This window comes from Sinorhizobium sp. BJ1 (genome assembly GCF_002531555.1).
In the GTDB taxonomy this organism is placed as follows: domain Bacteria; phylum Pseudomonadota; class Alphaproteobacteria; order Rhizobiales; family Rhizobiaceae; genus Sinorhizobium; species Sinorhizobium fredii_B.
This window is the reverse complement of the sequence record NZ_NWTH01000031.1, coordinates 1-57,671: the sequence shown is the minus strand read 5'-3', so window position 1 is coordinate 57,671 and position 57,671 is coordinate 1. Positions and strand designations below refer to the sequence as shown.

The 57,671-nt window shown below is 57.2% G+C and carries 51 protein-coding genes, 5 pseudogenes and 2 riboswitches (1 of these 58 running past the window's edge); of the genes and pseudogenes, 28 read left to right on the top strand and 28 right to left on the bottom strand.

Annotation, left to right across the window (positions count from 1 at the left end):
- From CO676_RS27985 to CO676_RS27940, 10 genes and pseudogenes are all read right to left on the bottom strand, one after another.
- Positions 1 to 8: pseudogene (locus tag CO676_RS27985) on the bottom strand (IS5 family transposase) (it extends 705 nt beyond the left edge of the window).
- A gap of 366 nt (positions 9 to 374) precedes the next feature.
- A riboswitch (cobalamin riboswitch) is annotated at positions 375 to 580 on the bottom strand.
- Positions 581 to 609: 29 nt separating this feature from the next.
- Complete coding sequence (locus CO676_RS27980; RefSeq protein ID WP_245424504.1) at positions 610 to 1,194, bottom strand: hotdog domain-containing protein; 585 nt, start codon at positions 1,192 to 1,194, stop codon at positions 610 to 612.
- 202 nt (positions 1,195 to 1,396) lie between these two features.
- Complete coding sequence (metE, locus tag CO676_RS27975; protein WP_097523481.1) at positions 1,397 to 3,763, bottom strand: 5-methyltetrahydropteroyltriglutamate--homocysteine S-methyltransferase; 2,367 nt, start codon at positions 3,761 to 3,763, stop codon at positions 1,397 to 1,399.
- Positions 3,764 to 3,867: 104 nt separating this feature from the next.
- Positions 3,868 to 4,079: riboswitch (cobalamin riboswitch) on the bottom strand.
- Between the two features lie 182 nt (positions 4,080 to 4,261).
- A complete protein-coding gene (locus CO676_RS27970) occupies positions 4,262 to 5,185 on the bottom strand; it encodes a DMT family transporter (RefSeq protein WP_097523480.1) in 924 nt (307 codons plus the stop codon).
- The gene (locus CO676_RS27965; protein WP_280952062.1) at positions 5,182 to 5,958 is read right to left on the bottom strand and encodes a gamma-glutamyl-gamma-aminobutyrate hydrolase family protein; all 777 of its coding nucleotides are present in this window, start codon (positions 5,956 to 5,958) and stop codon (positions 5,182 to 5,184) included. Before CO676_RS27965 ends, CO676_RS27970 begins: the two co-directional genes overlap by 4 nt.
- A 13-nt stretch (positions 5,959 to 5,971) precedes the next feature.
- The gene (locus tag CO676_RS27960; protein WP_097523479.1) at positions 5,972 to 7,318 is read right to left on the bottom strand and encodes an O-acetylhomoserine aminocarboxypropyltransferase/cysteine synthase family protein; all 1,347 of its coding nucleotides are present in this window, start codon (positions 7,316 to 7,318) and stop codon (positions 5,972 to 5,974) included.
- Entirely contained in the window at positions 7,312 to 8,445 is a 1,134-nt protein-coding gene (locus CO676_RS27955; protein WP_097523478.1) for a fatty acid desaturase family protein, read from the bottom strand. The genes CO676_RS27960 and CO676_RS27955 overlap by 7 nt, the downstream gene beginning before the upstream one ends.
- Entirely contained in the window at positions 8,442 to 9,638 is a 1,197-nt protein-coding gene (locus CO676_RS27950; RefSeq protein WP_245424501.1) for a histidine decarboxylase, read from the bottom strand. Before CO676_RS27950 ends, CO676_RS27955 begins: the two co-directional genes overlap by 4 nt.
- Positions 9,639 to 10,246: 608 nt before the next feature.
- Complete coding sequence (locus CO676_RS27945) at positions 10,247 to 12,091, bottom strand: HrpF/NolX family T3SS translocon protein (RefSeq protein WP_097523476.1); 1,845 nt, start codon at positions 12,089 to 12,091, stop codon at positions 10,247 to 10,249.
- A gap of 286 nt (positions 12,092 to 12,377) precedes the next feature.
- On the bottom strand, positions 12,378 to 13,082 hold the full coding sequence (locus CO676_RS27940; protein ID WP_097523493.1) for a nodulation protein NolW: 705 nt from the start codon (positions 13,080 to 13,082) through the stop codon (positions 12,378 to 12,380).
- Between the two features lie 155 nt (positions 13,083 to 13,237).
- Here CO676_RS27940 and CO676_RS27935 point away from each other — a divergent pair, with 155 nt between their 5' ends.
- The 11 genes from CO676_RS27935 to CO676_RS27885 are packed head-to-tail and all read left to right on the top strand — an operon-like array spanning position 13,238 to position 21,645.
- Positions 13,238 to 13,735, top strand: a complete 498-nt coding sequence (locus CO676_RS27935) for a nodulation protein NolB (RefSeq protein WP_097523475.1) — start codon at positions 13,238 to 13,240, stop codon at positions 13,733 to 13,735.
- Positions 13,736 to 13,744: 9 nt separating this feature from the next.
- Positions 13,745 to 14,614, top strand: a complete 870-nt coding sequence (gene sctJ / locus CO676_RS27930; protein ID WP_097523474.1) for a type III secretion inner membrane ring lipoprotein SctJ — start codon at positions 13,745 to 13,747, stop codon at positions 14,612 to 14,614.
- Between the two features lie 8 nt (positions 14,615 to 14,622).
- The gene (locus CO676_RS27925) at positions 14,623 to 15,255 is read left to right on the top strand and encodes a nodulation protein NolU (RefSeq protein WP_280952058.1); all 633 of its coding nucleotides are present in this window, start codon (positions 14,623 to 14,625) and stop codon (positions 15,253 to 15,255) included.
- The gene (gene sctL / locus CO676_RS27920; RefSeq protein ID WP_097523472.1) at positions 15,252 to 15,878 is read left to right on the top strand and encodes a type III secretion system stator protein SctL; all 627 of its coding nucleotides are present in this window, start codon (positions 15,252 to 15,254) and stop codon (positions 15,876 to 15,878) included. The genes CO676_RS27925 and sctL overlap by 4 nt, the downstream gene beginning before the upstream one ends.
- Entirely contained in the window at positions 15,875 to 17,233 is a 1,359-nt protein-coding gene (gene sctN / locus CO676_RS27915; protein WP_097523471.1) for a type III secretion system ATPase SctN, read from the top strand. The genes sctL and sctN overlap by 4 nt, the downstream gene beginning before the upstream one ends.
- Positions 17,209 to 17,745 (top strand): hypothetical protein, encoded by a 537-nt coding sequence (locus tag CO676_RS27910; protein ID WP_097523470.1) that lies wholly within the window; start codon positions 17,209 to 17,211, stop codon positions 17,743 to 17,745. Before sctN ends, CO676_RS27910 begins: the two co-directional genes overlap by 25 nt.
- Before the next feature lie 56 nt (positions 17,746 to 17,801).
- Complete coding sequence (sctQ, locus tag CO676_RS27905; RefSeq protein ID WP_179875676.1) at positions 17,802 to 18,848, top strand: type III secretion system cytoplasmic ring protein SctQ; 1,047 nt, start codon at positions 17,802 to 17,804, stop codon at positions 18,846 to 18,848.
- A complete protein-coding gene (gene sctR, locus CO676_RS27900; RefSeq protein WP_097523469.1) occupies positions 18,841 to 19,506 on the top strand; it encodes a type III secretion system export apparatus subunit SctR in 666 nt (221 codons plus the stop codon). Before sctQ ends, sctR begins: the two co-directional genes overlap by 8 nt.
- Positions 19,506 to 19,784, top strand: a complete 279-nt coding sequence (locus CO676_RS27895) for a flagellar biosynthetic protein FliQ (RefSeq protein WP_179875675.1) — start codon at positions 19,506 to 19,508, stop codon at positions 19,782 to 19,784. Before sctR ends, CO676_RS27895 begins: the two co-directional genes overlap by 1 nt.
- 8 nt (positions 19,785 to 19,792) lie before the next feature.
- Positions 19,793 to 20,611, top strand: coding sequence for a type III secretion system export apparatus subunit SctT (gene sctT / locus CO676_RS27890; protein WP_097523468.1), 819 nt, complete (start codon positions 19,793 to 19,795; stop codon positions 20,609 to 20,611).
- Positions 20,608 to 21,645 (top strand): EscU/YscU/HrcU family type III secretion system export apparatus switch protein, encoded by a 1,038-nt coding sequence (locus tag CO676_RS27885; protein WP_097523467.1) that lies wholly within the window; start codon positions 20,608 to 20,610, stop codon positions 21,643 to 21,645. The genes sctT and CO676_RS27885 overlap by 4 nt, the downstream gene beginning before the upstream one ends.
- Positions 21,646 to 22,359: 714 nt before the next feature.
- Here the strand turns inward: CO676_RS27885 and CO676_RS27875 are convergent.
- Positions 22,360 to 23,308, bottom strand: a protein-coding gene (locus tag CO676_RS27875; RefSeq protein ID WP_097523466.1) for an IS630 family transposase whose coding sequence is annotated in 2 segments (ribosomal slippage) — positions 22,360 to 22,971 and positions 22,973 to 23,308 — 948 coding nt in all. Because the reading frame shifts where the segments join, the coding sequence is not laid out codon by codon here.
- A 183-nt stretch (positions 23,309 to 23,491) separates the two neighbouring features.
- On the opposite strand from CO676_RS27875, the gene CO676_RS27870 reads away from it, so the two are divergent.
- The 8 genes from CO676_RS27870 to CO676_RS27825 all read left to right on the top strand — a co-directional run bounded on the left by CO676_RS27870 (position 23,492) and on the right by CO676_RS27825 (position 34,112).
- A complete protein-coding gene (locus tag CO676_RS27870; RefSeq protein WP_097523465.1) occupies positions 23,492 to 24,313 on the top strand; it encodes an Effector protein NopP in 822 nt (273 codons plus the stop codon).
- A gap of 684 nt (positions 24,314 to 24,997) precedes the next feature.
- Positions 24,998 to 25,294, top strand: coding sequence for a nodulation protein NopC (locus tag CO676_RS27860; protein WP_097523464.1), 297 nt, complete (start codon positions 24,998 to 25,000; stop codon positions 25,292 to 25,294).
- A gap of 393 nt (positions 25,295 to 25,687) precedes the next feature.
- Entirely contained in the window at positions 25,688 to 26,578 is an 891-nt protein-coding gene (locus CO676_RS27850; protein WP_097523463.1) for a hypothetical protein, read from the top strand.
- A 189-nt stretch (positions 26,579 to 26,767) separates the two neighbouring features.
- Positions 26,768 to 28,867, top strand: coding sequence for a type III secretion system export apparatus subunit SctV (gene sctV, locus CO676_RS27845; RefSeq protein ID WP_097523462.1), 2,100 nt, complete (start codon positions 26,768 to 26,770; stop codon positions 28,865 to 28,867).
- Between the two features lie 16 nt (positions 28,868 to 28,883).
- Positions 28,884 to 29,432, top strand: coding sequence for a tetratricopeptide repeat protein (locus CO676_RS27840; RefSeq protein ID WP_097523461.1), 549 nt, complete (start codon positions 28,884 to 28,886; stop codon positions 29,430 to 29,432).
- Between the two features lie 1,450 nt (positions 29,433 to 30,882).
- Positions 30,883 to 31,896 carry a LysR family transcriptional regulator gene (locus CO676_RS27835; protein WP_097523460.1) on the top strand — a complete coding sequence of 338 codons (1,014 nt, stop codon included), beginning with the start codon at positions 30,883 to 30,885 and terminating at the stop codon, positions 31,894 to 31,896.
- A 684-nt stretch (positions 31,897 to 32,580) separates the two neighbouring features.
- Positions 32,581 to 32,823 carry a helix-turn-helix domain-containing protein gene (locus tag CO676_RS36375; RefSeq protein WP_077068147.1) on the top strand — a complete coding sequence of 81 codons (243 nt, stop codon included), beginning with the start codon at positions 32,581 to 32,583 and terminating at the stop codon, positions 32,821 to 32,823.
- Positions 32,824 to 33,098: 275 nt separating this feature from the next.
- The gene (locus CO676_RS27825) at positions 33,099 to 34,112 is read left to right on the top strand and encodes a 1-aminocyclopropane-1-carboxylate deaminase (RefSeq protein ID WP_097523459.1); all 1,014 of its coding nucleotides are present in this window, start codon (positions 33,099 to 33,101) and stop codon (positions 34,110 to 34,112) included.
- 178 nt (positions 34,113 to 34,290) lie between these two features.
- Here CO676_RS27825 and CO676_RS36370 read toward each other — a convergent pair.
- From CO676_RS36370 to CO676_RS27795, 6 genes and pseudogenes are all read right to left on the bottom strand, one after another.
- A pseudogene (locus CO676_RS36370) lies at positions 34,291 to 34,417 on the bottom strand (transposase); the annotation flags it as partial.
- Between the two features lie 306 nt (positions 34,418 to 34,723).
- Positions 34,724 to 35,862: pseudogene (shc, locus tag CO676_RS27815) on the bottom strand (squalene--hopene cyclase); the annotation flags it as partial.
- Position 35,863: 1 nt separating this feature from the next.
- A pseudogene (locus CO676_RS27810) lies at positions 35,864 to 36,674 on the bottom strand (FAD-dependent oxidoreductase); the annotation flags it as partial.
- A 4-nt stretch (positions 36,675 to 36,678) separates the two neighbouring features.
- On the bottom strand, positions 36,679 to 37,515 hold the full coding sequence (gene hpnD, locus CO676_RS27805; protein WP_097523457.1) for a presqualene diphosphate synthase HpnD: 837 nt from the start codon (positions 37,513 to 37,515) through the stop codon (positions 36,679 to 36,681).
- Positions 37,512 to 38,387, bottom strand: a complete 876-nt coding sequence (gene hpnC / locus CO676_RS27800; protein WP_097523456.1) for a squalene synthase HpnC — start codon at positions 38,385 to 38,387, stop codon at positions 37,512 to 37,514. Before hpnC ends, hpnD begins: the two co-directional genes overlap by 4 nt.
- A 77-nt stretch (positions 38,388 to 38,464) precedes the next feature.
- Positions 38,465 to 38,863 (bottom strand): nuclear transport factor 2 family protein, encoded by a 399-nt coding sequence (locus CO676_RS27795; protein ID WP_097523455.1) that lies wholly within the window; start codon positions 38,861 to 38,863, stop codon positions 38,465 to 38,467.
- A 622-nt stretch (positions 38,864 to 39,485) separates the two neighbouring features.
- On the opposite strand from CO676_RS27795, the gene CO676_RS27790 reads away from it, so the two are divergent.
- Positions 39,486 to 39,785, top strand: a complete 300-nt coding sequence (locus CO676_RS27790) for a hypothetical protein (protein WP_097523454.1) — start codon at positions 39,486 to 39,488, stop codon at positions 39,783 to 39,785.
- Positions 39,786 to 40,413: 628 nt separating this feature from the next.
- Here CO676_RS27790 and CO676_RS27780 read toward each other — a convergent pair.
- From CO676_RS27780 to CO676_RS27765, 4 genes are all read right to left on the bottom strand, one after another.
- Positions 40,414 to 41,352, bottom strand: coding sequence for a GDP-L-fucose synthase (locus tag CO676_RS27780; protein WP_210202643.1), 939 nt, complete (start codon positions 41,350 to 41,352; stop codon positions 40,414 to 40,416).
- A 12-nt stretch (positions 41,353 to 41,364) separates the two neighbouring features.
- Positions 41,365 to 42,420, bottom strand: a complete 1,056-nt coding sequence (gene gmd, locus CO676_RS27775) for a GDP-mannose 4,6-dehydratase (RefSeq protein ID WP_097523451.1) — start codon at positions 42,418 to 42,420, stop codon at positions 41,365 to 41,367.
- 248 nt (positions 42,421 to 42,668) lie between these two features.
- Positions 42,669 to 43,637, bottom strand: a complete 969-nt coding sequence (locus CO676_RS27770) for a nodulation protein NodZ (protein WP_097523450.1) — start codon at positions 43,635 to 43,637, stop codon at positions 42,669 to 42,671.
- 309 nt (positions 43,638 to 43,946) lie between these two features.
- On the bottom strand, positions 43,947 to 45,362 hold the full coding sequence (locus CO676_RS27765) for a phosphomannomutase (RefSeq protein ID WP_097523449.1): 1,416 nt from the start codon (positions 45,360 to 45,362) through the stop codon (positions 43,947 to 43,949).
- A 143-nt stretch (positions 45,363 to 45,505) separates the two neighbouring features.
- Here CO676_RS27765 and CO676_RS27760 point away from each other — a divergent pair, with 143 nt between their 5' ends.
- The 6 genes from CO676_RS27760 to CO676_RS27730 all read left to right on the top strand — a co-directional run bounded on the left by CO676_RS27760 (position 45,506) and on the right by CO676_RS27730 (position 52,209).
- A complete protein-coding gene (locus tag CO676_RS27760) occupies positions 45,506 to 46,978 on the top strand; it encodes a mannose-1-phosphate guanylyltransferase/mannose-6-phosphate isomerase (protein WP_179875673.1) in 1,473 nt (490 codons plus the stop codon).
- A gap of 545 nt (positions 46,979 to 47,523) precedes the next feature.
- Positions 47,524 to 48,462 (top strand): LysR family transcriptional regulator, encoded by a 939-nt coding sequence (locus CO676_RS27750; protein WP_097523447.1) that lies wholly within the window; start codon positions 47,524 to 47,526, stop codon positions 48,460 to 48,462.
- A gap of 892 nt (positions 48,463 to 49,354) precedes the next feature.
- On the top strand, positions 49,355 to 49,765 hold the full coding sequence (locus tag CO676_RS27745; protein WP_245424499.1) for a helix-turn-helix transcriptional regulator: 411 nt from the start codon (positions 49,355 to 49,357) through the stop codon (positions 49,763 to 49,765).
- Positions 49,766 to 50,022: 257 nt separating this feature from the next.
- On the top strand, positions 50,023 to 50,469 hold the full coding sequence (locus CO676_RS27740; protein ID WP_046117913.1) for a transposase: 447 nt from the start codon (positions 50,023 to 50,025) through the stop codon (positions 50,467 to 50,469).
- Positions 50,470 to 50,648: 179 nt separating this feature from the next.
- A complete protein-coding gene (locus tag CO676_RS27735) occupies positions 50,649 to 51,239 on the top strand; it encodes a hypothetical protein (protein ID WP_046117914.1) in 591 nt (196 codons plus the stop codon).
- Between the two features lie 538 nt (positions 51,240 to 51,777).
- A complete protein-coding gene (locus CO676_RS27730; protein WP_046117915.1) occupies positions 51,778 to 52,209 on the top strand; it encodes a MucR family transcriptional regulator in 432 nt (143 codons plus the stop codon).
- A gap of 1,122 nt (positions 52,210 to 53,331) precedes the next feature.
- Here the strand turns inward: CO676_RS27730 and CO676_RS27720 are convergent.
- From CO676_RS27720 to CO676_RS35495, 6 genes are all read right to left on the bottom strand, one after another.
- Entirely contained in the window at positions 53,332 to 54,159 is an 828-nt protein-coding gene (locus CO676_RS27720) for a hypothetical protein (RefSeq protein WP_144340208.1), read from the bottom strand.
- Between the two features lie 614 nt (positions 54,160 to 54,773).
- Entirely contained in the window at positions 54,774 to 55,220 is a 447-nt protein-coding gene (locus CO676_RS27715; RefSeq protein ID WP_097523445.1) for a hypothetical protein, read from the bottom strand.
- A gap of 2 nt (positions 55,221 to 55,222) precedes the next feature.
- On the bottom strand, positions 55,223 to 55,786 hold the full coding sequence (locus CO676_RS27710) for an ATP-binding protein (RefSeq protein WP_280952060.1): 564 nt from the start codon (positions 55,784 to 55,786) through the stop codon (positions 55,223 to 55,225).
- A complete protein-coding gene (locus CO676_RS36360) occupies positions 55,783 to 55,944 on the bottom strand; it encodes a hypothetical protein (RefSeq protein WP_234706638.1) in 162 nt (53 codons plus the stop codon). Before CO676_RS36360 ends, CO676_RS27710 begins: the two co-directional genes overlap by 4 nt.
- Before the next feature lie 2 nt (positions 55,945 to 55,946).
- On the bottom strand, positions 55,947 to 56,237 hold the full coding sequence (locus CO676_RS27705) for a hypothetical protein (RefSeq protein ID WP_046117918.1): 291 nt from the start codon (positions 56,235 to 56,237) through the stop codon (positions 55,947 to 55,949).
- Positions 56,238 to 56,411 (bottom strand): hypothetical protein, encoded by a 174-nt coding sequence (locus CO676_RS35495; protein ID WP_179875672.1) that lies wholly within the window; start codon positions 56,409 to 56,411, stop codon positions 56,238 to 56,240.
- Positions 56,412 to 56,654: 243 nt separating this feature from the next.
- Between CO676_RS35495 and CO676_RS27695 the strand changes: the two genes are divergently transcribed.
- A complete protein-coding gene (locus CO676_RS27695; RefSeq protein WP_046117978.1) occupies positions 56,655 to 56,858 on the top strand; it encodes a cold-shock protein in 204 nt (67 codons plus the stop codon).
- 53 nt (positions 56,859 to 56,911) lie between these two features.
- Here CO676_RS27695 and CO676_RS27690 read toward each other — a convergent pair.
- Positions 56,912 to 57,189: pseudogene (locus tag CO676_RS27690) on the bottom strand (HU family DNA-binding protein).
- Here CO676_RS27690 and CO676_RS27685 point away from each other — a divergent pair.
- Positions 57,183 to 57,671 (top strand): nucleoside monophosphate kinase (locus tag CO676_RS27685; protein ID WP_280952057.1); only part of this gene is annotated, 489 nt, incomplete at its 3' end. The pseudogene CO676_RS27690 and the gene CO676_RS27685 overlap by 7 nt on opposite strands.

The window sequence follows — 57,671 nt, the reverse complement described above, 5'->3', positions numbered from 1 at the left end:
GGCTCCATCTTCGCCCACTGGGCGTCTGTCAAAACATAGCGATTCATCAAGAGCTTGAATCACAATCGAAAGCTCTTGTGAATCCCCACACACCTTAGTGCATGGAACCAGAGCACCGTTTTTCCACGCCATAGCTCGCCCGCGCTCTCGGGCATATTGATCCTCGGAAAAGACAAGAAGGCCCGATGCGTACGTCGCTGCGAAAAATGGCCAAATGAAAGAACAATCCGCGAACCGCTACTTTGGCCTCAGCGCCGATGCGTCCGACGGTGCCCTATGAACGCGAAAGAGGCGAGCGATTTCAGCCACCGGGCGGCCGTCATTCAGCATGCCGATGATTTCGGAGCGCTGATCGGACGTTAGTTTCGGGCGACGACCACCTTTTCGCCCGCGCCAGGTCTCCTGGCTCACGGGTCATCGCGCCTTCTCCGCCTTCCCGGTTAATCCCAGTGGCATGATGGAGCAGGCGCTCGCCGTTCACAGTTGCGGGGGCAGCCTCGGCTTCACGGACCTCATGTCCGCTACCGAATTCCCGTCTTAGCCCCTAATCCGAAAACGAATCGAAGGGACCCTCGAACACTAGATATAGTAGACGAGGTTAAATCCGCGTCAACGGCTATGATGCACCTGTGCCGAATCCCCCGGGATAACCGGAACGGGCTTCTGGTTTTCATCGACGGCCACCATGACGAAGAGGCCCTTCGCCGTCTGGCAGCGCTCACCGCTCAGGAGCGTTTCCGCCCAAAGCTCCACCTCGACTGTCATCGAGGTTCTGCCAGTGGAAACAACTCGGGCCACCGCCTCGAAGACCGATCCCACCCGGATCGGGTGATGAAAGTCGAGACGCTCCGACGAGGCGAGCACGGCCGGTCTACGGCACAATCTCGACGCCGCGACAAGGGCCGCATCGCCACCGAACATCGCGCCGGAACTGTTGGCCTGGTCGGCGAAGATGACATCCGCCATGTGGACGTCTCCGGGCGAATGGACGTCATGCGTGGTCGCCAGCGGCGGCAACGACCAGGTCTCACGCAGGGACGGATCGAGCGACGCGACCATGTGGAAGACACCACGGGTGCAGAGATGCCGCTCGCCCGTGCTGATCGCCTCGGCGAGCATCTCGACCTCTACCGTCAGCGAGCACCGGCCAGCCCCAGATCGGGGTCGCCACAAAGGATAGGATCTCGCCGACATGGGCCGGCTTCGTGAATTCGACCCGCTCGCAGGATGCGGTGACGAAGGGAACAGCCCCTGTCTCGTCGCAGCGACAAAGGCAACCCGGTCCATGGCGGAGAGGCCCGCGCCGCCGAAGAGCGTGCCATATGATTGGTGGCGCCCGGAAAAACGATGTCGATCAGCGTTGTGGGAGCCGGCCCTCCGGCCGGCTCCCCTTCGCTCATGAATTCCCGTTCCATGCGCTGATCCTCCACCCGTCGGTTTCGGAGAGCCGCTTCCGGAGAAGTCCGGCCGCGGTCACCATGTTGGCGAGCGCCGGCTTGACCGCCGCCCATCCTCTGGTTTTCAGGCCGCAATCCGGATTGACCCAGAGCTGTGCGGCATCGATGCGTTTGGCCGCTGCCTGGAGGAGTTCCACCATCTCCTCGGTTCCCGGCACCCGCGGCGAGTGGATGTCGTAGACGCCGGGACCGATCTCGTTGGGATAGCGGGTGTCATAGAAGGCATCGAGCAGTTCCATCTTCGACCGGGAGGTCTCGATGGAGATGACATCGGCATCGAGCGCGACGATCGCCGGCATGATGTCGTTGAACTCGGAATAGCACATATGGGTGTGGATCTGGGTCTGGTCGGCAACGCCGGAGGCCGAGAGGCGGAAGCTCTCGGTCGCCCAGTCCAGGTAGTGCTGCCAGGTGGCACGGCGCAGCGGCAGACCTTCCCGGAGTGCCGGCTCGTCGATCTGGATGATCGCGATCCCCGCCGCCTCGAGGTCGGACACCTCGTCGCGGATGGCAAGTGCGATCTGGCGGCACACGTCGGCGCGCGGGATGTCATCACGGACGAAGGACCATTGCAGCATGGTCACCGGCCCTGTCAGGATGCCTTTGACGGGCTTCGAGGTCTTGGATTGCGCAAACTGGGCCCAGTCCACGGTCATCGGGCGTGGTCGCGACACGTCACCGAAAATGATCGGCGGGCGCACGCAGCGGGAGCCGTAGCTCTGAACCCACCCGTTCCTGGTGCAGGCATAGCCGTCCATCTGCTCGGCGAAATACTGAACCATGTCATTGCGCTCGAACTCGCCATGCACCAGCACATCGATGCCGATGTCCTCCTGCCAACGGATCGCCGCCTCCGTTTCCCGCGCGAGGAAGGCACGGTAGTCGATATACGAGAGTTCACCACGCTGATGCGCTGCACGGGCAGCCCTGACCTCGGCGGTCTGCGGGAAGGATCCGATCGTGGTCGTCGGCAAGGGCGGCAGGGACAGATGGCGGGCCTGAACATCTTTCCGCGCTGCGAATGGGCTTACCCGCTTTGCCATCTCCGGCGTCAAAGACTTCAACCGCCCCTCGACCAGTGGATCATGCGCCTCGCGGGATGCCCGGCGAGCGGCAACGGCCAGAACCGACGCCCCGATCCGCGTTTCGACCGCGTCCCGGTTGCCTGAGAGCGCCTGTTTCAGCACTGCCAGTTCCTCGAGTTTCTCGGTCGCGAAGCTGAGCGACGCCCTGAGTTCGAGATCGAGCGCCGTCTCGTCGGCAAGGTCGTAGGGCAGATGCAGCAGGCTGCAGGAGGGTGCGAGTTGCAGCCTGTCCGCTGCCCGCTGCTCGACCAGGGGGGCCAGGTCGCGAAGAACGGCATCCAGGTCGGCACGCCAGATGTTGCGGCCGTCGAGCACGCCGAGCGAGAGGGTGAGATGCGGTGGCGCATCCGCCACGATCCTCTTCAGTTCTTCAGGGATCCTGATGCCGTCGATATGCAAACCATCCACTGGCAGTGCGAGGGCAGCCGCAAGATTGTCGGCGTAGGCGCCATAGTAACTTGCCACCATGATTGAAAGGTCCGGAACAGCTAGGGCGACAGCCGAGAACGCCCGCGTCAGGCAATCCCGCTCCTTGTCGGTCAGGTCGAGAGCCAGGCACGGCTCGTCGATCTGCACCCAGTCCGCACCGGCCTCATGAAGCTCCGCCAGGATCTGGCGGTAGATCGGGAGCAGCCGGTCGAGGAGGTCGAGCGGGTCCGAACCGTCGCGCGCCTTGCCGAGCTTGAGGAAGGTCACCGGACCGAGGGCCACGGGCCGCGTGTGAATGCCGATCTCCTTGGCTTCGAGGAACGCGTCGAGTGGTCTGTTGCGGGTGAGCGAGAAGCACTGCCCCGCCTGAAATTCCGGGACCAAGTAGTGGTAGTTCGTGTCGAACCATTTCGTCATCTCAAGTGCCGGACGGCCAGCGTCGTGCGGGTTTATGCAGCCGCAATCGGCCTGCTTGCCGCCCCTCTCGCCTCGCGCGAGCGCGAAGTAGGTGTCGGGCGCAACCGGTCCATCCGTCCAGCCGTAGCCTTCCGGAATGGCGCCGACCATCACCGCGTGGTCGAGAACATGATCGTAAAGCGAAAAGTCGTTCGAAGGGATCACGTCGATCCCGTGTTCCTGCTGCAGTTTCCAGTGCCGTTGGCGCAGCTCGCACGCTGCCGCCAGGAGCGCCGTTTCATCGCTCTTGCCTGCCCAATAGGTTTCGAGCGCGAATTTCAGTTCGCGTTTCCTGCCGATCCTGGGAAAGCCGAGGTTTGCCGTCTTGATGCTCATTTCCTTGTACCCCGAAGGTTATGGGCAAGGCATGGGCACGACGCATCGGCGAGACGGTCAAAAGCGCGCCGTTCGCAAAAGCGGCACACCGGGACACCCCGCCCGTGGACGTTATCTATCGCGGCAGGTCTCCTGACTTGCGGGTCATCACCGCCATCCGTCTTCCCGAGGCGTCTTCCTCAGTGACATGCTGGATGACAGTTCTCCGCCTACAGTTGCGGGGGCAGTCCCGGCATGGGTGCAACACGCACCGTCACCGGATTCCCTCTTAGCTCCGGACCAGACGATCCGCAGAACCACGATACCGCAACAATGGCAGCACGAGAGAGATTGGTCAATGACATAAAGACATTGTTATGTCATTATGCCGCTTGTTCTGTCCATATCTGCACGGCAGATCTAACCCCCCATTCAACTCACGACCAGAATATTCCTGTTTGTTCTTTCAGTTGGCCGTTTTCGCAGCGACATCCGCACCGGGCCAATAAGCATGGTGACCTACTCCCCTTCGCCAATTGGATGTACTTGCATGGAGACGGCACGGCGCTCAGGCATGGATGTGATCAACGCACCGACGATGATAGCCAGTGCAGCAGACATTCCTGAACTTGTCAGCCATTCGCCGAAGAATACGGCTGCGAAGAGCGCGGAAAAGAATGGCTCGCTCGATTCGATGACCTGCGTCTTGTAAGCCTCGATACACTGAAGAGCGAGAATTGTGCAGTAGAATCCACAAAATGATGGGATAACCCCCAGCGATAGCAAACTTGGTAGCGCGTTTACTGACGGGACTTGTGCGCCACTCCAAGCATAAGGAACAGCGAGCATTACAAAGCCATAAGCCAGGAACCACCAAAAATTCTCTAGGGATGAGCGGAGCTTAAAGAACTTCCATGCGAAGATAAAGCTGGCGTAACCTAGCCCCGCGATAAGGGCGAGGATGACGCCGGCAATGCTTCCAATCACCAGGCCGTCACCAGCAATCAGGAAGCTGCCTCCAAGAAAGACCATGGTCATAGCGAACGCCTTGCGCGTCGTTACCCTTTCCTTCAGGATGAGGATGTCGAGCGCGATTGCACCAAGGCCGCCAGCGAACACAAGGATGGCAACCAATGGGATCGGCGCATAAGCGAAAGCTCGGGTTTCGAAATGATAAAGCGTGAAGATGCCAAGCGCGGAGCAAACGGCGATCTTCCACGACCCCGTGAATTCGGAGCCTACTCTGGCCAAGCCCGCAGGCCTCAAAAGGATGACGATTGACAGCAGCGAAAGCGCGATGCCGCAACGCCAGAATGCGACCGCGGTGTGGTCGAGGCCTTCATTGAAGGCGGACCGAGAAAGCACCCCCACGGTCCCATTCGACAGAGCTGCTAAAAGGGCAAAAACGGCTCCAAGGATTGGCGAAAGATATTTATTCTTCATGGCTGTAACTTTGTTGCTATCATGTGCGAGCAGCAGGCCTCGCCGAATGCACGGAAGATTTCGACGCTGAGCGGATCCTCAGCGTGAAACCATTCAGGATGCCATTGCACAGCGGCGGCAAACGTTGGCGCGTCCTTTACAGATACGGCTTCGATGACGCCGTCCACGCATCGCGCATCAACAGCAAGGCCATCGGCCAATCGCGCGATTCCCTGCCGATGCAGGGTGTTGACCAGGACTGGATCCTTATGCGACCGGCGGATGCACTGGGCGATATGGCCGTGGCCTTCAGCTAGAATTGCATGCGAGGGGGCATATTGAAGGTCACGCGGGAGAGAGAGGTCTTCCGAATGAGAGATTCGACGTTCACCTTCCGAGATGTTGCTGGAGAGGGTGCCGCCCAGTGCGACATTGAGTTCTTGCAACCCACGGCAGATTCCGAACAGGGGAATGCCCGATGATAACGCAATCTTGATCGCAGCAAAGCTTGTCCTGTCCCGGTCGAGATCGAGCGTCTTTAAACAAGCCTCTGGCCCCCCATAAAGTGAAGGTGATACATTTGACTCCGCTCCGGTCAGCAGCACGCCATTGAGGGCCGACAAGCAGGTCCGCAAATCCTGATCCGTAAGGCCCCCTGGGATGACGATTGGCAAGACGCCCGCCGTAAAGCGTAGGGCTTCGAGATAACGCACGCGCACGGTCTCATAGTCAACGCCCTCCACCGTTCGGCGGTCGGTAACGACACCAACGATCGCCGGGCCACATTCTCCCACCGCTGTCACTATTTTAGGCTCGGTCAAGGGCTTGCCCGATGTCGGCGATGATATCCTCAATATGCTCAAGTCCAACGGAGATGCGAATTGTTCCGTCGCGAACGCCGGCAGCCAGACGCGCCTCGCGTGGCACCGAAGCATGCGTCGTCGAGGCTGGATGTGTGGCGAGCGTCCTCGCGTCGCCAATATTTGAAACGTGGTAGATGAGCTGCAGGCGCTCGATAAAACGGCGACCGGCATCGATGCCTCCAGCGATCTCGAAGACGATCATGGGGCCCCCATGGTCGCCCATGTTCTGCTCGGCACGATGCCGTTCGACAGTCCCGCCAAAAGTCGGATAGGTGACGTCGAGAACGCTGGTATGCGCCTTGAGATACTCGGCGAGTTGGCGAGCATTGGAGCAATGTCGTGGCATTCGCAAAGTTAGCGTTTCCAGGCCTTGAATGCAGAGAAATGATGCGAATGGTGATGGGCAGGGTCCAAAGTCACGCATGAGTGTGTTGCGCATCTTGAGCAAGTACGGGCTGGATCCATAGAGGCCGGGCAGATCACGCGCCGCATCGAGCCAGCGGATGTTGCCATGGGAAATGTCAGGACACGTCATCAACGGAAAGCGTTCGGGATAAGCGGCCCAATCGAAGGTACCGCCATCGACGATAATGCCACCAATCGTGGTGCCGTGGCCGCAGATATATTTCGAAGTAGAGTGCAAGGTCACATGGGCGCCAAGTTCAAGGGGGCGTGTGATGAGAGGGGTCATTGTGTTGTCGATGATGAGCGGGATCCCGAGTTCATGCGCGATCGCCCCAACCTCGACGATTGGGAAGGGGCTGAGCTTCGGATTGGGCAACGCTTCGGCAAACCAACAGCGCGTGCGGTGGTCCGAGGCTTCGCTGAAGCGTTCGGGATCGCTCGGATCGACGAAGCGCGTTTCGATCCCGAGCCGTTGAAACGTGCTGGCGAGCAGATTGATTGTCCCACCATATAGGTGAGCGGAACTCACGATGTTATCCCCGGCAGCAGCAATGTTCAGGATTGCAAGCATAATCGCAGCTTGCCCCGACGAAGTTGCCAAGGCGGCGATGCCACCCTCCAGAGCCGCAACGCGTTGCTCGAATATATCCGTCGTCGGGTTCATCAACCGCGAATAGGTGCGCCCCTCGCGGCGTAGATCGAAGACGTCCGATGCGTGCTCAATGGATTCGAAAGCATAGGCGTTCGAGAGATAGATAGGGACAGTCGTTGCAAGGGTCGCCGGATCGCAACGATAGCTGCCATGCAGAACTGCCGTCTCCACATGCAGGGCCGGCGTTGGATCCAGTTGTGTTGCAGGTCCGTTTTTCTGGGATTTGGTCAACATTGGGTCGCTCCGGGGGTACGTTCTTCTCTATAGGTAGCGTTCACGCCGGCGATCCAGCGTTGTTTGGCGAAGCGCTTCCGATTCTGGTCGCGGATCAGTTTCAGAATCGACGGTTCGCCATTTGGGCCAGACTGGAATATCCCGCCCGTTTCGGAACAGTGCGTCGCATAGGCGGAGTCCCTCATGCGGATGGCATGTGCTTCGGGTAGACGCCAGAATGGGGTGGTCGGATCCAGATGATGATCGAGATGATAATTGTCGTTGTTGATCGCGGTCAGCCACTTCTCGATATGGCGGCTTTGGCGGTTCCGGGCCATATGCAGGTTCACGTTCTGGTTGTCGATGGAGCTGCAATGCTCAGACATCTCGATAAACCAACCAATGATGTGAAATGAGGTGAGGTAGGGAACGATCCAGAGGAGAACGAATTCCGGGAAGTAGCCATAGCCTAGCGCAAGCATGACGATACAAGTCCAGAATGTGTAGAAGCCCCAGCAATCGAATTCCCAACGCCACTTTCCCCCACGCTTCACCCGCGCTGAACTCTCCTTGCTTGAGAGGGAATCGAGGATCATTTGGTATCTGTTGCGGACCAGATACTTCAGATAGGCGTAGGTTTTCGATCCAAGCAGGGGCAGGATGATGATCTTCCAAACGAAGGAGCGATCCGTTTGTGGTGTGAAAACACCTTCCGTGATGAAGAATTCCAGGTCAGGATCTGCGTCGGCTCGCCCGAGGAAGGGGTGATGGCTATAGACGTGCGATTCCTTGTAGGCAAAATGGCGTTGAAAGATGGGCCAAGCAGTTGGCAATGTGCCGAGCAGGAAGTTCAGCAGACGATTCTTTGTCAGCACACCGTGCGCAGAATCGTGCAAAATAGTGGAGATGCCTCGCTGATGGGCGCCGATCATTATCACCGCGAGGGGATAAAACCACCAGCTTACCCTAAGCACCAGCAACGCGAAGGCAGCGACCACCGCATAGTCCTTCAGGATATAAAGCGGGCCATGCCAATTGTCAGTTGAAAGCGCCTTGATGTCGTTAGTAATGGACCGATCGAAGCGGTGGTGAGTGTACCGGCCGGGCGCTTCGATGCCATTATAGAGAGGCTCAGCATGAGCGTTCATGAAATCACCTTTTGCTGAGGATTGCAGCGCCACTCTGCGGTATAGGCGTTGACGAAGCGCTCGATGAGATCAGCTTTGACGTTTGGCATAACGATCGCGTGGGCGGAGCTGCCATGGCATGCGAGTTGGTATTCGTTGACAAGCCTCTCGGATGGTTTCGGAAACACAACCGTCAAGGACCATGGATTGAGCAAAACCGGGACGCCCGCGGAGCGAAGTGCTCCTGCGAAGCCTTCCGCGCGTTCGATGCAGGCTCGGGCACTGTTGCGGAAACCGGCGATGTCAAGGCGCATCAGCCGGTTCCAGATCGCGAGAACGGCGTGGCCGTTTCGCGATCCCATCAGGGTCGTATCATCTGAGCGCAAGTAGCTGACGACGGAAGCCACTCGACGGACGTGGTCACGGCGCACTACGAGGATACCGCAGGGCATTGGCGTGCCGATCATCTTGTGACCTGAGGTTGAAATGCTATCGACGCCATGCCGGAAAGAGGGGCGGATGCCGCTCGGCAAGCCATCGACAAAGGGAAGGACCATCGCATTCAGAGCGCCATCGACGTGGACAAAGCGTCGTCTCGGATCTATCCCGACTTGGTCCAGAACGCCGATGCAGGACGCGATGTCGTCGTGAGCCCCTTTCATTGTCGTTCCACAGGTCAATGCGAGAATGATGCTGCGATGGCGATTTGCGTGGATAACCTCCGAGAGATCGTCCAGAGAGATAGCGCCGGAACGATCGGCCCTGCATGTTAAAGCCTCGATCTGGAGGATTCTCGCTGCCTTTGGAAGCGAGTAGTGCGCCTCTGTCGAGTGTATCAGAATAGGATTATCAAGAGTCTCGCGCGCAAGGTATATGGCCCATAGATTACCTTCAGTTCCACTTGCGCCCACAGTTCCCCAGTATTCTTCTGGGTCGGCGCACTCCCAGACCCGCATTGTCCAGTCGACCACCTCGAGCTCTAAGTCACAGACCTCGGTCGCATAGTGTGAACCGACATATGGATCACCCAAGTTATTAACTAGAAATTCGCCGAATTGAGAGATTGGTCTAGGGTCAAAGTCGAGGTTATAAGGGTATCCTAGGTGCTTATCACGCCTGTCAGAAAACTTCTTGCCAAGTTTGCGCAGGGTCGAATCGACATCCTTCGGCCTATTTGAGAGACGATTTTCGTTCTGTTCATATATAATGTTCACGCACTTGATCCACAGTTAAATACGGTTACGCAGAATTTACACTATGGGACACATTTTATGCTATCTTTATTGTGCGTCGTGACACTTTTGGATGCCCGTATACTGTTGAAATCGCCTTGGGAGCCACGACTCGCTGCGGTTAGTGAGCCGACCTATCAGCGCCTCGCCTCCGCGATCGCGGAGGATCTAAGCAGTGGAAAAATCTAACCTGGCGCCCGGCTCCTAGCGCATCTGGACTTGAGCTATCAACTAGGTGTGGGCTTGGGAACGGTGGCCTGCTGGAGCGCCAAGAACCTCGCCTCATCTGTCCATGGCCCAGTATGTTTGCGACCAACAAAAAATCTCACGATCACCAACGACATCGATCTGAGCGTCGACGTGCTGCCGAACACTATCGGAGTGATTGTAGCGCCGACGGAGGTTTTGAACGATTTGAGAGCTGGTATTGAGGTGAACACATTGAAGTCGATTGTCCCCAGCCCAACCCGGCACTTCGTGGCCGGGTTTTGCTTTACGTCTCGTCTCCTGAGCATTCGCCGCCTAGGCGGCCGTCTATGTGCGAGCGACATCACTCGACGAGGCGCGGCGAGGAACCGCACATTTGTTTGTCAGGCCAGGTATTGGGGAAATGGGGTGCTCATCTGGCCGGGCAGACTGGCGGTCTGCATAGGGTCGCCTGCAAGGCGTGTCTGCAGGTTGTTCAGGTAGCCTTCTGCATAGTGCTGCGCCACGGAAAGCGGCAGATTAATCCCAGCCGTCGCGGCCTCTTCCATCGCCTTCCTCACAAGCCCGTTGCGAATCGCTAGCTTGACCCCGGGTCCCGAGAAAAGGCCGACCGCCTGCGCCGCGACCCCGATGCCAGCTTCTATCAGCGCCTGCTTCATATTGCCTCCGGTAATGGCTGTACGCAGGAGATTTGCGGCTTGGGCCTCGCATGCAAGCGTCATCGATACGAGATCGGCCAGTTGTCCGATACCTGGAATGAAGCTGAGCACTCCCACGGCCGTTGCAGCCCAGTCAAGCGCTTGAGACCACACCTTCAGCGCGGGGTCGACTACGTGCATGAGGGCTCCGCCGTTCTTTTTCGGTGCCTTGATGTCCGGCTGGTCCGCCAGGCCCATCCTCATGTCTGCGACAGCGTCCTGCGCCGCCTCAGTTTCGGGCAAATGGAACTTCGGCTGCTGAACGGTGCGGTTTGCATTGGTCATATTTGTGTGGAAACGGCCAAAGTCTTCTTTGCTGACGTTGCCGGAATCGACCGTATGTCCGCCGCCGAAGTCGAAAAACCCATGATGAGTCTTATAACCCGTAATCGCATTGTTTAGCAGACCGAACAGAACAGGATCTGAAAGGAGCTGCGAGGCAGCCTTACGTACTTTCGGATCCAAGCTCTGGTCGTCTGCCATGCTTGCCAGCTTGTCGCGTGTGAGGTCACCGCTCCCAAAAAAGAAGTCCTGATGGCTGTTAATTGTCTCGAGCGTGTCCAGCTCGGTTTGCGTGAGGCTCATCGACGAAGAGGCCACTTGCAGGAAGTCCTCTTTGTGGACCTTATCTATATTACCACCGTACAACTTCTTCCATTCTTCCGGATGACTGACGAAGTATTGAGCCGCTGCAATGACCTGGGGTGGACATTTGCCTGTTTTCGCTTCTCCGTCGACGATCTGCTTGAAGTCGGCCAGACTCAGGTTCTTGGGAAGATATTCCGAGTACCGGTAAAGCTCCCGTAGAGCATCGTTCTTGGTCATGACCGACGGCTGGGCATTATCGGCGCTGTCGGATGGGATGTAGTTCTGCGCGTAGCTTTGCGCCTGGGTTTCCTGAAATGCGGCAACTTGTGGGTGATGCTTGGAAAACTCGGACAAGTCCTTTGCAGTGATCTTGCCTCCACAGCGACCGTCGCCCTGCGAGCCGATTGCATAAAAAAGTTCTGGATCCTTTAGCAATGCCTCGATTGCCGCTTTCAGATCCGGCGGCGTAGAGGGATCATTGGCTTTGGCCTCCAGCGACTCCCAACTGAGTGGGCACAGGTCCTTGTGACGGTTCAGCACTGCGACAATCTGCAACTCAGGCTTAGTCAGCGATCCACCGTTCCACGTAATTCTCGAGCTGGGTATGGGAGCTGGCGCGACATAATGGTCGTCGATCGGAGGAGGTGACTGCGGGCTCTGATCCATTGATTCGATCGCCGCCCTCATGTGGGGGGGCAGCAGGGCCAGTGGGTCCTTCTGCAAATCCTCTAAAGTCGACTCGGCATCCGGCGGCAGCAGGTCTTCCCGGATGGCTAAAGGACCAATCCTATCTGCGAGCACGTTAGTGGACAGCATCGCTTCGAAGGACAATAGGCTTTGCTGCCCCTGGGCTACCCGAGGCGCGAAAGCTTTGGCGAGCGACGCCTGGGCGAACTGTGCGGAATTAGAGCTGATCAATGGTGAAAGGTTGCTGGCCGACATTGTGCATCCTCAGACGTGATGTTTGAATCCCTCCACAAGGACCTTCTATGAGGCGCTTGCGCTCACGAAGTTGACAATCTTAAAGCCTCAACCATGCTTTTGATTGCTTCGCTCCATGCTAGCTACAAAGGTCAACTCCGGCACAATCGCCGGCGATATCGTTGGAGCTACCGATTCACATCATGAGCGGTTTAGCTTTCGAGAAACTGACGAGGCTCAACGAATAACAATCAAGACGTAACCGCAGTGAGGTTCTAATGCTGAAGCCCGATCGAATGATCAGATTTCATTTCTTGCTCAGCTCAGCCTTCCCGCCAACCTCGTCCTCTGGCGGCAAATCAGAAGTATAAAAGACTTCCGGTCTCCCGCCGCGGACGACCGTGGTGGAGGAGCCCCGAAACAATACCATAACGGATTCCTTGGGGGGCGTCTCAGCGACGCGGGGCTGTGCCTGCGCGACGGCCAGGAGACCGTTGAACGTCTGCTCCACGAGCGCGATGAAGCGCGGCGGACCGGACACCAAGACCAGGCCATTTCCCGGCGCAGGTCTCACCAGATAGCGTTCATCGGAGATGTCAAGCTTATCGAGGGCCCCCTTGAAAGCATCAAAGCGAATTGAACTCAACACAAGCATCCGAGTTTGCGCTTCTTTTGCAGCAGACACATAGAGCACAACCCCGTCATAGTACCATTGGAGATCGTAGAGTTTGGTCAGCCGGTCGAGGAACTCGCGTGGTGGCAACTCCGGCATACGCCCGCGGATCCGCCCCTTCACCTCGGCGCTGATGTTAACACTGATTTTCAGGTTGTTGCCGAATTCCTGCAACGCGGCAGAGAGATCCTGATCTAGAACCGTATACTTATAGGAGGTCGAGGGGAGCGGCAGAGTGGCTCCGAGAGTTGTGTGGATTCCGGCGGACAGAAAAAACCCGACACAGAGAAGTCTCTTCAAGATGTGCAGCGCGGTGGATTGGATGGGCGTTCTCGGCATCTCGTCCTGATAAACCAAAGCTGAAATTCTCCCACGTGGTTCAACTCGACTAACGTCACTCTTGAATGGGCAAGCGACGCTGCCGTTAGTCAGAGTGTCGTCAGCTCGCCTCGCTAAAAGTCACCGCGTCAAAGAGAAAGCAATCGAGTCCTTGCATGATGATGCCTGTCACGTCAATCTCTGCCAGTCTCCCCAAGGTCGGGTCAACGTCATTCGCCGAGCAGGCTCAGTTTGAGCGCGCTCTAGCGCAGGCGGCTGACTCGATGAAAAATGATATTGCCTCGGCCCCAGCAAGAGTGGCGCCAGTTGCTCCGCCGACGGGCGTTCATCGCGCGGCTGCGCAGACGAGCCCACTGGGGGAGCGCATGCTGCAAACGATTTCTTCGATTTTCCCGGACAATATAGTTACTGCTGCCGCGCCTAACCATGAGGCTGCCCTTGCGAGCGGCGCTCTGCCAGGGCCTGCGCAGAAGCTCCCTGTCGAAGCTGGGGCGGGAACCGAAATGTTGGGAGTTCCGCAAGGAGGGCATGATTTCGAAGTGATGATTGCTGGTCTGCGGGATCTTTACAACGGCGTGACTCAAGTTTCCCTGATTTCCAAGGGTATTAGCGGCATCACCTCATCCGTAAACAAACTGTTGAAGGAAGGGTGAGCCGCGCGCATGATTGGCTTGGCCCGTGGCGACATAACGAGCAGCTACACGTCTGGACGGCGACCGCTTCGCCTTGTCTTGCTGCCACTTCTCCTGGCTCTGACCGGTTGTAAGGTCGATCTCTATACACAGTTGCAGGAACGCGAGGCTAATGAGATGCTCGCGCTTCTGATAGAAAACGGAGTTGATGCGGTCCGGGTGGCTGGTAAGGATGGCACCAGCACAATCCAGGTCGACGAAAAGCTGCTCGCCTTCTCAATTAACCTCCTAAATGCCAAGGGGCTGCCGCGCCAATCTTTCAAGAACCTTGGCGAGATATTCCAAGGATCGGGCCTGATTGCATCGCCGACCGAGGAGCGTGCCCGTTACGTCTATGCCCTGAGCGAAGAGTTGTCGCATACGATCAGCGATATTGATGGCGTGTTCTCTGCACGTGTCCATGTGGTGCTGCCGCATAACGACCTGCTGCGAGCAGGCGACACTCCGTCCTCGGCCTCGGTTTTTATCCGCCACGACGCCAAAACGAATCTCTCAGTTCTGCTGCCCAAGATAAAGATGCTCGTCGCCGACAGCATCGAAGGCTTGTCCTACGACAAGGTAGAGGTGGTTTTGGTGCCGGTGGAAAGGTCCGCACATGAGCAACGGTCCGTACGGGCGACGAGCTTGGCCCCAGCATCTAGGCCAATACCAGCGCCGCTTATGGCTACCGCGGTGGGTGTCGCCGCAGCAGTGTTCGCTGTGGCGTGTTACCTCTTAGTCAGTGTTCTTGGGCATCGACGCAGGCAATCTAGTGGCGAACCATCTAGAGTCCATGAGCGCTCCGGTGTTTCCGCTGTAGAGGCCATTCGCAAAAAGATACCGGCGCTCGGGCGTAGGTGACATTCCCAATGCTGACATCGATACAAACTACCCAACCTGATGTTTCGTTCCAATTGCGCTCCGTTTCCCGGCGCGAGCTTGCTGCGTCGGCCCACCCGACGCGTCTTGCCGCCCGTCTTGATCCGGGGTTGTCGGCTGCGACATTGCTGCAGTTGCAGAATTGTGCGAGGCTTCAGCCACGACTGGCAGAATTGCTGCTTGACAATGACATGGATTGGAACCTCACCGGATGGGGGCCGGATCTCCTGCACGGCCATGATCCTCGTCGGGCTGCTCTTCTTGCCGGAAGTATTTGGCATGCCCGTTCGCTGCTGAAGCTTGTTTCTCAGCCTGACCTCACCCGGCTTGTTGAATATATCGGCGCTGATGCGCACGCATTTGGCATCCGGCATCTGGCGCATGCTATTGCAGACGGCTTGATCTCTGATCCGGAAAAACTCGCACTGCAAATTGAACACGATGGGCATGCCTGTCTTGGTACCTGGCTCAATAAACGGCCAGTGCTTGAGCGTAACCGCGTGCTTTTACGCTTGCCGGTCGGGACAGCCGCCGAGCATCCAGCGCCTGAGCACGATAATGCCTCAGGCGAGTTGTTTTCGCTCGTGATAGCCCATTTTGAGACGGAGACCCCGGCGATATGACCGCCGACATTTCAGCAGCACCCGTCGCGCCGCAGATGCGCCCATTGGGGCCACTGATACCCGCGAGTGAGCTTAAGATCTGGCACAGCGCCGGAGAAGCGCTTGCCGCAGCACAGCGGCATCAGCAGCGGGTCCGTAACTGGGCACGCGCCGCTTATCAGCGGGAGCGGGCGCGCGGCTACGCCGAGGGGTTGAATGCAGGCGCCGAGGAAATGTCAGGGCTGATTGCACGAGCAGCTACCGAAGCAGCGCGACGAAAGGCAGTTCTGGAGCAGGAATTGCCACAGCTCGTCATGGAGATACTAAGCGATCTGTTAGGCGCGTTCGATCCGGGTGAGCTGTTGGTGAGAGCTGTTCGTCACGCGATTGAGCGCAAATACAGCGGCGCTGAAGAAGTTTGCCTGCATGTGTGTCCCACGCAAGTCGATATGCTCGCGTGCGAGTTTGCTGGATGCGACGGACGGGAGAAGCGGCCGAAGGTTCGAATTGATCCGGACCCGACGTTGTCGCCGCAGGAGTGCGTGCTGTGGAGCGAGTATGGCAACGTCGCTCTTGGACTCGATGCACAGATGCGCGCGCTGCGCCTTGGCTTCGGGTCCCTTTCTGAAGAAGGAGAACTGTGATCACGCCGGTTACACAGCATAATAATCTCGAGGGGACCCGTGCTCTCGATCCGGCTATCTCGTCTTTGTGGTCCACGGCAAAGCGAATCGACACGCGTGTCGTGCGGGGACGGATCACAAGGGCCGTCGGCACCCTGGTCCATGCCGTCTTGCCAGACGCTCGGATTGGGGAACTTTGTCTGCTGCAGGATACGCGAACCGGTCTGTCGCTCGAAGCCGAGGTAATCGGCTTATTGGACAATGGCGTGTTGCTCACGCCGATCGGAGGCTTGGCGGGCCTTTCCAGCCGCGCGGAAGTCATCTCCACTGGACGAATGCGTGAAGTGCCGGTCGGTCCCGATTTGCTTGGCCGTGTGATTGACAGCCGCTGCCGTCCACTCGACGGCAAAGGCGAAGTCAAAACCACCGAAACCCGTCCGCTACACGGCAGGGCACCCAATCCAATGACGAGACGCATAGTTGAGCGGCCATTCCCGCTTGGGGTGCGCGCCCTCGATGGTCTCCTCACATGCGGTGAGGGCCAGCGGATCGGGATTTACGGCGAGCCCGGTGGCGGCAAGTCGACGCTAGTGTCGCAGATCGTAAAAGGTGCCGCCGCCGACGTTATCATAGTCGCGCTCATAGGCGAGCGCGGCCGCGAAGTACGTGAATTCATCGAGCGGCATCTTGGGGAGGAGGGCCTCCGCCGTGCGATCGTTGTGGTTGAAACCTCCGACCGCTCGGCAACGGAGCGGGCGCAATGTGCTCCTATGGCGACCGCGCTCGCGGAGTACTTTCGCGAACAAGGGCTACGCGTCGCACTCATGTTGGACTCGCTGACGCGCTTCTGCCGTGCAATGCGCGAGATAGGTCTTGCTGCAGGAGAGCCGCCGACCCGGCGGGGCTTTCCTCCTTCCGTTTTTGCCACACTGCCAGGCCTGCTGGAGCGTGCCGGCATGGGTGAACACGGTTCAATCACAGCCTTCTATACTGTACTTGTCGAAGGTGACGGCACAGGCGATCCGATCGCGGAGGAATCGCGCGGCATTCTCGACGGCCATGTCGTCCTCTCACGCGCTCTTGCGGCGCGATCCCATTTCCCAGCTATCGACGTGCTGCAGAGTCGCAGCCGAGTTATGGATGCGGTCGTTTCTCAGACGCATCGCAAGGCAGCATCCTTCATTCGTGATCTCCTCGCGCGCTATGCAGAGTGCGAGTTTTTGATAAACGTCGGCGAATACAAGCAAGGCGGCGACCCCCTTACCGATCGCGCCGTCGCGTCGATTGGTGAGTTGAGGGAGTTTTTGCGCCAGAGCGAAGAAGAGGTGTCAGATTTTGAGGAGACGGTCGCATGGATGTCGCGTTTGACCTCGTGAATTATGCTTACGCTTCGAGGCTACGGCTTTTAAAGGAAATGCAGGAGCGCGACGCCCGTAGGAAGCTGTCGAATAAGGAAGCTCAGCACCGCATGGCCATCGTAGCCGCACAGAATGCCTCTCAGGAGCTCGAAATTGCACAGCAACAGCGCGCAGGAAAGGAAGCTCAGCTCTACCAAGTACTGACGTCGCTGAACACCTTGTCTAGCGCCGCACTCGACCATCACCACCTTCACATTGAACGGCTTGCGGCTGAGATCACTATCAGAGGACAGGTACTTGACGACGCGCGCATCGCTCAAGAGCAGGCCGAGACAGCGGCGTCGGAGACGAAGGCCAAGTGGGTGAGACGTTCGGAAGCACGGCACAAATGGCAGCAGATCGAGGACGACCTCCGGCGCGCCGTCGATGTTCATTCGGAAGCCGCAGGTGAGATAGAGGCCGACGATGAGATATTGCTGCGGTATGGGAGGGGTTCGCTCGCCCAGATGTCACGCAACGAGATCCGGTGACTGCAAGTTCTCTGATTGACCCGATCGTGCAACTTAGAACCGCTTTGATGACTGGCATGGGCAGACGCACCATATTCGAACCAGCGCTGACACTGTCCCCCGAGGTCGTCGCGTGGGTCAACGACATAGCGGCTTCACGCGGCCCGTTTCTAAGCCGTGTTAGCGACAAACCACTGTCGGTGTCGATGGAAGGCCTTGTTTGGCAACACGAAACTTCTGTCATTCCGATGTTGGACTGCATCTGGGACCTGGGAGGTGAAACGGTCGTCTTGTCACTGTCTCGACCGCTTGTAGAGGCGCTCGTCTCGACAGTGCAGAGTGGGCTTCATTTCCCTTCCGAGCCAACTGCATCGCTCATTCTCGAACTTGCGCTCGAGCCGCTTATCGTTCGACTGGAGAATAAGACGAACCGGAACGTGCATCTCCTTCGCGTGGGTGAAGCCATGACATTGGCTCCTTATCTGGAACTGGAGATCGTCTTCGGCTCAGTCAGTGGCAAGGGTCGCCTGTTCCTCTTCTCGCCTCTTGATGGCTTGGTGCCGGTTGTGTTCCGTGTGCTGGGCGAACTGTTTGCCCAGTTGCCGCGACAACCGCGCGAGCTTTCCCCAGGGCTTCCGATCATAGTTGCAGGTGAGATCGGCACCCTTCGAGCTTCGGCGGCGCTGCTTCGAAGAGCATCCGTCGGCGATGCTCTGTTGCCAGACATATCGCCGTTCGGCCGTGGCCAAATCGCTCTGTCCGTGGGTCAGTTATGGACCAGGGCAGACCTTGAAGGCGACCACCTAATCCTGCGGGGGCCTTTCCGCCCGCGATCACGCCACTTGGAGAATGCGCATATGACAGAATCCGAATCGCAACTAAGGCCGTCGGATTCCGATCTCGACGACGTCGAGATCGTGCTTGTCTTTGAATGCGGCCGCTGGCCTATGTCGTTGGGCGCATTGAGGAGTGCCGGCGATGGGCATGTTTTTGAACTTGGGCGGCCGATCGACGGCCCTGTGGACATAGTTGCCAATGGTCGGTGTATCGGGCGTGGCGACATCGTGCGCATCGGAGATGAGCTGGGCATCAGACTCCGTGGAAGGTTGGCATGCAATGACTGAGATGCAGCCGGCAATCTTGGCCCTTCTTGCGGTAACCGCGGGACTCGGCCTGCTAGTCTTAGCGGTCGTCACAACCACGGCGTTTGTAAAAGTATCAGTTGTTCTATTCCTCGTCCGCAACGCACTCGGGACCCAGACGATACCACCTAACATAGTGCTGTACGCAGCCGCACTGATCCTCACCATTTTCGTTAGCGCGCCCTTTTCTGAACAGATCTATGATCGGATGACAGATCCGAGACTCCGCTATCAATCGGTCAATGACTGGACTGAAGCCGCCAAAGCAGGAACTCAGCCCTTGCTTGAACATCTCAAGACGTTCACAAACGAAGAGCAGCGGCGATTTTTCCTCTCTTCGACGGAAAAAGTCTGGCCTGAGGAAATGCGCGCCAGAGTCACAGCAGATGATTTCGCCATTCTTGTACCATCTTTTCTGATATCAGAACTAAAGCGCGCGTTCGAAATCGGCTTTCTCCTTTATCTGCCCTTTATCGTCATTGATCTTATCGTAACGACAATATTGATGGCGATGGGGATGTCGATGGTATCCCCGACGATTATAGCTGTGCCGTTCAAACTATTCTTGTTCGTCGCAATTGATGGCTGGTCGAAATTGATGCACGGACTTGTGCTCAGTTACACGATCCCGGGTGCTTGATGATTACCGGATCCAGTATTGTTACTCTTATGAGCCAATCATTGGTGGTTTTCATGATCTGGATTCTGCCACCGCTCATTGCATCGGTGATTGTTGGCCTAACCATTGGCATCATCCAGGCAGCAACGCAGATCCAGGACGAAAGCCTGCCGCTCACCGTGAAGCTCCTGGTCGTTGTCGCGGTAATTGGTCTGTTTGCGCCTGTGCTGAGCGCCCCGCTCATGGCGCTAGCCGATCAAATCTTTACTGAGTTTCCAGCAATGACACTCGGCTATTAGTCTGCGCCATGTATTTATCACCTGCCGAGATTCAAATCTTGCTCCATGCGGCCATCGAACTCGTTGCGGCAGCCGGTCTTGGCGCGGCGCGCGCGCTGGGCATTATGCTGATCCTTCCTGTATTTACACGGTCTCAGATTGGTGGGCTGACTCGCGGCTGCCTAGCTTTAGCCTTGGGACTACCCTGCTTGGCACACGTCAGCGAAGGGTTGCAGGCGCTGGATCCGGAAACATGTCTGATCCAGGTACCCCTGCTCGGATTGAAGGAGATTTTTGTCGGCTTGCTACTTGGCACTTTTCTCGGGATTCCTTTATGGGGCCTTCAGGCGGCGGGTGAGTTTATCGACAACCAGCGCGGCATCACCAGCCCGTCTACTCAAGCCGACCCAGCAACGAACAGTCAGGCTTCCGCTATGGGAGTATTTCTCGGGATCACTGCAATTACGATCTTCGTTGCAGCGGGAGGTCTGGAAGCTGTGCTCAGCGCCCTCTATGGCAGCTATTTGATTTGGCCCGTGTATCGGTTTCAGCCAACGTTGAACCCGCAAGGCGCAATGGAGTTATTAGGGCTCCTCGACCACATCCTGCGCACGACATTATTGGTCTCGGGGCCTGTAGTGTTCTTTTTGGGACTGATTGATATATCAATGATGATGCTACGTCGCTTTGCGCCACAATTTAAATCTGGCCAGTTGTCCCCTCCGATCAAGAATATCGTTTTTCCGATCATCATGGTTACCTACGCTACCTATTTGCTCGAGGGCATTAAACTTGAGATCACGCAGGCGGGTGGCACACTTGGGTGGCTCGACAAGTTGCTGCAATGAGCGATACGAGCGAAGAGAAGTCACACGCCGCTACCCCCAAGAAGCTGAGCGAAGCGCGCAAAAAAGGGCAAATACCGCGCAGCTCGGATTTCGTCCGCGCGGCCGCCACCTGCGCTGGGCTCGGCTACTTATGGCTAAGAGGTAGCGTTATCGAAGATAAATGCAAGGAAGCGCTACTATTAACCGACAAGCTGCAGAACCTGTCTTTCAATCTGGCGGTCCGGCAGGCGCTGGTTCTGCTAGTCGAACTCACCCTCGTAACCGTTGGCCCGCTGCTTTCAGTTCTTTTCTGCGCGGTGATCTTGGCCGGATTACTGGCCAATCATGGATTTGTATTCTCTCTCGAGCCAATGAAGCCCAACCTCGAAAAAATCAACCCTTTTCAATGGTTGAAGCGCTTGGGGTCGGCGCGTTCGGTAGTCGAGGTTGTCAAAACTCAGTTTAAGGTGTTGGTCCTCAGCGGGACCTTTGCCCTCTTCCTTTTCGGCTTGTGGAAGACGATGGTCTATCTGCCGCTCTGCGGCATGGGGTGTTTCGGCGTCGTCTTTACTGGGGTGAGACAGCTGATCGGGATTGGCGTCGGCGCACTTCTGATCGGCGGATTGATCGATCTGCTGTTGCAGCGTGCGTTGTATCTACGCGAAATGCGCATGACTAAGACGGAAATAACGCGCGAGGTAAAGGAACAGCAAGGAACGCCAGAATTGAAGGGTGAACGACGTCGTATTCGCAATGAGATGGCTAGCGAGCCTCCGCTGGGTGTGCATCGCGCCACGTTGGTCTACAGAGGAACGGCGACGCTAGTGGGTCTGCGTTACGTTCGTGGTGAGACCGGGGTGCCGATCTTGGTTTGCCGTGCCGAGGGCGAGGCCGCTTCACACATGCTCCGCGAGGCGCAGGCTCTGCGTCTCAAGATTGTCGATGATCATGTCCTAGCGCACCAGCTCATCAGCACAACGAAACTCGGCAAAGCCATCCCTATGCAATATTTCGAGCCCATCGCGAGAGCACTCTTGGCCGCAGGTTTGGCCTGAGCATCCCCTGAATTCGGAAAAGAACTTTGAAGACATTGACTTCCGGGCGTGATTCCTTTGGCTTTAAGTCGGAACGCAATGGATGGCCCAGAAGAAACAGTGCTGCCGCGAGCACATCGCACGGCGGGATCATCTGGCAATCGGTTTCTGCGAGTGGCGGCAAACGTGGCTCGCGCTTGTCGTGCAGGTTTGGCATGTCCGTCGGTGGCGACACGTTGTTTCGAATGGTAGTTGTGGCGGAGAATCGATAGAGGTGCCGCACGTGTTGGGCTCGGACGTAACGGCGGCCGCAGGGACGCTGGTCCGGCGCCCCCGCCAGATCCGTGCGTGCAGAGCTCCCGCGTCATGACGCGTGCGCGGGTTAAAGCAACAGGGTCGTAGACTTCGAATGGCAACACGTCTGTGGCGGACATTACTCGTCGCCACGAGATCGATCGGTCATTTTTTCTACAGATGGCGTCAAGTGCTGCGAACCTCAGCGATAACGTCGACGCTTCAGCAAATTGGAAACGCGGCACCGCGAACAGTAGGCTTAAGCCCAAACTTCCACGACAACACGTCCGTTCCAGCCAGATCTACCACCCAAGCCGATAATGGTTCAATGGTTCCGAGATCCGGCCGTCCGCGCAAGCAGCAACAGGGGCAGTGAACCCGAGTATTGGCAAATAGCGGTAGAAAGCTTTTTGTCCGCGCTGAAAATCCCACTAGAGCGTTTCATGTTTTGACGGAAGCGTAGCCGGCGTTTGCGAAGTAGTTACTGCATTCGCCGGGTTGGATTGTCGTGACGAGAGAGCCAATGTGTCGCCAGGTGTCCTCGATCGTTCGCTTTTGTGCATGGCGCATCCAGTGCTTGATCTTGGCGAAGGCCTGTTCGATCGGATTGAGGTCGGGGGAATAGGGCGGCAGTAACCAAAGCCTTGCGCCGGCCGCTGTGACGATCTGACGGACGGCCGCAGATTTGTGGCTGCCGAGATTGTCCATGATGACAATGTCGCCAGGCTTGAGGATGGGCACGAGTTGTTGCTCGACATAGGCGCGGAAGCATTGGCCATTGATCGGCCCGTCGAAGACGCAGGGTGCGGTGAGCTGGTCGCAGCGCAGTGCGCCCAGGAATGTCAGCGTGCGCCAGTGACCATGCGGGGCAAAGGCGCGCAAGCGTTTGCCCTTCGGACCCCAGCCGCGCAGCGGCGTCATGTTGGTCTTGATCCAGGTCTCGTCGATGAACACCAGCCGTCTGGGATCGAGACCAGCCTGCCATGCCTTCCAGCGCTGACGTCGGCGGGCAATGTCGGCGCGGGCCTGTTCAAGGGCGAACAGCGTTTTTTTTGAAGCGCAGCCCTTCGCGTCGGATGAACTGCCACACCGCATTGTGCGAAACAGCCACACCGCGCCCCGCCAGTTCAGCCTTCAACCCATGCAGGGTCAGCTGCGGGTTCTGGGTGAGCCGCTCGGTGATGAACGCGCGATGTGGCTCCAGAATGCGCTTGCGATGGCCGCCCATCTTGCCCGGTGCGACAGAGCCGGTCGCCCGATAGCGCTGCGACCACTTCACCACGGATGAGACCGCTACGCCAAATCGCGACGCAACCGAACGGCAGTTCTCGCCTGCCAGAACCGCCGCAACAACACGCTCGCGAAGATCATTCGAAAGGGCTCGTGTCATCAGATGCTGGCCTCCGCCCAGCCAGCATCTTGAATCACAAAACCGACTTGCCGGGAATCCCATCCGATTCAGTTAAGCAATGAAACGCTCTAGTCAGCTGAACGTCAGTTGTGCGGGTCTATCTTGACCCGTTTCCCCTAACCAGCCGCTCTCAATGCGAAAAGATAGGAGTACAAGATCGCCATGTACGGTCGAATTGATGGCTCGTCCGATTTCCACTACACGGGGAGTGCCGGCAGGCAAACGGATGCAGAAACCCAAGAGTTCGCGGACACGTTTGCCCGAATGCACTTAGACAGGTCGTATTCCAACGGCGGTTCATCGTCGGCGGCCAGATATACCCTCGATCACGAACCTCCGGTGGTGCCGATTGATCTCAAGACTTTCAGGAGGGAGATCAGGAAATTTCATGGCAAAGAAATCACTGACATCGCCGAAAATCCACAAGAGTATTCAGAATTCGTATCCGCACGAGCCAGACGCACTGCGGAGGTTGCTCAGCAATATGCCATACGTCGGGATACGGAGCACGCCCGATATTTCAGTTACAAATTGGGAAACCAGTGTGTTGGACTGATGAGAACCGAAGGTGGATTCAGAATGGAAGAAGAGTTCGACTCCGAAAGTTGGAGAGACCAATTTCCTGGTCATGAAGAGACTACCTCCACAGTGGATCTTCAAGTCGCTCATCCCCTCGTTGAGAATGCAGGCGATATTCTGCTCGAGTACCAACTTCGGAACGACGGCGAACGACCGTTGCTGAACTGGCGCGCAGAAAACCCAGAGGCGCAAGCCCGTGCAGCGATGATGGGGTTTGTTGAAGTGGATCATTGCGACATGGTCCTTGACCCTACCCAACATCCCGACAAATGGACGAAGAACAGTTCCGGTGAATGGCAGCGTGCACACAAACCGCCGCTCTATCTCCGCAAAATTGAGGATGCCGAAACCGCACAGTGTTCAACTAGCTACTCTTACGAGACTTACGAGGATAACTTCATGTGATCGGATTCTCGCCAGATTTGGTCGCCACGGCTGGAGCCCATCTGGCAAGACCCGACTCATGTCATGACAGGGAACGAAAGGGGTTACAGACTGCAGTGAGCCAACGAGCGATACCCATTCGGTGTTTAGGCGCAAAGGAGCTTGAAGGCAGGGTTTCTTCGAGACCATCGTAGTAGGTTCGTCGGGGTTTTGCTCCCGAAGCCCGTAAAACACCTCGAGGCCGTTCTTTACATTGAGGCCGGAGCGTCTTTGATGCCCGGCCTCTTTTGCCATCGGGTGGACACCCAAAGCAGTTGGTCTCGCCGGCCCGAAGTTTCGTGTAAAGCAAGCCTTTGCGCATTCGAGGCTTCATTGAACCTGAGAGAGCTTCACGCTCGCGCAAAATGCCGAATTTCTCGCCCTGCTGGTCCAACTGCACACGTTAGCGTTTTTTTGTCCTGGAGCCGACCGGCTCTTCGAACAGGTTGTCGCTTGCTTGCTGTCGGCATGCCCGTTGTATGCTGATGTCACTCAAGTGCATCGGACTGAGCGCCGCCTCGGCCTGCCGGAGCTCCAAGGAGTTCAGATCGTGCAGCCCGTTTATTATGCATTAGCGCTTCTTTTTTTGACAATCGTCAGCTTTTCGAAAGCTGGAGCTCATAAGTAGATGCTATCTACAATTCGCCGCTAAGGCAGGAGTAGCTGATGGTCGGAGTAATTGGAAGTGGAGTTGGCGCCATCGGCGTTTCCCTGGCCCGCAAAGGGGGGCATGGACATTCGAATGGACAGCCGCCGCGCGATTCAGGCGGGCCCTCTGGTTACAACAGGCCGGATCGCGGGAACGGCGTTGCGGATAGCCCGACCATTTCTGGGGATCGCTCGCAGGCTGCAATTCAAAGCGAAGCCTTCGAAATAGCTCTTCGATCGGTTGCGCTGCAACTTATGAACGATGCCATGGCTGATGCCGACGAAGCTATGGCAGAAACTGAAGAGGATTCCTGACGCGGGGTGGTCCCCGTCAGGAGGTGCGTGCCGTTAGTGACGGCACAATTGTAACAGAAAGGGAAATGACATGGCTAATGTAGGTGCTCTCACGAGTGCAGTTGGAGCTGGCGCCGCGGCTGGCCAGAACGTAGCGGCCAAAGGTGCTGGGGCTGCGGCCTTCCAGGCCCAAATCGCAGAACTGGCAGCGGTGAGCGCAGAGGCTACGGCTAGGAGTATGCTACTGCGCACTGTTACGACCGAGCTCCAGACAACAAAGAAGGCGGCGGATGAACGCGTACAGTGATGCGGATGGGGCTCTAGGCACTGCGTAGCACAATTGGCACGAAGTGGAGCCGAGATGAGCCGCATGCCACTCGCCGTGCGGCTTCTCTCTTTGTCTGGATATCGTCCGTGAGCGACGCCATTTCGCTTCAATTCAAAGTTATCTCAGGGCTCTATTGCGAACTGACTGGTACGGCGGCTCTAGAAACGAGCTTGATCGGTAGCGGCCTCGATGCCGACATAGTCTTCGTCGAGCAGGGCCTCGCGCCGCATCATTTTCGCGTCACTCTTCTGGGCAGAACGATCGAGGTCGAGGCGCTTGCTGCCGGTCTCAGCATAGAGGGAAACGGGAATATTGCCGCAGGCGAGCGGGTTGTCGCGCCCCTTCCTGTCGTTATTCATGCAGGCGCGATGTCCATTCTCTGGTCAGTGCAGGATGCAGCGCCATCCGGTTCGATCGGCATACCACGCCTCTCGATATCTGTGCTCGCCTTGGTGTTGCTTGGCTCACTGGGAATCGGCGTGCTCTCGGCCATTTTCTCTTACTACGGCAACACTGTTGTATCAAACGCCAATTTATCTGGTGACGCACGTGAACCCAAGCTGGCTGGTAACCACACTGATGACCAGACTGTCGAGACAGCCGCTAAAGGCCTGCAACAGGAAGTCGACAGAGCCGGCCTGGCCAACATTAAGATCAGCTCCGCTGAGGGGGTTGTGACAGCCGAGGGCACCGTCACGTCTGCTTCGGCCGACAGTTGGCATAGGGTGCAGCAGTGGTTCGATCATCGCACGAGGGGCGCTCTGGCGCTATTGAATGGAGTGGTTATCGAAGATGAGAAGGCGCCATCCGCAATCGCAGTTGAAGCTGTTTGGCGTGGGTCGCCTCCATATCTTGTCATCAGTGGAGAGAAATATTTCGTCGGCGCTCTTTTGGATGATGGTTGGATGGTCGAACGGATCGAGGACGGTCGTGTAATGCTAAGCCGAAATGGCCGCCTTGCTGCCCTCCCGTATTAAAGTATTCCAGCGCAGGGCTGACGATCTTGGACAGACTTGATGACCGGTCAACTTCGCACTTGCCTTTGGATCTTATGCGCAGCCATCCGCTGCAGGGGTCGGCCTCACGGACGACGCGCCTGCGGTCTTGGAGCTACGTTGCATCTGTGTAGCAGCAGAGTGGTTCAGAAACGATCGTGAAGGGACCTCATGGCCAACGCCCTGCGTAAATTCACCGAGTATGCGCCGGCCAACCCGGACTTGATGGTCGCGTTGATGCTGCTTCTGGCCGTCAGTATGATGGTCATGCCAATACCGGTCGTGGCGGTCGACGCGCTGATAGGCTTCAACATGGGGTTGGCCGTACTGCTGCTGATGGCGGCCCTGTATGTCAGCACGCCACTTGATTTTTCCTCTTTGCCCGGCGTCATTTTGATTTCCACGGTATTCCGTCTGGCGCTCACCGTCGCGACGACGCGACTAATCCTGGCCGAGGGCGAGGCAGGCAGCATCATCCACACGTTCGGCAGTTTTGTGATCTCAGGCAATATTGTCGTGGGTTTCGTCATATTTCTGGTAGTGACCATGGTGCAGTTCATGGTTCTCGCGAAAGGCGCCGAACGCGTGGCAGAAGTGGCGGCGCGCTTCACCCTCGATGCTTTGCCAGGCAAGCAAATGGCGATCGACGCAGAGTTGCGGAACGGTCACATCGATGCCGACGAATCCCGCAGGCGGCGCGCCGCATTAGAAAAAGAAAGCAAACTTTATGGGGCGATGGACGGCGCGATGAAGTTTGTGAAGGGTGATTCCATCGCCGGGCTAGTGGTTATCTGCATCAACATGCTGGGTGGAATTTCCATCGGCCTGCTTTCGAAGGGCATGTCGTTCGCCCAGGTGCTGCAGCACTACACTCTGCTGACGATAGGTGATGCGTTAATCTCGCAGATTCCCGCCCTGCTGCTCTCAATTACAGCGGCAACCATGGTTACTCGTGTAACTGGGGCTTCGAAACTCAACCTCGGTGAGGACATAGCCAATCAACTCACCGCCAGTACACGAGCATTGCGGTTGGCGGCCTGCGTCCTCGTGGCCATGGGCTTCGTTCCTGGTTTCCCTCTGCCAGTCTTTTTTATGTTGGCCGCAGTCTTCGCGGCGGCAAGCTTCGTCAAAGGTGACGTCCTGGATGCCGACAAAGTCGATGCTACAACTGTAACTCCGGCGGAGTCTCAAACGCGAAACGTGGCTGCGCAGGCAAATCCCATTGGCGTCTTCCTCGCGCCGAGCCTTACGAATGCGATCGACCAGGTCGAATTGCGGCAGCACATTGCGCGTATTTCCCAACTAGTCTCGGCCGATCTCGGCATTATCGTTCCTCCGATCCCAGTCGCTGTCGACCAGCAGCTGCCCGAGTCGCAATTCAGGATAGATGTCGAAGGCGTGCCAGTCGAACAGGATTTGATTAATCCGGCGCAGCTTTCCCTCGCAGACGATCTGACGAAGATTGAGTCAAGCGGCATCCCTTTTCGGCATGATCCTGAAACCCATAGAATTTGGGTTGAACAAAGCCACGAGCCGGCGCTCAAAGCCGCCGGGATCCGGCATCATAGTCCCAGCGAACTCCTTGCGATGCGTGTCCATGCGACGTTGACTTGCCATGCGCCGCGCTTGGTGGGTATCCAAGAGACCCGCCAACTACTGGGCCGGATGGAGCAGGAATACTCTGATCTGGTGAAGGAGGTGCTGCGTACCACGCCGATCCCCCGGATTGCAGATGTGCTGCGCCGCCTCTTGGGCGAAGGTATACCAATCCGAAATACCCGGCTCGTCTTGGAGGCATTGGCCGAATGGAGCGAACGTGAGCAAAACGTCGCCCTGCTCACGGAACACGTTCGTTCTGGAATGAAGCGGCAGATCTGTCACCGCTATGGCAGACACGGTGTCCTACCTGCCTTTGTCATGGAACGTGAGACTGAGGATGTGGTGCGCCGCGCGGTTCGCGAAACGGCTGCAGGCCCCTACCTCGCACTAGAGGATCGGCAGAGCGAGGCGCTGCTGTCACAGATGCGGCAGGTCTTTTCGAGCACGGCACCGGGCCAGACGCGCCCGATCGTCTTAACTTCAATGGATGTCCGACGCTTCGTCCGCGGTTTTCTTACCCGAAACGGTATCGACCTTGCCGTACTGTCTTATCAGGACCTCGCCTCGGATTTTAAAATTCAACCCGCCGGATCCATCAGGCTCCCCTCTGGAACCATTAGTGCAACGTCAGGGGAACCTCGCAGTATCCGCCTTCCTGCCACTACTGGATGATAGGTGAAAACCAAGCATGAATTCACATGAGAATACAGTCGCTGCGCCGTTACTTTCATTTCGTTTGACCTTAGTTCTCTTCGCAGTGTTCGCCATCCTGCCTCTCGGCGGTTGCGCTAGCTGGGATAAGCCCGTTCTTTCAGTGAAGGAGACGTCGACCCCACAATTGCTCGGCGCCAATCAAATCGATGCGGCTATGCGCCAACGCATTTTGCGCGCAGTCGGTCAGGATGCTGAAGAGCGGGCTTCGCGGGATGATCTGAAGCGGCATCCACGCAACGTCGATGCGGCAATCCGCCTCACAAAAGCGTTGGTGGCGCAAAAACGCCCGCATGAGGCGCTTCCGGCATTAGACAACGTCTTAGTTGCTGCCCCGGGTAATTTGCGTGCATTGAATGCGAAGGCAGTCATCTTGGACATTGAGGGGCGGCATGACGCGGCACAGGAGCTGTATCGGAAAGCTCTCGAAACGGACCCAGATAATGAGATGTTGCACCATAATCTCAATCTGTCTCTTGCGTATGCAGGGAAGTCCGAACAGAGTTCGTTGCCGCAATCCCGATAAAGCAGTCAACACGGCCATTCGCCTTTAAGAAGCAGACACAGCAGTCGTCCGGCGAGAACATCGGCACGAGTATTTGCTCCCACATAACCCCGGAAGGCCCGTGCCGTTCATCGTGTCGTCGAGCACCATCGGCGCGGTCACTCCGGAAAGTCGCAGAGCCCCGGTGAAGGACGTCGTTTTCCAGTGCTGGGGTGGACGCCCCCCGACGTTGAGAAAGGATGACACCTTCTGTGGTGCCGATGTCCTGGCGCCATCGAGAAGCTGGTCTCGCGAGGTTTTCCTTCTCCAGGAGAAGCACGTCGGTGAAGGCCCTCTGTCGACCGGACGATGATGAAGGTGGTCCATGTTTCCTGCAGGCGACTTCCGGCTTGGCCGCTCTTAGAGCTACGTGGATGTCGGCTTCTCCGGTAATCACATCAAGGGGGATGCCCAACTTGTACAGCCGACGGAGCGTTAGCATTCACAAGTCTCAGTGGTTCTGCGGAGAACGGTTACAGCGGCGGAGACAAGCTCAATAAGAAACGAAAGACCAAGAACGTTGAGTCTTGAAGCGGTTCCCTAAGCTTCAAGGAAGCCGAAGCCACGAATGATTGACGCTCTTGTAGCATTCGGAACGACGGAGCCGGCATCTACGTTTGTGGATCCTCCTTGCGCTGGACGTCAGCGTATCGAATGTGACCTTGCCCCCAAGTTTTATCCAATTTTGAGTTCGCTCCAGCGGTTTTGGGTTGCTGCTTCTTGGGGGTCGAGCCGCGTCAATAAGATCCCATAGTGCTGACTGAGCATGCAACACGTTCATCCACGGTATGGATGATATTTATGCAAAAACTCGATTTTTCCATTCTCGCGAAATTCGATTAAGAAAGCTCGGAGAAGTTGGAGTCAGAGTGGAAATCAGACACAGGCCAAGCAGATATGATTGGCAATCCGTCCTCGGATGCATTGAGGCAGGCTTCATGAGCGAATTCAAGTGGGGTCATATTCGCGGCGAGCTGAATTGTCGGCTCGTGCAACGGCACCTCAACTATAGCCACGGGCAGCGAAATCTCGGGTGCTCACCTGCACGTGCGTGGTCTCGAGTACATCACAAGCCATCGCTCGGTCTAGCTCGGCGCGACGCGAGTCGAGAGGCGTCGCCTCCGAGGGTGCCGCTGATTTGGCGATCTATAGGCCGCTCTGGGACGAGCGGGGCAACATAACTGATCTTTGCTTTACAACCGAACGCAACGCCGCCCCGCCAAGCGTTTTCTGAGGAGACCTGCTCCGGCTTGAAGGAATTTAGAGATGCAAGAAGCATCAATCAGCCGATGGCGAATGAATTCGGAAGACACTTCCCGCGATACTGCATCGCCAAGGCATCTCAACGGCTCAGTTGACCGCACCCCCTGCTCAGTTTAACGCGGGCTCAATCTTGTGGCCCACAAACACCACTCACGAGGAGAAGACATCCATGGATCAGCCCGCTTGGAAGAATCCGCGTACGGCCCTGATCGTCGATGGCAGTGACGCCGCGCAGCAACGGAGTATACTGAATCTGGCGTCGGTTGACCTGAACCTGCTAGGGGAGCTCGAGGCGTTACTGCAGTACCGAAACATCACGCATGCGGCTCAACATGTCGGTAGGAGCCAACCTGCAATGAGTCGAGCCCTATCAAGGCTGCGTGACATGTTCAATGACGATCTATTGGTTCGCGGGTCGAGTGGCCTGGTCCCAACACCGCAGGCCGAACACTTGGCGCAAATGCTGCCGTCGGTGTTGAATGCGATCCGCGAACTGGTGAACCGCAGTTCCGGCGTAAGGGTTTGGCGGTCGAAAGTGACAATGGCGATGCCCGATCATCAATCGCTCGTTCTGCTACCACATCTATTGCCGCGTCTCGGCGAGCGTATGCCTCATATTGACATCGTCACCGAGCCACTATTGGACGGCGCGCTACGGCGCCTCGAGCAAGGTGATATTGACTTGGTGGTCGGGCAGATCGGTGCCGCTCCTCCAGGCTACTTGCGGCGCGGTCTCTATGCCGACCGTTTCACTTGCCTGCTTCGCCACGACCACCCTGCATTGGAGCAGGAGTGGAGCGTCGGGACCTTCGCGGCGCTTCGTCACGCCTCTATTGCCTCGGACTCGAACGAGGGCTTGGGTCAAGTTTATGATGGACTAGCCAAGTTTGGGCTACCCGGCCCGATAGTGGTTTCCAATGTATTGACTGCGGCAGTTGTAGTGGCGGTGACTGACCTAGTGCTGATGGTACCGAACCGAGTTGCAACCCGAGTCGCGACTATGCTGCCGCTCGCTACTATCGATCCACCCGTGGAACTGAAGCCCTACGAAGTGGCGTTGTTCTGGCACCGACGGTGCCATCACGACTCGGAACATCGCTTGCTGCGTCGCGAAATCGCCGCTGCAGCGCGGATGGGCCGACTAGACGTATCACAAGAACTAAATGGCGAGACCGCTGAATGATAGTTGAACTAAACGCTGACGGGGAGGGTGCAGCGAACATGGATCCGGGTCTTGACGACGGCCTGCGCATAGCAGAGGCACCGCTTTCCGCCTTTGATTCGCCATGAACGAGTGTAGGTTAACACCGGCACTGCCGGTGTTTTGATCCCGCCGTTGTGACGTCTCCAAAAAGTCTTCTCACGAATGCGAACATGCTCGCAAGCCCCCCATAACGACGAAGTTGGCGGAGTTGAGTGCATACTTGAGAATCTGCTCAACTCGTCGCCCGGCTTTCGGCGGCCGGGAGATCATGTCTTTTAATGCTGTGCGAGCGAGACATGTAGGAAGATCAGCACTCGGTTCTTGGGCCCTTTTTTCAGTAGTCCGATCAACTTCCAGGAGGGTCACTTGCTCGGCGTTCACCATCATTTCCAAAGCTTCGAGGGACCGCTTTCGCGGACTCAAGGGTCGAACTCCGCGCGCCGAGAATCTTTTTGGGCGCAATGTGGCTGGTAGACGAGTTGTCGCGAGGACAACTGGCCGCGCCGAATAGAAGAGCACCGTCGATCGGGCGCATCTGCGCTCAAGCTGATCGGCTTGATCTTGAGGATGTTCACGCCTTCCAGGCCTGATCCGCCATCATGGCCGGAGGTTCCATTCACGCGAGGACGCGCGCTCCCTGCGCACAACATAGGAGTCCATCTCATGAAATATTCAATCCACAACATCGGCCCTAAGGACACGTCTCAGGGCCACGTGGAGATAGGTGACGCTGTCCGGCGATCTCGCGAAGCAGTCGGGTACAGTGTCGACGACCTCGCATTAACATGCGGTCTGACCTGCGCCGAAATCATAGGGATTGAACTAGGTGCTGATGCCGACCCGGGCAGGCTCAGGCGCATAGCCGCCGCACTTCGAGTGCCAACGTCCACTTTCGCACTGAAGTAGTCTGATACTAGCATTCATAAACTACGAAATATTGAGTTTGTTTAATGAAGTCTCAGCTTTGCGCGGCGAGCCAAGCAATCCGGGATCATGCCACCGATGCCAAGCCCCTTGCGCTCAGTGGAGAAGCGTGTTTGAGTCCAGGAAGATGGAAACCATAGCGGTAGCACATCGGCCGCGGCCAATTTTGTCTTGGCACTTGACCTCAGTAGCGCCGCCGGCTTCAAATGCGCATTATTTGGAGACTCGTGCAAGTTCACTCACGTGCTGGAGGGGGCATGCTGCAAAAATTTGAACGCTACCCGCTCACCTTTGGACCCACGCCTATCGAGAAGCTTGACCGCCTCGCAAACCATCTCGGCGGTCAAGTTGAAATCTTCGCCAAGCGCGAAGATTGCAATTCCGGTCTTGCGTTTGGGGGAAACAAGCTCCGCAAGCTCGAATACATAGTCCCCGACGCGATTGCCACCCATGCCGACACGCTCGTTTCAATAGGCGGTGTGCAGTCGAACCACACGCGGATGGTCGCTGCGGTTGCAGCCAAGATCGGCATGAAGTGCCTACTGGTGCAGGAGAGCTGGGTGCCGCATGAGGATGCGGTCTATGATCGGGTCGGCAACATTCTCTTGAGCCGCATCATGGGGGCGGAAGTGCGCTTAGTCGACGACGGCTTTGACATTGGTATCCGCCCCAGTTGGGAAAAGGCGCTAAACGAAGTTAAATCCAGAGGTGGCAGGCCCTATGCCATTCCGGCCGGAGCATCCATTCACCGATATGGCGGCCTTGGCTACGTGGGCTTTGCGGAGGAGGTGCGGGCCCAAGAGAAAGAGCTCGGCTTCGCCTTCGACTACATTCTAGTATGCACGGTCACGGGGTCGACACATGCCGGCATGCTCGTCGGATTTGCCAAGGACGGAAGACAGCGCAACGTGATCGGCATCGACGCCTCCGCCACTCCCGCCCAAACCAAAGCACAGGTGCTTGAGATTGCCCAGCGTACAGCAGATCTCATCGACCGGGGCATGGAAATTAACGAGGATGATGTGATCCTACTGGAGGAATATGCACGCCCGTGTTATGGCCTTCCGTCCGAAAAGACTAAGGAGGCTATCCGCCTGTGCGCACGACTTGAGGGCATGATCACTGACCCAGTTTACGAGGGTAAATCCATGCAGGGTATGATCGACCTCGTCAAGAAGGGCTTCTTTCCCGGGGGATCGCGCCTTCTATATGTGCATCTCGGTGGCGCGCCTGCTGTAAATGGATACAGCTATGCCTTCCGCAAAGGCTGACGAGAAACATCTGGGAATATCTGCGCAAGGACGACCTCGCCATCACCGTCTGCGCCCATTTGCGTGACTTGATGAAGGCGACGACGCTCTTGTCGTTGGCGAACAAGTTCCAGGCATGACAGCACTTCTTAACCGTCGTCAGCAGCACATTGGCGGCCTCGTAGAGATAGTGCCGGTTTTCGGCCGATTGATAGCGTTTCTTGCTCGGCCCGAGGTAGGCGCCAATGTCGCGCGTCCTTCGAAACCCCTCAACGTTCTGCGATGAAGGCCAGCGCCGTGATCGGCCCGACCACCGGCACGCTCATCCAAACGCCAGGCGATCTCATGGCGGCGCGACAGTTCCTTGAGACCACGTTGAGCTTGGTCAATAACGCCTCGATCGAGACCAAGGCCAGCAACGCCTTGATGCTCAGATGGGTCAAGGGTCGCTCCGCGTCGACGACGCACACGACCGTCCGCTTGCCACCGACATCCAATCCTGCAAACATCGCAAGCGCTGCTCTCCATTCGTTCCCTACGAATCACCAGCGAAAGGGTCACCCTTCTGCGGGGAGCAGCAACCTCATGTACGGTATGTATAACCCATCGACCCGATGGCCAAACTCTTTCCATCAAACGTTCGTGCTCCTCAAGTTCCGGTACCGTGCCAATGCCCAGAGCGGAAAGAACTTGGAGTAGCCGTGATATCGCAAATAGAATACGCGTGGAAAACCAGTGGCGGTGTAGCGCTGCTCATCCCACAGGCCGTTCTCGGTTTGTGTGCATTTTAGGTATTTCACCCCCCGCGCGACGGCCGGATGCTCTACCTCGCCGGCCGCCATCAGCCCGAGCAAGGCCCACGCCGTTTGGGAGGACGTGGAGGGCGCGTGCTCATATCCCTTATAGTCGAGTCGATAGCTGATCGCATCCTCGCCCCAGCCGCGTCCCGACTCTGGATGGATACCAGCCATTCCACCGCCTTTCGTATCATGGGGTCCTTTTGATCGATACCTGCGACATTTAGCGCACACAACACCGACCAGGTACCATAGATGTAGTTCAGGCCCCAGCGGCCGTACCATGAACCCTCCGCGTGTTGGGTGCGGCGCAAATAGGCAATCCCATCGGCCACTGCCTTGCTGCTTTGGGCGGTTTCGCCGAGCTGGGCCAGCATCGAGATGCACCGCGCGGTGACGTCCTCGGTCGGCGGGTCGAGCAGCGCGCCATGGTCGGCGAACGAAAGGTTGTCGAGGTAGTATTCGAGATTGTTGACGTCGAAGGCGGCCCAGCCGCCATCCCGGCTTTGCATGCCTTCGATCCATTCCCGACCACGTGCGATCGCGGTGTCGTATTCCTTGCTGCCAACGTGCCGCTGCGCGCGGTCCATGGCCATGACCACCACTGCGGTGTCATCGAGATCGGGATAGTGCGCGTTGTTGTACTGAAACGCCCCGCCGCCCGGCCTGATGCCGGGGGCCTTCACCGCCCAGTCGCCCTTCACGTCCAGCACCTGCCGCGGCTTCAGCCAGTCGAGGCCCTGCTTGGCTTTGGCCACGGCGTTAGCGCCGCCCGCCTCCTGCAGCGCGTGGCAGGTCAGCGCGGTGTCCCAGACCGGCGACAGGCAGGGCTGACAATAGGCCTCTACCTCGCCGATCACCAAGAGCTTGTCAATGGCGCAGCGTGTGATCGCGCGCGGCGGAAAATGCTCGTCCTTGCCAAGCGCGTCATACATCATCACTATATTGGCCATCGACGGATAGATCGCGCCCATGCTTCAGGCCCGGCAGGAGCGTCGCAGCCGTCCGCGGCGGCACGGCGAGGATCACGGCGTCGTCGAGGGTGATCGCGATCTTGTCGTCACCGAAATCAAGTTCGCTGATGTGCCCGCCCGATTTTCCAAGGTTGCGCAGCCTATGGCTGAGGCGCACGATGGCGCCCCGCCTCTCGAGGAGCTTGACCGCCGGCTCGACCAGAACGGCGCTCATTCCGGCGCGCGCGACAAGCGGACGGCAAGCCTCGCCGCCCGCGAGCAGCGTTTCCCGCATGATGGCGCCGGCAAGTCCTGCCGCGCCCTCCGGCGGATCGCATTCAGGGCGGCGAGCAGCAGCGGCTGTACCAGACGTCGGTAAAGCATGCCATCGCAGGGAATAGTGTTGCCCACCAGTTCGTCCGCGCCGGCCCATAGGATTGGTGCAAGCTTCAGATAATCCAACAGCCCGGTGTCGGGGACGCGACGCGCCCTGTCGAATACCCAGGTCGGAAGCCTGCCGCCGCCGAGATCGACCTGCCAGCGCTGTCCGGTGGAGATGTCGACGAAGGGAAACTTTGCTCTCGACGGGCCGACAAGACCGGATTCCGTCCCGATCGCACGGGCGTAGTTGCGCACAAACAGTTGCCCGAGAGAACCAGATGGTTGCCGTTGTCGATCGTGAGATTGGTTGCGGAATCGAAAAAGGAGCGGCAGCGGCCACCGGCCTGTTGCGTCGCTTCGTAGACATGCACCTGCAGGCCGGCATTGGTCAGTTGCACGGCCGCGGAAAGGCCGGAAATCCCGGCGCCAATAACGTGAACGTTTCTTGGCATCACATCACATGAAAGCGTAACGGAGAAGAATAGCGAGCTTCGTGAGTTTGGTAACACGCACCGGCTCCCGGGGAGCCGCGAAACCCCTTGTCAGCAGCAGGTCAAGGATCGCGCGGTAGTATTTGGACATGATAGTGGGCGCGCGTACCACTCGGCGTGGGTTGCGGTTCATAACTTCGTCGGCTTTGGCAAAATGCATCGTAGCGCGTTGGGCAAGCGGTGCGCACGCCTTGGGCAGCGCCTTGTCGACGATGACTTTATGTGGGTCGTTGCTGGTGATACCGGCGTGATAGAGGTCCTCGCGTGGTATGTAGAGCCGCCCCAGCCCAGCATCCTCGTCGATGTCGCGCAGGATGTTGGTGAGCTGTAGCGCACGCCCGAGGTGATGCGCGAGTGCAATGCCATCCTCCTCGCTGAAACCGAACACGCGCACCGACAACCTTCCAACAGCGCTGGCGACACGGTCGCAATAGAGATCGAGGGTTGCCATGTTAGGCGCGCGGATGTCCTGTAGCACGTCCATTTCCATGCCGTCGACAATTGCTAGGAAATCCTCGCGCTTCAGCCCGAAGGTCGTTAGCGAGGCGACATAGTCCTTCAGCCGTGGCGGCGGCACACCTTGGTAGAGCGCGTCAATGTGAGCGCGCCATTGCTGAAGCGCAGCAAGGCGGCGCTCGCGCGGCTCGTGGGAGTCGGTGACGTCGTCGACCTGGCGGCAGAAGCTGTAGATCTGGAATATCGCCTCACGCTGTTCCGGCGGCAGGGTGCGCATTGCCGGATAGAACGAGCTGCCGAGGGCCGTAGTGCGGTGGTTCGCGTGGGCCGCCGCCTCCGCCCTCATGCGCCGACGGTCGTCTTAGATCGCGTTCCGCGGCCGAGCGCACGGCGCGCGGCTTCGTTTGCCATTGCGCCCGCGCCATGAACCAGCAGCTCAAGCGGCGACAGATGCACGCGCTCGCTTAGGGGATCGCGCACCTTCAGCATCGGCACGATCTTATCGGCAAAGGAGAGTATGGCGGAAACCTCGAGCCCGAGACGAAAGTCCTTCACTTGCGGCACCAGCGCTGCGCCCTCGTTGAGCAGCGCCTCGGTCTTCACTGCAAGTGCATGCAGGCATTGTAGCAGCCGCGACGAGGATTTTGCGCCGCCCAGCTCTACGACGGAGGCACCGCTGGCCACCAGCGCATCGCGCGGAATGTAGACGCGATTGAGATCGCGGAAATCCATGCCGCAATCCTGAAGGTGGTTGTTGACCTGCAGTCCCGCGCACAACACATCCGATGCGGGCCAGGTCGAGGTACTTTCGCCGTGGACGTCGAGCACGAATCGGCCGACCGGCATTGCCGAGTAGCGGCAATAGTGGATCACCTCGTCCCAGTTCTCGTAACGCTGCTTAGTCACGTCCATTCGGAAGGCGGTGAGCAGATCGAGTGGATGACGCGGCGGCATGCCGCGCCCAGCCAGCGCAGTGCGCAGGCGTACAGCTTCGGCTCGCGTTTCGCCCTTGCCGAGCAGCTCGGCCTCCAGAAGGTCGAGGTATCGAAGCTTCTCGTCCGCTGCGAGCGTGGCGTGATCGGCGATGTCATCGGCCGTGCGAACGAAGCGGAAGGCAAGAATCAGCGCTGGGTGCCGCGGATGGATGATCCACGAGGCAATGGGGAAATTTTTTTCGCGATGGTTTTTGTCCGGCCTCGGGCCGCTGCCGCTCGTCATTGAATTGCACCGTCATCGGTTTTGCGGGCGAGGGATGCTACTCAGCCAAAGTCGTGAGCGATCGGCGCGCATTCAACTCATGCCCGAGAATGATCCGTTCCGAATCCGTTATCTTTTGAGTGCTGATCCGTCTCGCAGTATTCATTGCTGAAACCGTAAAATGAACCTAGGTCCCAGTAGCTAAACGCGATGCGACTATCGCACACTATGAATATACCACATCCCCGCCGTCCAAAGATGTCCCACCACTCAAGTATCACGCGATCATCTTCTTCGTGGATGAACTCCGGAGTGCAAATCGTCTCCGCAATCGCGCGATCTTGTTGGAACATCTTTTGGATGGCCGTGCGTCCAACAACAGGGCGCTGCATCGGCCGGAGGCTCATTCCATCTTCATTGTACAGTTCAGCCAAAGCAATTGCATCACCCGTGTTGAATCGTCGAATCCACTCTTCGACCGTCCTGCGCGGTTTCATTGAAAAGCTCCTTTCTCAAGACCTTTGCTACCACCCGTCCGTCAGATGGGATCCGGCGTATGCGAGTTGTTGGTTCGAGTAAGTCTGAGGTGGCGTCGCCCGACTAGAGCCCACACACATATCCAAAGTGAAGCACAAGGCGGCCCATGTGCGAACATCCCCCATCGAATTACAGCCGCAGCGGTAGAGCTGAGACCTTTGGACAAGATTGGAAGCGCCGCCTGTCGTTCCGCGGTTACAGCCGACGTCCACGATGATGACGCGATCCGGATTCTACAAACTTTCGGTGCACCCTTCGCGAACACGTGGGGTCCGGCACGGCCTGGAGAAAATCACGCATGGCCAGTTCGTGGCAGGGTTCTTTTAAGAACGCCAACTATAACTCGAACTCGCCAATACAGCTTTGATCCGCGCCGGTGCACCTCGAGACCTGAATCAGATGTATTTTCACCAGAGTTTCACATGGGTCTAGATTTAGGGAAATCTATTGTTTCAATGACAGACATCCATACGGTAGATTCACAGCCGCCTATGATTCAGCCGCAGACTCTGGTACAGTCAGAACGTCGCGGTTCCCAAAATTGAAGGGCCTATCGGTGATCGTCTCGACACCGAGCTTTTGATGCGCGCCTTTCTCGGCTGGCTGGGCGGCGAGAAGGGCCACTGCAGTATGGCAGTGATCCCCACAGTCGATGAGGAGGACGCACGGCAGCCGAACCGCGAGCGGGACCGCCTGGTGCGCGAGGGGACGCGGATTGTGAATCGCATAAAGGCGATCTTCGCCCGCTCCGGTATTCGCGCCTTCAAACCCATTTTTGCGCAATGCCAAGCAGCTGGAATCTCTCCGGGCGCAAAAGGCACTTTGTTGCCAGAGAACACGCGCGCCGAACTAAGCCGCAACATTGCCCGAACCGGCTGCTGACGAACAGATCCGCGAGATCGAACGCGAGCGCTTGGATCAACTCGCTGCAGCTTCACGGCACCGGCGATCGAGCAAGGCGCGGATCATTGGGTCGGCGTCGACACGGCAGACATGCTGGCCCATGAGCTTTTGTCGCCCGGCTTTCGCGATCGAACAGCCATCACCCGCACGCCGGCAGTCAAGCAAGCCCGATTCTCATCGATCTCGACAGCGCCCAGACCAAGCTGTGCTGCTCGGAGAGCAACTCCTAATCAACCGCAGCAATTGACGTTCCCGATCGCCAACAATGTGGCGAAGTATATCGCCATCCGGCCGGCACTGTTCATCACCGCCTACCCTGGCCTCCAAATTCCGAGGCAATCCGCCCCCGTTGGACGGCTCTGGAGTGGGTCCCCTGCTGATGTGAAGTTCCATCCTTCGACTGTCATGAGGGGAGGAACGGGATGCCGGCGGAGAGATTGGAGATGCGGCGGGTGCGCGAGATACTGAGGTATCGCTTTGAGCAGGGGCTTGACCGAAAGTCGATAGCGATGTACGTAACCCGTATCGAATGCTTGGTGGTGTGGGAGGAGCGGACGCCGCGAGGCGTCCCACCAATCCGATCAATGCCAAAAATCACCGACCCCCTTTAATTGTCAGCCACGTTGCTGACAAACCATTTGTAGGATCTGGCCAGTCCCACCTCAAGCGAGGTCTTCGGGCGCCAACCCATCGACTCGAGTCTTTCGCTAGACAAAAGCTTTCGGGGCGTACCGTCCGGCTTGGATGTGTCAAACACTATATCGCCTTCGAAACCAACAACATCGCAGACGAGGTGGGCTAGCTCAATGATAGTTATGTGGTTCCCGGAACCTATATTGATGTGCGCCTCCTCCGAATAATGTTTAAGCAGAAAAACCAAGGCATCGGCACAGTCTTCACTGTACAAGAAGTCTCGAGTAGGCGTGCCGCTTCCCCATATAGACAAGCACTCAAGGCCTTTAATCTTTGCCTCATGTGCTTTGCGTATTAAGGCGGGCACGACGTGGCTGGAGGCAAGGTCGAAGTTATCGCGTGGGCCATAGAGATTTGTCGGCATAGCTGATATAAAGTTTGCGCCGTATTGCTTACGATAGGCCTGACACAACTTGACGCCGGCAATTTTGGCGATTGCGTACCACTCGTTGGTTGGCTCAAGCGGCCCGCTCAATAGAGCCTCTTCCCTTATGGGCTGCGACGCATACTTCGGATATATGCAACTGGATCCAAGGAAAAGAAGCTTTTCAACGCCACTGCGAAAGGAAGCCTCGATAACATTAGCCTCCATAATAAGATTTTGATAGATGAAGTCGGCCGGCATAGTATCATTTGCCAGTATCCCACCCACCTTCGCTGCCGCCATTATGACCGCATGCGGCTTTTCCGTTGATAGAAATTTCTCAACTTCCTCTTGCCGCGTGAGGTCAAGCGTCTGCCTATCGGCAACGATGACTTCACAATTCTCGGAGGCAAGCGATCGAATTATGGCGCTGCCGACCATACCTTTGTGTCCTGCGACCCAAACGCGCTTTCCGTCTAGCAAATACATCGGCATCGCCTCTTACTGTCGGGTGCCCCTCATATAGGAGAGATCTTCCCTTACCATTTCGCCGGCAAGATCTCTCACACTTGTCTCGTGCCTCCAGCCCAAGACCTGCTGCGCCTTGGTGGCATCGCCTAAGAGTAAATCTACTTCCGTGGGCCTGAAATAGCGCGGATCTACCGCCACGACGCATTTGCCTGTGGCGACATCGATGCCCCTTTCTTCAATGCCTTCTCCCACCCATTCAATCGTCTTTCCGGTTTCCTCGAATGCCCATTCGACAAACGTGCGAACCGATGTTGTCACCCCGGTAGCCAGGACATAGTCGCCTGGCCTATCCTGCTGACACATCATCCACATGCCGCGCACATACTCACGGGCATGCCCCCAATCACGTTGAGCATCGAGATTTCCCAGATAAAGGACCTCTTGCATACCTAGACTGATGGCCGCCGCAGCCCGGGTGATCTTGCGAGTCACGAACGTCTCGCCACGAAGCGGGCTTTCGTGGTTGAAAAGGATACCGTTGGAAGCGTGCATGCCGTAAGCCTCTCTATAGTTTACGACAATCCAGTACGCGTAGAGCTTAGCGGCTGCATAAGGTGAACGCGGGTAAAATGGCGTTTTTTCGTTTTGGGGGATCTCTTGAGCCAGACCATAGAGCTCTGAAGTCGATGCCTGATAAAAGCGAGTCCGATTGGTCAGCCCAAGAATTCGAATAGCTTCCAGCATGCGCAATGTACCAATCGCATCGGCGTTTGCAGTGTACTCCGGGGTTTCGAAGCTTACCTGAACATGGCTTTGCGCCGCAAGGTTGTAGATCTCATCCGGCTGGGTTTGCTGAACAATGCGCAGCAAATTGGTCGCATCCGTCATATCCCCATAGTGGAGAAAAAATCTTGCTTCAGGGTCGTGACGTTCTTGATAGATGTGCTCTAGCCGTTGAGTGTTGAATGATGACGAACGACGCTTTATGCCGTGAACAATATAGCCTGTGTCCAATAGCAGTTCAGCAAGATACGCCCCATCCTGACCCGTTACACCAGATATTAAAGCTACTTTCCGGTCTGCCACTTTGTTAGATCTCCAGTGATTTTTCTTTGGGAGAGGGCGTGCGCTAGTGCGTTGGCTGTGAAGGAAATCATCGTGCTTCGGCGACAGAGCGGACCCACGGAGGCCTTGCGGTTCGCAAAGCAGTACTGCCGGTGTCGTGCAGGGCCGGACAACTGGGGCATGAGGCACTCGTGTCTCTTGGAGCGCGCTCAAATTTGTCCATGACTGCTCTTCTCCACGCACCTTAGAATTGAGGTGACGATTTTCGTTCAAGAGGAGGTATTTGTTGAAGATCTTTCGATCACGATCAGGCGACTAGGATCGTTCAGGTCAAACTCAATGACCCTTGACACGGAGAGGCGCGCATAACGTGTAAAGGCGCTTGTCGGAGGAAACCGAATCACCGTGTCGCAAAGCGCAAGAAGGTACATCTCGACGAGGGCGGAAATGCCACCCTCAACCCCGAGGGCTGCGCTGTGTAGTGGCCCAGACTGATGCGCCCGGAAACTTTTCGGAATCGTGAGAAGATCGGGAAACCTACTCGACACCTGATCCAGTACCTGCGCGCTATCGGTGCATAAAATCACCCGCACAGGCTTCGGGTGGGGCAACGCTTTGGCGGCATCAATGGCAGTGCATACTTGACGCACGGCAAGGTCTGGATCGGCCCAGTAGGGTGCATGGTCCATAACGTCTTCGCCGTTGCCATGCCGAACATGAACCCCAATTGTGTTGTACCCATGAAAGTGCTTCCGATAGATGGCGTCTATGCGAGCTTGAATTTCAGGGCGCGGCTTGATACTGCGAAAAATCTGCCGTTCGGCGTCCTCGTCGCAACGCCACATCAAACAAGCATCACACACCACTGTGTTGGCCTCGACATCATCTTGGGCCTGGAAAAGTTCATCTAGTTCGTCTCGCTCTCGAAAAACCTGCCCATCTGGGCGGTAAACACATTCAATCGCAGGTTTATTCCACCAATTTGGGAAGAATGGTCCCGGGAAGAAAAACTCGTTGATCTGGTCATCGCAAATCAAAGGAACACCTGCGATATCATTGATTGGTTCAAAAAACACCGGAAAGGCGTTCGTGAAGGGCTGATCGAGGTAGCAGGACCCGCGCCAGTCAACGGCTAACGTTCGCCCCGTCCGTTGGGCGTAGCGCCAAGCGGCTGCCAGCGACCACAGACAGTCACCGAAACCAGTACGTCTTCGAGAGAGGACATATCGCTCGTTCAATGCTGCCCGTCCTTAGTTCCGCCGCTTCGTGACTTACCGTCTTTCACGGGTTTCCAATCAAATTCAGCGTTTTCTAATGGAGTTCGGTAACATCGGTAAAATTTATTTTTTGAATGGCAAGCATCCACGTATTGGATGCAAAGGGAACGTACCTTTCAGGGCTTGTGCTGACGTTTGGGTGGGGCGAACTACAAGAGAAGAGCCGATGACATTTCCTGGATGGCCGACACAGCCTGGAAGAGCCCGCTAATCGGCGACGCTCGAGCCGTAACAGGGCTGCGCATCACCAAAGCCTACGCTTACACCTATTCAACTATTAAGAACCGCCAGTCCCTGGGCAAGCAAGTGTTCGGCGGCATCTCGGTCGTCTGCCTCGACGTAGCAACGCAGTTCAGGCGCGTTCCCTGAAGGACGGATGTGCAGGATACGGCCGCCCTCAAACGTCAGGCGCAGGCCGTCCATGTCGTCCGTACCCGTCACGCGACCGATCCGGCCGAATAAATGGGAAACGTTGGCTTTCGACGCTTTCAAGTATGCCACCAGGGCGTCGCTCCTGTCGAATGGATAATTCTCGATCCGACTGGACAGAGCAACTGGCAGGCGATGCATTGCGACGATCGCCGAGAGGGGAGTTTTGGCCTCTACTGCGATGTGGAGCGTTGCAATGATGGGAAGGACGCAGTCCCGGGTCGGCAAGGCGGAAAGCGACGCACCTCCGAACGAGAAGTCCGAACCTAGCATGACGCCACCGTTGGCCTCGAAACCCATCACCCGCTGCTTGCCAACCGCAACCGCCTCAGTCATGGCGGCAATGACGTAAGGCGAGCCAACGCGCGTACGCACCACCTCGACGCCGCTCGCCGCCTCGATTCCGGAGTTGCTGGTTACAGGCGTAGCAATGAGCCTGGCCTCCAGCAGCCTTGCGCAAATAAGACCAAGCAGATCACCGCGCAATGGAGTGCCCGTTTCATCCGCTATCAGGGGCCGATCGGCGTCTGCGTCGGTCGACACAATGGCGTCAAAGGCGTATTCCTTCGCCCAGGCAGCGAGCCTCTCACGAGTCGCCGCCGATATAGCTTCCGTGTCAACGGGGATGAAGACCTCAGATCGGCCTATCGGTACGACATGTGCGCCATGACCTTCCAAGATCGTGGTCAAAATATCGCGGGCAACGCTGCTGTGCTGATATAAGCCGATCTTTAGCCCCTGAAGGTTCGATTTTGGAAGCAGGGTCTCGTAACGTTGGATATACAGGTCAGTTGCTTCGCAAGAGCGGTCGGCGCCGCGGCCGCGCTCAACCTTGATCGCATCTGCATCGGCTGAAAGCTGCTCCGCCAACTCCGTAATCGCCTGCTCGTCTGCCTTGTTGATCTCACCGTCAGGCAGATAGAATTTAATGCCGTTTCGGTCGGCCGGAATATGCGAGCCTGTGATCATGAGTGATGCTGCACCGAGTTGTCGGCCGTATAACGCAAGCGCTGGTGTCGGCAGTCCTCCGCAGTCAACCGGCACCATTCCCGCCCGGTCGAGCGCTGCCATGCAGATAGCAGCGATCTCAGAACTTGAAGCGCGGAGGTCGCGGCCGATCAATACGGTCGCCCCTCGCGCGGCCCGCCCTCTCTCGAGGAGCATCCTCGAAAAGGCTGTAGCATAGAGCGCCGACACACTACCGACGAGTTCTGTTGCCAACCCGCGTAGACCACTTGTGCCAAATTTAGGACCCATCAACTGACCTTTTTTGCCGGGCAGCGTTCAGCAGGTAATCGACACCACCGGCGCAAGTCGAACGAATTCGCATCCGCTAATATTGCTTCGCTCCCGCCACACTGTTATGAAGCTTCACATCAAACGCAATCAAAAATGACACCATGCTTCCAAAGATTATCCCAGCTATCATGGCAGGGGGTAGGGGCACAAGGCTCTGGCCCCTGTCACGCGCAACTGCCGCAAAACAGTTTCTAAAGCTAATCGGCGAGGAAACGCTCTTTCAAGCCACGCTTAAACGCGTTTCGGATGCCACGGTATATGGAGCACCATTTGTCATTACCAATGAAGATTTCCGCTTCCTAGTTGCCGAACAGGCGCGTGAGCTTGGGGTCACACTTTCTAGCATAGTCCTTGAGCCGGTGCCGCGCAACACGGCAGCCGCAGTGGCCGTCGCCGCCCGAATCGTGGCTGATCGGTTTGGTGAGGACGCGCTGTTGTTTGTGCTGCCGTCGGACCACGCGATTACGGTTGACGATGCTTACAAAAGTTGTCTGCGGTCCGCCTGCATAGCCGCAGCGGAGGGCAAGCTCGTGACGTTCGGTATTCAACCCACTTCGCCAGCAACGGGCTACGGATATATTGAGCGTGGCACTTACCTTGCCAAGGACGTCCATGCGGTTCAATGTTTTGTCGAGAAACCAAATCTCGAAAAGGCGGCGGCTCTTTTGGAGACCGGCAATTACTATTGGAACTCTGGGATGTTCCTTTTCCAGGCGGCAAGCATTATCGCGGAACTTGAGGAACATGCCCCCGATGTGTTGTCGGCGGCGCACGCCGCTCTCAAGGACTCGACGGTCGACGCCGATTTCGTACGACTCGCCCCGGAGAGTTTCAGCCAAGCGCCATCCATCTCGATCGACTATGCGCTGATGGAGAAAACCGCGAACGCCGCCGTGGTCTGCTCGGATTTTGCTTGGTCAGATCTCGGCAGCTGGGATGCTGTGTGGAAGAATGAGGAGAAGAACGCTGATGGCAACGTGGTCAAAGGTAATGTTACGGTCTGCAACACGAAGAATTCGCTTGTGCTGTCGCATACCGCTCATCTCGCCGTACAGGGTTTGAATGGAGTTGCCGTCGTCGCTAGCGAGGACGCGGTCTTCGTCGGGCGACTGGAAGATGCCCATGAGATCGGAAACTTGGTGAAGCACCTCGCCGACGACGAAAATACGGCACGCCTTACGGAAACGCACCCAACTTCGATACGGCCATGGGGCGGCTACACCACGATCCTTAACGGCGATCGCTTCCAAGTGAGGCGGTTGTTCGTACGCCCTGGCAAGATGCTCTCTCTCCACAAGCATTTTCACCGATCAGAGCACTGGATCTGCGTGAAGGGGACCGCAGAAGTGATAGTTGAGGATCGAGTAACGATCCTGCACGAGAACCAGTCGATCTACATCCCCGAGGGGGCGATACATCGCTTGGGGAACCCGGGCAAGATCATGCTGGAGTTGGTCGAGATTCAAACTGGTGCCTACCTGGGCGAGGACGACATCATCCGTGTCGTAGACGAATCGGGACATGGATTGCTAGGTACTCGAGGCGAACTGGGCTATCGGGATGGCGGGTCCTGAAGCGTCATCCGGCACATACGCACACATTACGATATCTGGAGCGAGGACGCCGGCGAGGTGGGGCCGAACACTCCGGCTTTCTTCGCGCGCGCACCTCGCGACGGCCTTCCGCGACGGGCAACTCGCCCGGCTGTTAGCCGTTCGGCTTCTTGAGCGTTCTCGCGGCTGCATCCCAGCTGCTCACCGACAGATCAGCTTTGCGCTTGCGGCGCTGCTTGCTCTGCCGTCTGGCGGCGGGCTCGCGAGAAAGGTGAAAGCCGGGGCCGAAGGTCTGCATCATTGATGGCAAGGCTGTTGCCGTGGGCGTTGGTGTCTTCGCTCCGGCTTGACCCCGTTCGGTCGAAAGGCGGAATGGCAGGAGCGCTGGGCCGTAGTGCTGCGAGGCATGTTCTTCAGAAGGCGCGTCGCAGAGGGCGGGCGACGGCATGAACCCCGGGGAGAGTTCCCCTAAATGCACTTGACTTCAGCTTAATTAAGCGTTTTCTAACCAATTCGAAAATTGATCGTTCGAGTGACACCCATCCGCAATATGGATACGCCAAAACATGCGTTTTAAGGGCCTTGATCTCAATCTGCTGGTTGCGCTCGACGCGCTGATGGCCGAACGCAAACTCACGGCGGCGGCACGCAGCATCAACCTGAGCCAGCCGGCCATGAGCGCAGCCATCACCCGGCTTCGCACCTATTTCCGCGACGAGCTATTCACCATGAATGGTCGCGAACTTGTACCAACTCCGCGAGCGGAAGCGCTCGCACCCGCAGTTCGCGACGCCCTGCTGCACATTCACCTCTCCATCATTTCCTCGCAGCCGTTCAACCCAGCTCAGTCAGATCGCCGATTCACGATCATTCTTTCCGACTTCATGACGCTAATGTTTTTTGAAAGGATTGTGGTGCGAGTCGCGCGGGAAGCACCCGCCGTCAGTTTCGAGTTGCTGCCGTTTTCCGAGGAGCCAGATGATCTTCTCCGGCGCGGTGATGTCGATTTCCTGATCCTTCCAGAAATGTTCATGTCGAACACGCACCCCAGAACGAAGCTGTTCGATGAGAGATTCGTATGCGTGAGCTGCCCAACAAACCAGCAGCTACCGCCGCAGCTCTCCATCGACAACTATATATCGATGGGGCACGTTGCGGCCCAATTCGGGCGGACGCAGAGGCCCTCAGTGGAGGAATGGCTATTGCGCGAGCACGGATTGCGAAGACGCGTCGAAGTCGCCGTGCCGGGTTTTACCATGATCCCGCCTTTTCTGTCGGGCACTGACCGCATAGCGACCCTCCCGTTACGACTGGCGATGCATTTCGCAAAAATGATGCCCCTGCGGATCACCGAACTTCCGCAGCCCATTTTTCCCGCGTTCACCGAGGCTGTCCAGTGGCCCGCGCTTCACAACAGTGATCCGGCCAGTCTCTGGATGCGCGAGCTACTTCTACAGGAGGCGTGTCGCATTGATCTTCCGTCCGAAACTTCTCAGCATTCCTGACATCGGCCGTCGGCAGACGGGATCGGTGCGGGCCAACTTCAGCATCGCGCGATGCATCCGGGTAAACTCTTTGTAAGTGTGGCATGTGCTTGTAGCATCGCCCCGATCACCGTCTCAAGTGCGAATTGCGTGCCTCGAAACGCCCACGGGCTCGCGTCGCCGACATTGGGCCCGTAACCGCATGATCGGATGCTAGGCTCAACGTCGAGCAGTTTGGCCTGAAACAGCTTGCGGCCGACCAGAGGGGGCTCACACGCCTGAGCGTCCGCCCCATGCGCAGCAACTAGCGATCCCGCGCGCGTCCTTGCGGTCAGTATTTTTCACGGTCATCGCCGACAGCGCTGCCTTCACATGCCGCGTTGCTCGCAACACCACCTCAAGGCCAGCCTCGGCCGGGCCCCGCGAACCACTGAGATGGGGGACCCGACTGAAGGCTGATCCTCCCCCTGGCAGCCCAATTCGGTGGAATGCTGCAACAACGCCTTTGGCTCGCTCCCCACTTTTGTCGCGCACGAACTTGACTGACGAATCGGCGACGCAAACGCTGCTCTGTTCCAGCGACTCATCCAATTCAAGCATTGCTGGTCAATGGTTTGTCCCTCGCTTGATGCTTGGGAGCCCGATACAATCGAACCCCGTTTCAACACCGTCACCCTGAGGGCAGCCACCGGCAAGAACGCCAGAGGAGTGCCGGCCCATTACGACATCGGCTCGTCGCCAAAGTTCCGTACCTTGCAGGAGCTTGGCTCTAATTTTCGCTGCCGCCGAACGCGCCTGGGGTTGCCAAGGGACCGCAGTTCGAACGGAGTTGAACCAAAACTGACAGAGGACGCCTGTACGTTGCCTCGCCACGTCAGGGGTGTCTGAGGCTGCGGACACGGAGATGCCTCAATTGAAGTTGCTGACTTCAGAGTTGAGCTGTATCAAACGCGTGCCTCAACGAAGGTCGTATTCGATTGCGGTTCCCAATAGCCATTCGATGAAAGATACTTCTCTAGGAGATAATGTGTTGGGTATTAACCCTAAGAAGAAAAGAGGCAAAGCGGATGCCGTGGCTATTCACGTCGGCCATCGAATTCGCCACAGGCGTGTATGGCAGAATATGTCGCAAGCGGCCCTCGGAGAAGCCATCGGGGTGACGTTTCAGCAGGGCTCGAACCGCGTGGGTGCGGGCCGACTTGAGCAGATATCCAAGCCACTGGAAGTGCGTCCTTCGATTTTCTTGAGGACATACCTGACGACACTCAGTCGATTGCGCAGGACGCGCCCCGAATCAGGCCTATATCCCGCCCGAAGTGATTGAGTTCGCTGCAGGGGGTCGAGCTCGCCCGGGGGTTCTCTCGCGCCGGCGATCTCAACGTGCGCTGTCGAATCGTAAACCTGCCCACGTCTCTCGGCGAACACGACTGGTAATGCAGGAATTCGCCCTTGTCTGAGTCGAACGCGGCTACGTCCTCATTGGAGGAAATCAACCATAAGTGATATCGCCATTGGACGCTTGCATTGACTCTGTAGCTCATTGAGTTCAAATCATACAAATGGCTAAGGGAGGAAATCACAGTGGCTGACGAGAGTAACACAGGACCAGTTGCCGCGGCTGAGGCGGTTGCCGAAACGAAAGCACCAGCTGGCAAAAAGAAGAGTTCTTCGCGGCGTCAAAGAACGGCTGCCGGACAAGTTGCGGTATCAAAGACGACTGCTAAGCCTAAGAGATATAGCGAGACAGAAAGGACTGAAAAGCTCAATTTGATCGAGACCGAAGTGGCTCAAGGCAATAGCACGCTAAAGGACGCGATCAAGAGCGCCGGCATTTCGGAGCAAACCTACTACGTGTGGAAGAAATCTGCTAAGCCTGCCGATCGAAAGGCTGAAATGTCTGTGGTGGCCGGCGATGAGCTTGCTGATCTCATTCAGCTCGAAAAGGAAAACCTGAGGCTTCGCAAGCTTTTGTCAGAAAAACTCCGTGGGGAAAATGCCGAACTGCGCAAGAGACTTGGGCTGGATTAGCTGAAGAGGGGGACTCTACAGGCCGTGCATTAGGCGCCCTGCCGGCTTGCGAAAGGGACGGCGTGCCTACGCTTTCGGCCACTTGAATCGTGTCTGAAAGGGCGGTATTTGACCGAAGGATAAAGGAAGTCGTGGCGCGTTACGGCGCCGACTAGTAGTGGATTGTTTGCGAGATACATATGAAAACACCACCACGGAGGTTTATTGTTGAATTCAAGCCGGCACGGCGGCGACCAAAGGAGCGAACGAATTCAGTCTGGGGCAACACGGACCTCAAGGCTTTGACCCGCGAAGTGGAAGAGATGGCGCCGCATTTGTTCAACTTAACGGAGGAGACCGTATCTCCTAATGCAGGTTACGGTCCGCAGGCCAGCCCGAATGCAGAGTTTCTCATTGCAAACAAAGAGAATGTCGAGCTTGGGCGAGCAGCCGTGAAACCCGCCGAAAGTTCCGAGGTTGCGTTGTCGAGGCTGCATAATTCCAGTCATTCGGCAGTCGACGCTGCTGAGCAATTGCAGGAGACGCCACCGGTCTCCCACACCCGAACAAGCTCGAAACAGCGTATTTCGCGAAAGCTCCCCGAGCGGTTGTCGTTGGACGTGCATGAGAATAGCAAAGAGCGAGCCGAGAATGTAGAGAGCGCGATTTCTCGCGATGAACTGGCCACTCTTGAAGCCGAAAACAAGCGACTCAAAAGGCTGCTCGCTGAACGGATCCTTGCCCAAAACTTGCAGCTCAAGAAGATGCTTGATCGGTTCAATGTCAATTGACGATGTCACATCTTTTGACCGGCAGGCAAACTGGTGGGAGCCGACACGGGGGTGGCCTCGCCCTGCAGCAGCGTTAATGGCCTTTGAGTGCACCTCAAGCTGAACAGAGCTCCAGACATTTCTCCCATGTATCGACAGATAGCATCCTACGAATTCGACACTATAGTTTTCTACATCTGAATCTACGATAGAATTAGGTCTTCTTGAGTAGATTTTCTGGCCCGAGATGAAAATAATGTTTTGACATTTCCTGGATCAGTGTTAATCCACTGAATGAAAAGCTTCGTCGTGATAATTGCTTTGAACTGAAATTCCAGCTTAGGTCGTGATTCTTCCCTTGTTGCTTTGGGGCGCCGCCCAGCTCGTCACCCGGTGACGGTTTGCATCACGACTCGGGTGCTTGATGTTGCGGTAGAGTCTGGCTCCGCCGCGATGTCCGTCCAGTCCCAAGAGGTACGTTCGACGGCATTTTCTAGGATGTTTCCTCCTGAAAACATCGTTTCGGGATAATGTTGCTGAGTTCCGATAGGAGAAGAAGATGATAGAAACCACGCTCGGTGCGAGCAACGAACTCCTGGTAGAGCTGACTACGGAAATTGTAGCCGCCTATGTCAGCAACCACGTGGTACCGGTTGCCGAACTTCCAATGCTTGTCGCCGACGTTCATTCGGCGCTTAACAATACCACCGCTCCTACGCCGGTGGTTGCTCCTGTTGAGAAGCCGAAGCCGGCGGTTTCGGTCCGCAAGTCGGTGCAGGACAATCAGATCACCTGCCTCGAATGCGGCGGCACCTTCAAGTCGCTGAAGCGCCACCTGATGACCCACCACAATCTGTCGCCAGAAGGATATCGGGAGAAGTGGGACCTGCCCGCGGACTACCCGATGGTCGCGCCCGCTTATGCGGAAGCCCGCTCGCGTCTGGCCAAGGAGATGGGTCTCGGCCAGAGGCGCAAGCGCCGCGGCAAGTAAACGCGTTATTGATCGCTGTTGCCGGTGAATACTAAGACGCGGACTGCAGAGAGCTCGTGCTGCGGACCTGCGGCCGCAAAAACGTCGATTCGCGCCTGCTGGCGATCAGCTACGCGCTACGCTTTAGTTGCGTGGATGCTCTGTGCGGCTTCGCTGTATTCCCTTGCTCCGTGTTTTTTGAGGCGGCCGGGGGCTGTCTGTTGCTGGATATGCCATACGCGCAACGCGCTTTTAGCTGCCATCCCAAGCTGAAAGCTTCACCGTTTGTCTCGACCAAGGCCGCCACATAGTGTAGGAACGAACAGTGAACGATGACAGCCGCATACGAGTTCCACGGATTTGGAAGATTTGGGGGCCAGCCATTGCTTCCAGAGATCCACTCTAACCGCGAGGGAGGGAAGTCCGTTCGGCGATGCAGCTGTAGCTACAATCTCGACATGCTGACGCTGGTGGCCACCCGTGGCCGCGACTTTCCCTGTCGATGGTCGCCCGCCGTATTCGCTGCCACGGTGTGGCTCCAGGGCGGTGACCGTCGCGTTCATGCCCCCGACTGATGCCGACAAACGCCGCTTATTGCAATGGCGCCGTGGTGGGGCCGAACCACCTCAATCTTGGCGCCAATCTCTCGTCTCCTGCATCGCGAAAGGCCCGGATCGCCGAAATCCCGAAGGGTGTTCTGCACTTCAAGACAGCATCTACGCTGCTCGACGATGAGACCGTGATCGCGACGGCAGCACTTGCCAATTCGAGGGTTTCCGCAAGATCGTCGTGCTGGAAGGCGAAGAGCCGGCTGCGACGTTCTGCGGGTCAACGGCGTTGTGTTCGCCAGCGCCGATTATGGGCGCACGCTCGACACGCTTGACAGGCAAGGTCACCAGGTGGTGCCGCCGAAGACGGCTGAGATCGAAAAGATCGACGCTGGGCTCTCTTGCATGTCGTCGGGGTAGTATCGGGACGGCAAATTGTGAAAAGTAAGCTGAAGTTGCCCAACCCACTCCGCAACCTATTGATATGATTGGACCGGAAAAGTCCAAGAGTAAACTTCGATTCCCAAAAGGAACCCCCAAGTTTCCCACGGAAAATGACCAAAAAAGCAAGCCGGGCATCCCCGGCTTGCTTTTTTCAGGACCTCGCCGACCTGGCGACGGATGCTTTCGTGTAAGAGTCCATGGAGTATATGTTCGTTCCCACTCGATGTTCAGGTATCGCTGGAGTAATACCCACAGAGCTGAGCCAGCCATTTGGTTCCAAGCTGGTGTTTCGGAAAACCCACTTATGGAATGACGGCTCAAGCACGTATTTTCGGCAGAACTCCTCTATGTCGGCTTTTCGTATTCGTATCGGTGACGCCTGAGTAGGAGCTTCGATCTCTGTCAGATGCCCATCGTCAGCCAAGGCAGCCGTCAGGCTCTCATTGAGGGTGCTGAACTTCATGGTTGCCTGCGACATGCTCAGCCATTCGGCAGGCACAAAATTGGCTGTATCGACTTCCCGTGCCAATCGTGCTGACAGGGCAAAGCGTTTCTGCGCATCCGAGTTGGCAAACCCGCTTTCGAGCAGAGCGCTCGCGACGTCAGCAATCGACTTGGCTTCGAATGTCATTCTGGCTGCAGTCGACCGGTGAAGACCCTTCGGTATCATTCCGTTCTCTTCGAGGGCCGACCAAAGAACCGTGAAGGGTATCTCGAATTCCCTGGAGGCAGTGTTGATTGAGTGAAGGTTGCGCCGTTCGACGGGTTCGAGGAAGCAGTCGTTCGGTCCCAGGGGCAGCAGTTCGTACGCGACGCTTCGCATGATACCGAGTATGTCCCGATAACCGGGCATATCTTGGTGGAACAACAATTCTGTTGCCAGTTCCCGATAGATGGCAAGGGCGACAATTTTCTCCTTGGTACGTAGTTGCGGGCGATTATGGAGGCAAGGAAGTCGCGAAAGGCGTTCTCGCCACATGACAGAATCGCAAATCCGTCGGGCGCGCAGTCGCGAAGTACTTGGTCCTCCATGCGCGGGGACACTGCAGTCTCGCCTCTTGCGAGATACCGACAATGGTCGCCAAGTGGCCCAAGGCCTGCAATGGCAGCTTGTCGAACCAAAGAGCTGGCGCCGTTCCTTCAAGCCTGGCAATCACGAAGCGCTGGAAATCCGTGTGCAGTACCGGTGTGCTTCTTTTCTGATACTCGGATAATGCCGTTCGGGAAGACCGGAGGCGGAGCGCGAAATCCGGGCCTAGTCGCCATTGGTTCGAAATCGACGAGCGTCGTTTCGTGCACCGGACACAGTTGGGCGAAGCGCGGGATCCAAATCAACCTACCGTAGGCACGGAGACCAGGCCGCCCGGTTCCCTGCAGCTCGTCTTCCATGACGCATGATGGACAGAATCGCCTCTGCCCTGGACACGCAAAGCGCGAGTGAAGAGATGCCCACGCACGCTGATGCGCTTCTCTTGGTACCGGGTGACGGAAGCTTCGATACTCTCAGGCGTGTCGCCGAGAACGGTGACCGCTTTTTGGACATCCGGGGCCACTCCCGTTGCCAGGTTGCGGAAGCTGAAACCCAACAGGCGGTCAAAGCCTGCTGCGTTCGGATGACCATGCAACGCAGCGACGCGCGATGAGTGGCTCGCCAGGGACTCGTCCTGGCGTCGCGGCAACGTGAGGGCGGTCTCCGAGCGCGACGGTCTTTCTTTTGGATCTTCGTTTTGCGGTTTCACCGAACGAACTGCGCCAGTCATGGTCCTCTGGTCGGGCATACGCTTGGAGAGGCCTGAGGTTGGCCCACCCGTCACTGTCGAAGTTGAAGATATTGTTCCCCGGCGTACACCCTGTGAACGCGTCGTATGGCGCAGCGAAGTCGGACTTCTCCACGATCGAGCGACCTTCGGTCATCACGATTTCCGCGGCATCCCGGATCATCTGGATGATGGAGCCAAAGTCGCCGTCGCTAGCATGTCCAAGGCGGCCGGCGAAATCATCGTCGAGGTCCGAGCCCGACTGGAGCCCCGCATGCTCCACGATTACTTTTCCAAGGACTTCTTAGATGCTCTTGAGTCCACCTTTACAATGGAGTTTCTCGAACCTGATAAGGGTCCTCCGGTTGAACATCTGTACAGGAATTCGTCGAGCGGCGGCACCCCTGCGAGGATGAGCCGGACTGGCCAGTCAGGCATCTGCACCAGGTTCTTGAATGCATCGGCGATCTTTTGGGCTTCGATACGGTTCGCAATGTTGACTGCATGCTGTGCCTCATCGAGTAGCACGAAGAGGACCATGTGTCCTTTGAGCTCATTGCGAAAGGCGTCCCAGGCCTCGTTTTCCCTGATGTTCGGTCGTACACCGACGCCCAATGCCTTGAGTCCTTCCAGGGCAAGCAGTTTAGGCGTGCAGGGGGAAGGAGCTTCGAATGCCAGAAGTGGCGAGATCGTGTTTCCTTGGAACTCGTACGGCTGCATGGCAGGAATTTTTCCCGTATTCTCCAACAGGCCACGGGTTTTCCCTGAGCCCGAATCACCGCAGACCGCAAGAATGCGTCTCTTATTGGGGTGGTTGCGTCCACCAGCGCGCTGCCCGGCGCTGTTCAGAACCAGCGTTTCAAGCCGAGCGCCAGCGTTGGATCTCTCCCGAGGCCGATGTAGGGAATGTGGAACTTGTGCACGCGGTCCGTCATATCGAGTTCCTCGGGAGACAACGTGGAACGCAGTTGCGCGATAGCCGCGGCGTAATTTGCTGACCAATCCATCATCATTCTCCCGTGCTGTCATACGAGTTGTCGAGCGCGAAACCGCTCTGATCGGCGGCCGGATCCGACTTGTTGCTTCCGGCAAGCTCGCGCGGATCGCGCCAGCCGTCCGCTTCCTCTTTTTCCGCGGACTTCTTCTCCTTGCTCGGGTCTTTGGCCGTGGGCAGCCCAGTAATGCCGATCGCCTCGTAGAATTCTTCGGACAGCACCATTTCCTGCACGAAGTCCTCGGGCAGGGAGCTTGTCTCGTTGGTGATCTGGATGGGGAAGTCGATCTTCTTTTCCCAAGCCAACTAGACGTCCTCGGTCAGGGCCTCATTGGAAAAGCCGGCTTCGATTTTCATCATTTCCCCATGGGCGGCCATGTCCGCCTTAGCCTTGCGCAGAGTGGCACGGGAAAGTACCGCCTCCTTGAGGTTCTTCTTGCGCAACTCGCTGCACGCGGCCGACCACGCCCAATAGCTCATGCCTTGGAACTCCTCGTGGACCGCGGGGACAGACACCCAGCCTTCCCCGTCCCAGACGGATACTGATCCGAGGTTCTGCCGATCGACGCGGACCAAGACTTCCGGGTCGCGACGGTGACGGCGGATGTGCTGCAGAGCAATTTGGTTGCACAGCGGCGCGGAAATTGCAGCACTCCTGGCTTGATTTAGCATTCCGCGGAAAATAGGTTGCCGGCACAACGTGGCGCACAGGCGAGGGTGAACATGGCGACGGGCAAGGTGAAGTTTTTCAACGCGGACAAAGGCTACGGCTTTATTACGCCTGATGCCGGTGGCACTGACGTGTTCGTCCATGTTTCTGCGCTGCAATACGGGGATGTCCTGAGAGAGGGCCAATCGGTCTCTTACGATCTTGGCCAAGATCGCAAGACGGGCAAATCGAAGGCTGAAAACGTTAGGCCGTTCTGACGGCTAAATTCTGAGTATGAGGCCCGGCCCCGACCCCGGGCCTCATACTCTAGCTATGGGTTGAGCGTGTCCTTGAGCGCCTTGGCCGGCGCAAAGGTGAGTTTCTTCGCCGCCGCGACCTTTATTGTCTGCCCCGTTGCCGGATTTCGCGCCTCTCGTTCGGGCGTGTCCTTCACTTTGAACTTCCCGAAGCCCGGGATCGAAGTCTCGCTTCCGGAGACTGCCGCCGCGGTGGTTGCCGCAAAGACAGCCTCAACGAGGGCCTTTCCTTGGACCTTGGTCAGCCCGTGGGCGGCCGCGATGTTCTCGGCATTTCGTTCGTGGTTGTCATGGTTTCCTCTTGTTGACGCCCGAGAGCTTGGCAGGCAGGGGCGTCCTTGTCATCGTAGGCGACTCGTGCGGGATTATGATCTCCTGCACATCTCCACTGGTGATGTTCTGCGCGATGCGATCAAAGCCCAGAGCCCGCTTGGCCTGATAGCGAAGATGGCGGTCGATGAGGGAAAACTTGTTCCAGACGAAGTAGTTGTCGGCCTGGTGGAGCAGCGGCTAACCGATAAGGAGCCTGGCCAAGGGTTCATTCTGGACGGATTTCCCCGAACAATTGCACAGGCAGGTGCTTTAGAACGGCTGCTCGAGAGCATGCAGGTTCCGCTCGATCACGTTATCCTGTTCGACATTCCTATACGCCTTCTCGATGAGCGAATTGCCAAAAGAGCCGAACAGACGCGCTCCGCAGGCGCGCAGCCACCTACGGATGACAGCCCAGAGGTCCTGAAGAAACGAATTGAAGAGTTTGCGCGTGCGACGGCG

What these genes read in the sequence shown, in the direction of transcription:
- CO676_RS27735 (WP_046117914.1), top strand. Translation starts at nt 50,649, where the DNA reads ATGAAAACACCACCACGGAGGTTTATTGTTGAATTCAAGCCGGCACGG.
- CO676_RS36375 (WP_077068147.1), top strand. Translation starts at nt 32,581, where the DNA reads ATGAAATATTCAATCCACAACATCGGCCCTAAGGACACGTCTCAGGGC.
- CO676_RS27925 (WP_280952058.1), top strand. Translation starts at nt 14,623, where the DNA reads ATGCTGACATCGATACAAACTACCCAACCTGATGTTTCGTTCCAATTG.
- CO676_RS27960 (WP_097523479.1), bottom strand. Translation starts at nt 7,318, where the DNA reads ATGTTGACCAAATCCCAGAAAAACGGACCTGCAACACAACTGGATCCA.
- CO676_RS27895 (WP_179875675.1), top strand. Translation starts at nt 19,506, where the DNA reads ATGATTACCGGATCCAGTATTGTTACTCTTATGAGCCAATCATTGGTG.
- CO676_RS27695 (WP_046117978.1), top strand. Translation starts at nt 56,655, where the DNA reads ATGGCGACGGGCAAGGTGAAGTTTTTCAACGCGGACAAAGGCTACGGC.
- CO676_RS35495 (WP_179875672.1), bottom strand. Translation starts at nt 56,411, where the DNA reads ATGAGCTATTGGGCGTGGTCGGCCGCGTGCAGCGAGTTGCGCAAGAAG.
- sctJ (WP_097523474.1), top strand. Translation starts at nt 13,745, where the DNA reads ATGATTGGCTTGGCCCGTGGCGACATAACGAGCAGCTACACGTCTGGA.
- CO676_RS27825 (WP_097523459.1), top strand. Translation starts at nt 33,099, where the DNA reads ATGCTGCAAAAATTTGAACGCTACCCGCTCACCTTTGGACCCACGCCT.
- CO676_RS27980 (WP_245424504.1), bottom strand. Translation starts at nt 1,194, where the DNA reads ATGTCGGCGAGATCCTATCCTTTGTGGCGACCCCGATCTGGGGCTGGC.
- metE (WP_097523481.1), bottom strand. Translation starts at nt 3,763, where the DNA reads ATGAGCATCAAGACGGCAAACCTCGGCTTTCCCAGGATCGGCAGGAAA.
- hpnD (WP_097523457.1), bottom strand. Translation starts at nt 37,515, where the DNA reads ATGAGGGCGGAGGCGGCGGCCCACGCGAACCACCGCACTACGGCCCTC.
- CO676_RS27840 (WP_097523461.1), top strand. Translation starts at nt 28,884, where the DNA reads ATGAATTCACATGAGAATACAGTCGCTGCGCCGTTACTTTCATTTCGT.
- CO676_RS27780 (WP_210202643.1), bottom strand. Translation starts at nt 41,352, where the DNA reads ATGTATTTGCTAGACGGAAAGCGCGTTTGGGTCGCAGGACACAAAGGT.
- CO676_RS27870 (WP_097523465.1), top strand. Translation starts at nt 23,492, where the DNA reads ATGTACGGTCGAATTGATGGCTCGTCCGATTTCCACTACACGGGGAGT.
- sctT (WP_097523468.1), top strand. Translation starts at nt 19,793, where the DNA reads ATGTATTTATCACCTGCCGAGATTCAAATCTTGCTCCATGCGGCCATC.
- sctL (WP_097523472.1), top strand. Translation starts at nt 15,252, where the DNA reads ATGACCGCCGACATTTCAGCAGCACCCGTCGCGCCGCAGATGCGCCCA.
- CO676_RS27970 (WP_097523480.1), bottom strand. Translation starts at nt 5,185, where the DNA reads ATGAAGAATAAATATCTTTCGCCAATCCTTGGAGCCGTTTTTGCCCTT.
- CO676_RS27860 (WP_097523464.1), top strand. Translation starts at nt 24,998, where the DNA reads ATGGTCGGAGTAATTGGAAGTGGAGTTGGCGCCATCGGCGTTTCCCTG.
- CO676_RS27790 (WP_097523454.1), top strand. Translation starts at nt 39,486, where the DNA reads ATGCGCGCCTTTCTCGGCTGGCTGGGCGGCGAGAAGGGCCACTGCAGT.
- sctR (WP_097523469.1), top strand. Translation starts at nt 18,841, where the DNA reads ATGACTGAGATGCAGCCGGCAATCTTGGCCCTTCTTGCGGTAACCGCG.
- CO676_RS27835 (WP_097523460.1), top strand. Translation starts at nt 30,883, where the DNA reads ATGGATCAGCCCGCTTGGAAGAATCCGCGTACGGCCCTGATCGTCGAT.
- hpnC (WP_097523456.1), bottom strand. Translation starts at nt 38,387, where the DNA reads ATGACGAGCGGCAGCGGCCCGAGGCCGGACAAAAACCATCGCGAAAAA.
- CO676_RS27760 (WP_179875673.1), top strand. Translation starts at nt 45,506, where the DNA reads ATGCTTCCAAAGATTATCCCAGCTATCATGGCAGGGGGTAGGGGCACA.
- CO676_RS27795 (WP_097523455.1), bottom strand. Translation starts at nt 38,863, where the DNA reads ATGAAACCGCGCAGGACGGTCGAAGAGTGGATTCGACGATTCAACACG.
- CO676_RS27910 (WP_097523470.1), top strand. Translation starts at nt 17,209, where the DNA reads ATGGATGTCGCGTTTGACCTCGTGAATTATGCTTACGCTTCGAGGCTA.
- CO676_RS27885 (WP_097523467.1), top strand. Translation starts at nt 20,608, where the DNA reads ATGAGCGATACGAGCGAAGAGAAGTCACACGCCGCTACCCCCAAGAAG.
- CO676_RS27940 (WP_097523493.1), bottom strand. Translation starts at nt 13,082, where the DNA reads ATGCCGAGAACGCCCATCCAATCCACCGCGCTGCACATCTTGAAGAGA.
- CO676_RS36360 (WP_234706638.1), bottom strand. Translation starts at nt 55,944, where the DNA reads ATGGATTGGTCAGCAAATTACGCCGCGGCTATCGCGCAACTGCGTTCC.
- CO676_RS27765 (WP_097523449.1), bottom strand. Translation starts at nt 45,362, where the DNA reads ATGGGTCCTAAATTTGGCACAAGTGGTCTACGCGGGTTGGCAACAGAA.
- CO676_RS27935 (WP_097523475.1), top strand. Translation starts at nt 13,238, where the DNA reads ATGATGATGCCTGTCACGTCAATCTCTGCCAGTCTCCCCAAGGTCGGG.
- CO676_RS27955 (WP_097523478.1), bottom strand. Translation starts at nt 8,445, where the DNA reads ATGAACGCTCATGCTGAGCCTCTCTATAATGGCATCGAAGCGCCCGGC.
- CO676_RS27730 (WP_046117915.1), top strand. Translation starts at nt 51,778, where the DNA reads ATGATAGAAACCACGCTCGGTGCGAGCAACGAACTCCTGGTAGAGCTG.
- sctQ (WP_179875676.1), top strand. Translation starts at nt 17,802, where the DNA reads ATGGGCAGACGCACCATATTCGAACCAGCGCTGACACTGTCCCCCGAG.
- CO676_RS27945 (WP_097523476.1), bottom strand. Translation starts at nt 12,091, where the DNA reads ATGTCGGCCAGCAACCTTTCACCATTGATCAGCTCTAATTCCGCACAG.
- sctV (WP_097523462.1), top strand. Translation starts at nt 26,768, where the DNA reads ATGGCCAACGCCCTGCGTAAATTCACCGAGTATGCGCCGGCCAACCCG.
- CO676_RS27720 (WP_144340208.1), bottom strand. Translation starts at nt 54,159, where the DNA reads ATGTGGCGAGAACGCCTTTCGCGACTTCCTTGCCTCCATAATCGCCCG.
- CO676_RS27750 (WP_097523447.1), top strand. Translation starts at nt 47,524, where the DNA reads ATGCGTTTTAAGGGCCTTGATCTCAATCTGCTGGTTGCGCTCGACGCG.